Source organism: Caldimonas mangrovi (assembly GCF_023721835.1).
Classification (GTDB): Bacteria; Pseudomonadota; Gammaproteobacteria; order Burkholderiales; family Burkholderiaceae_C; genus Caldimonas; species Caldimonas mangrovi.
The window spans coordinates 1-56,333 of sequence record NZ_JAMKFE010000015.1 but is presented as its reverse complement, the minus strand read 5'-3'; the positions used below and the strand labels follow the sequence as shown (position 1 = coordinate 56,333).

The 56,333-nt window shown below is 67.0% G+C and carries 54 protein-coding genes and 1 pseudogene (1 of these 55 running past the window's edge); 18 read left to right on the top strand and 37 right to left on the bottom strand.

Going from position 1 to position 56,333, the window contains the following annotated elements; all coding sequences use genetic code 11:
• A protein-coding gene (locus M8A51_RS20665; protein WP_251780431.1) for an MFS transporter crosses the window boundary here: on the bottom strand, positions 1-370 show its start. It extends 1,028 nt beyond the left edge of the window; only the first 370 of its 1,398 coding nucleotides appear in the window; its start codon is at positions 368-370; the stop codon falls past the left edge of the window.
• Between the two features lie 384 nt (positions 371-754).
• Between M8A51_RS20665 and gcl the strand changes: the two genes are divergently transcribed.
• Genes gcl through glxR form a run of 3 tightly spaced genes read left to right on the top strand, consistent with a single transcriptional unit; the run spans position 755 to position 4,282 of the window.
• Positions 755-2,545 (top strand): glyoxylate carboligase, encoded by a 1,791-nt coding sequence (gene gcl / locus M8A51_RS20660; protein ID WP_251780430.1) that lies wholly within the window; start codon positions 755-757, stop codon positions 2,543-2,545.
• A 19-nt stretch (positions 2,546-2,564) separates the two neighbouring features.
• Positions 2,565-3,344: a hydroxypyruvate isomerase gene (hyi, locus tag M8A51_RS20655; RefSeq protein WP_251780429.1), complete on the top strand. Its 780-nt coding sequence runs from the start codon at positions 2,565-2,567 to the stop codon at positions 3,342-3,344.
• 32 nt (positions 3,345-3,376) lie between these two features.
• Entirely contained in the window at positions 3,377-4,282 is a 906-nt protein-coding gene (glxR, locus tag M8A51_RS20650; RefSeq protein WP_251780428.1) for a 2-hydroxy-3-oxopropionate reductase, read from the top strand.
• Between the two features lie 12 nt (positions 4,283-4,294).
• Here glxR and M8A51_RS20645 read toward each other — a convergent pair whose 3' ends face one another.
• The 14 genes from M8A51_RS20645 to oxc all read right to left on the bottom strand — a co-directional run bounded on the left by M8A51_RS20645 (position 4,295) and on the right by oxc (position 17,619).
• Complete coding sequence (locus tag M8A51_RS20645; protein WP_251780427.1) at positions 4,295-5,227, bottom strand: LysR family transcriptional regulator; 933 nt, start codon at positions 5,225-5,227, stop codon at positions 4,295-4,297.
• Positions 5,228-5,243: 16 nt separating this feature from the next.
• Positions 5,244-6,266 (bottom strand): 2-dehydropantoate 2-reductase, encoded by a 1,023-nt coding sequence (locus M8A51_RS20640; protein WP_251780426.1) that lies wholly within the window; start codon positions 6,264-6,266, stop codon positions 5,244-5,246.
• Between the two features lie 30 nt (positions 6,267-6,296).
• A complete protein-coding gene (locus M8A51_RS20635) occupies positions 6,297-7,082 on the bottom strand; it encodes a fumarylacetoacetate hydrolase family protein (RefSeq protein WP_251780425.1) in 786 nt (261 codons plus the stop codon).
• A 17-nt stretch (positions 7,083-7,099) separates the two neighbouring features.
• Entirely contained in the window at positions 7,100-7,936 is an 837-nt protein-coding gene (locus M8A51_RS20630; RefSeq protein ID WP_251780424.1) for a CoA-binding protein, read from the bottom strand.
• 10 nt (positions 7,937-7,946) lie between these two features.
• Positions 7,947-8,228 carry an HAD family hydrolase gene (locus M8A51_RS20625; protein WP_251780423.1) on the bottom strand — a complete coding sequence of 94 codons (282 nt, stop codon included), beginning with the start codon at positions 8,226-8,228 and terminating at the stop codon, positions 7,947-7,949.
• 118 nt (positions 8,229-8,346) lie between these two features.
• Positions 8,347-9,594: a formyl-CoA transferase gene (gene frc, locus M8A51_RS20620; protein WP_251780422.1), complete on the bottom strand. Its 1,248-nt coding sequence runs from the start codon at positions 9,592-9,594 to the stop codon at positions 8,347-8,349.
• Between the two features lie 18 nt (positions 9,595-9,612).
• A complete protein-coding gene (locus M8A51_RS20615; protein WP_251780421.1) occupies positions 9,613-10,056 on the bottom strand; it encodes a PAS domain S-box protein in 444 nt (147 codons plus the stop codon).
• Between the two features lie 12 nt (positions 10,057-10,068).
• On the bottom strand, positions 10,069-11,319 hold the full coding sequence (gene frc, locus M8A51_RS20610) for a formyl-CoA transferase (RefSeq protein WP_251780420.1): 1,251 nt from the start codon (positions 11,317-11,319) through the stop codon (positions 10,069-10,071).
• A 54-nt stretch (positions 11,320-11,373) separates the two neighbouring features.
• Positions 11,374-12,909 (bottom strand): tripartite tricarboxylate transporter permease, encoded by a 1,536-nt coding sequence (locus M8A51_RS20605; RefSeq protein WP_251780419.1) that lies wholly within the window; start codon positions 12,907-12,909, stop codon positions 11,374-11,376.
• 22 nt (positions 12,910-12,931) lie between these two features.
• Positions 12,932-13,450 carry a tripartite tricarboxylate transporter TctB family protein gene (locus M8A51_RS20600; protein ID WP_251780418.1) on the bottom strand — a complete coding sequence of 173 codons (519 nt, stop codon included), beginning with the start codon at positions 13,448-13,450 and terminating at the stop codon, positions 12,932-12,934.
• Between the two features lie 46 nt (positions 13,451-13,496).
• Positions 13,497-14,531 carry a Bug family tripartite tricarboxylate transporter substrate binding protein gene (locus M8A51_RS20595; RefSeq protein WP_251780417.1) on the bottom strand — a complete coding sequence of 345 codons (1,035 nt, stop codon included), beginning with the start codon at positions 14,529-14,531 and terminating at the stop codon, positions 13,497-13,499.
• Between the two features lie 285 nt (positions 14,532-14,816).
• Positions 14,817-15,098, bottom strand: a complete 282-nt coding sequence (locus tag M8A51_RS20590) for a hypothetical protein (protein ID WP_251780416.1) — start codon at positions 15,096-15,098, stop codon at positions 14,817-14,819.
• 66 nt (positions 15,099-15,164) lie between these two features.
• Positions 15,165-15,887, bottom strand: a complete 723-nt coding sequence (locus M8A51_RS20585; protein ID WP_251780415.1) for a TerC family protein — start codon at positions 15,885-15,887, stop codon at positions 15,165-15,167.
• A 13-nt stretch (positions 15,888-15,900) separates the two neighbouring features.
• The gene (gene oxc, locus M8A51_RS20580; RefSeq protein ID WP_251780414.1) at positions 15,901-17,619 is read right to left on the bottom strand and encodes an oxalyl-CoA decarboxylase; all 1,719 of its coding nucleotides are present in this window, start codon (positions 17,617-17,619) and stop codon (positions 15,901-15,903) included.
• Positions 17,620-17,736: 117 nt separating this feature from the next.
• On the opposite strand from oxc, the gene M8A51_RS20575 reads away from it, so the two are divergent.
• Positions 17,737-18,345, top strand: coding sequence for a Crp/Fnr family transcriptional regulator (locus M8A51_RS20575; protein ID WP_251780413.1), 609 nt, complete (start codon positions 17,737-17,739; stop codon positions 18,343-18,345).
• A gap of 13 nt (positions 18,346-18,358) precedes the next feature.
• Here the strand turns inward: M8A51_RS20575 and oxlT are convergent, their stop codons facing one another.
• The gene (oxlT, locus tag M8A51_RS20570) at positions 18,359-19,606 is read right to left on the bottom strand and encodes an oxalate/formate MFS antiporter (protein WP_251780510.1); all 1,248 of its coding nucleotides are present in this window, start codon (positions 19,604-19,606) and stop codon (positions 18,359-18,361) included.
• A 297-nt stretch (positions 19,607-19,903) separates the two neighbouring features.
• Here oxlT and M8A51_RS20565 point away from each other — a divergent pair, with 297 nt between their 5' ends.
• Entirely contained in the window at positions 19,904-20,566 is a 663-nt protein-coding gene (locus M8A51_RS20565; protein WP_251780412.1) for a Crp/Fnr family transcriptional regulator, read from the top strand.
• Here the strand turns inward: M8A51_RS20565 and M8A51_RS20560 are convergent.
• Positions 20,550-22,349 (bottom strand): histidine kinase, encoded by a 1,800-nt coding sequence (locus tag M8A51_RS20560; protein WP_251780411.1) that lies wholly within the window; start codon positions 22,347-22,349, stop codon positions 20,550-20,552. The genes M8A51_RS20565 and M8A51_RS20560 overlap by 17 nt on opposite strands.
• 121 nt (positions 22,350-22,470) lie before the next feature.
• Here M8A51_RS20560 and M8A51_RS20555 point away from each other — a divergent pair, with 121 nt between their 5' ends.
• Entirely contained in the window at positions 22,471-23,166 is a 696-nt protein-coding gene (locus tag M8A51_RS20555; protein ID WP_251780410.1) for a response regulator, read from the top strand.
• A gap of 10 nt (positions 23,167-23,176) precedes the next feature.
• Here the strand turns inward: M8A51_RS20555 and M8A51_RS20550 are convergent, their stop codons facing one another.
• The 4 genes from M8A51_RS20550 to M8A51_RS20535 all read right to left on the bottom strand — a co-directional run bounded on the left by M8A51_RS20550 (position 23,177) and on the right by M8A51_RS20535 (position 29,964).
• The gene (locus M8A51_RS20550) at positions 23,177-24,307 is read right to left on the bottom strand and encodes an HPP family protein (RefSeq protein WP_251780409.1); all 1,131 of its coding nucleotides are present in this window, start codon (positions 24,305-24,307) and stop codon (positions 23,177-23,179) included.
• A gap of 89 nt (positions 24,308-24,396) precedes the next feature.
• Positions 24,397-27,231: a formate dehydrogenase subunit alpha gene (gene fdhF, locus M8A51_RS20545; protein ID WP_251780408.1), complete on the bottom strand. Its 2,835-nt coding sequence runs from the start codon at positions 27,229-27,231 to the stop codon at positions 24,397-24,399.
• Positions 27,228-28,934, bottom strand: coding sequence for an NADH-ubiquinone oxidoreductase-F iron-sulfur binding region domain-containing protein (locus M8A51_RS20540; protein ID WP_251780407.1), 1,707 nt, complete (start codon positions 28,932-28,934; stop codon positions 27,228-27,230). Before M8A51_RS20540 ends, fdhF begins: the two co-directional genes overlap by 4 nt.
• Before the next feature lie 94 nt (positions 28,935-29,028).
• Positions 29,029-29,964 (bottom strand): LysR substrate-binding domain-containing protein, encoded by a 936-nt coding sequence (locus M8A51_RS20535; protein ID WP_251780406.1) that lies wholly within the window; start codon positions 29,962-29,964, stop codon positions 29,029-29,031.
• Between the two features lie 280 nt (positions 29,965-30,244).
• Between M8A51_RS20535 and M8A51_RS20530 the strand changes: the two genes are divergently transcribed.
• The 3 genes from M8A51_RS20530 (at position 30,245) to M8A51_RS20520 (ending at position 32,919) form a co-directional block, all read left to right on the top strand.
• The gene (locus M8A51_RS20530) at positions 30,245-31,192 is read left to right on the top strand and encodes a 2-hydroxyacid dehydrogenase (protein WP_251780405.1); all 948 of its coding nucleotides are present in this window, start codon (positions 30,245-30,247) and stop codon (positions 31,190-31,192) included.
• Between the two features lie 60 nt (positions 31,193-31,252).
• A complete protein-coding gene (locus tag M8A51_RS20525) occupies positions 31,253-32,365 on the top strand; it encodes an SMP-30/gluconolactonase/LRE family protein (RefSeq protein ID WP_251780404.1) in 1,113 nt (370 codons plus the stop codon).
• A 194-nt stretch (positions 32,366-32,559) separates the two neighbouring features.
• Positions 32,560-32,919: a hypothetical protein gene (locus tag M8A51_RS20520; RefSeq protein ID WP_251780403.1), complete on the top strand. Its 360-nt coding sequence runs from the start codon at positions 32,560-32,562 to the stop codon at positions 32,917-32,919.
• Positions 32,920-32,937: 18 nt separating this feature from the next.
• Here the strand turns inward: M8A51_RS20520 and M8A51_RS20515 are convergent, their stop codons facing one another.
• On the bottom strand, positions 32,938-34,134 hold the full coding sequence (locus M8A51_RS20515; protein WP_251780402.1) for an MFS transporter: 1,197 nt from the start codon (positions 34,132-34,134) through the stop codon (positions 32,938-32,940).
• 277 nt (positions 34,135-34,411) lie between these two features.
• Here M8A51_RS20515 and M8A51_RS20510 point away from each other — a divergent pair, with 277 nt between their 5' ends.
• Positions 34,412-35,377: a LysR family transcriptional regulator gene (locus M8A51_RS20510; RefSeq protein WP_251780401.1), complete on the top strand. Its 966-nt coding sequence runs from the start codon at positions 34,412-34,414 to the stop codon at positions 35,375-35,377.
• Between the two features lie 45 nt (positions 35,378-35,422).
• On the opposite strand, the gene M8A51_RS20505 is transcribed toward M8A51_RS20510, so the two are convergent.
• The 6 genes from M8A51_RS20505 to M8A51_RS20480 all read right to left on the bottom strand — a co-directional run bounded on the left by M8A51_RS20505 (position 35,423) and on the right by M8A51_RS20480 (position 40,111).
• Positions 35,423-36,412, bottom strand: a complete 990-nt coding sequence (locus tag M8A51_RS20505; RefSeq protein WP_251780400.1) for a phosphoribosyltransferase — start codon at positions 36,410-36,412, stop codon at positions 35,423-35,425.
• An 88-nt stretch (positions 36,413-36,500) separates the two neighbouring features.
• Positions 36,501-37,877: a DUF2254 domain-containing protein gene (locus M8A51_RS20500; protein WP_251780399.1), complete on the bottom strand. Its 1,377-nt coding sequence runs from the start codon at positions 37,875-37,877 to the stop codon at positions 36,501-36,503.
• A gap of 192 nt (positions 37,878-38,069) precedes the next feature.
• Positions 38,070-38,246, bottom strand: coding sequence for a hypothetical protein (locus M8A51_RS20495; protein WP_251780398.1), 177 nt, complete (start codon positions 38,244-38,246; stop codon positions 38,070-38,072).
• A gap of 160 nt (positions 38,247-38,406) precedes the next feature.
• Positions 38,407-39,495: a zonular occludens toxin domain-containing protein gene (locus M8A51_RS20490; RefSeq protein ID WP_251780397.1), complete on the bottom strand. Its 1,089-nt coding sequence runs from the start codon at positions 39,493-39,495 to the stop codon at positions 38,407-38,409.
• A complete protein-coding gene (locus M8A51_RS20485) occupies positions 39,492-39,791 on the bottom strand; it encodes a DUF2523 family protein (RefSeq protein WP_251780396.1) in 300 nt (99 codons plus the stop codon). The genes M8A51_RS20490 and M8A51_RS20485 overlap by 4 nt, the downstream gene beginning before the upstream one ends.
• Positions 39,792-39,793: 2 nt before the next feature.
• Positions 39,794-40,111 carry a virulence factor TspB C-terminal domain-related protein gene (locus M8A51_RS20480; protein ID WP_251780395.1) on the bottom strand — a complete coding sequence of 106 codons (318 nt, stop codon included), beginning with the start codon at positions 40,109-40,111 and terminating at the stop codon, positions 39,794-39,796.
• 58 nt (positions 40,112-40,169) lie between these two features.
• Between M8A51_RS20480 and M8A51_RS20475 the strand changes: the two genes are divergently transcribed.
• Entirely contained in the window at positions 40,170-40,646 is a 477-nt protein-coding gene (locus M8A51_RS20475) for a hypothetical protein (protein ID WP_251780394.1), read from the top strand.
• Positions 40,647-41,388: 742 nt separating this feature from the next.
• On the opposite strand, the gene M8A51_RS20470 is transcribed toward M8A51_RS20475, so the two are convergent.
• The 6 genes from M8A51_RS20470 to M8A51_RS20450 all read right to left on the bottom strand — a co-directional run bounded on the left by M8A51_RS20470 (position 41,389) and on the right by M8A51_RS20450 (position 43,584).
• The gene (locus tag M8A51_RS20470) at positions 41,389-41,514 is read right to left on the bottom strand and encodes a major capsid protein (protein ID WP_251780393.1); all 126 of its coding nucleotides are present in this window, start codon (positions 41,512-41,514) and stop codon (positions 41,389-41,391) included.
• Positions 41,515-41,526: 12 nt separating this feature from the next.
• Positions 41,527-41,766 carry a phage coat protein gene (locus M8A51_RS20465; RefSeq protein ID WP_251780392.1) on the bottom strand — a complete coding sequence of 80 codons (240 nt, stop codon included), beginning with the start codon at positions 41,764-41,766 and terminating at the stop codon, positions 41,527-41,529.
• 21 nt (positions 41,767-41,787) lie between these two features.
• Entirely contained in the window at positions 41,788-42,594 is an 807-nt protein-coding gene (locus M8A51_RS20460) for a rolling circle replication-associated protein (protein ID WP_251780391.1), read from the bottom strand.
• Between the two features lie 77 nt (positions 42,595-42,671).
• Positions 42,672-42,794 (bottom strand): hypothetical protein, encoded by a 123-nt coding sequence (locus M8A51_RS26330; protein WP_259372103.1) that lies wholly within the window; start codon positions 42,792-42,794, stop codon positions 42,672-42,674.
• Between the two features lie 315 nt (positions 42,795-43,109).
• Positions 43,110-43,292 carry a hypothetical protein gene (locus tag M8A51_RS20455; protein ID WP_251780390.1) on the bottom strand — a complete coding sequence of 61 codons (183 nt, stop codon included), beginning with the start codon at positions 43,290-43,292 and terminating at the stop codon, positions 43,110-43,112.
• Positions 43,293-43,302: 10 nt separating this feature from the next.
• Positions 43,303-43,584 (bottom strand): G5P family DNA-binding protein, encoded by a 282-nt coding sequence (locus M8A51_RS20450; protein ID WP_251780389.1) that lies wholly within the window; start codon positions 43,582-43,584, stop codon positions 43,303-43,305.
• Positions 43,585-43,652: 68 nt separating this feature from the next.
• Here M8A51_RS20450 and M8A51_RS20445 point away from each other — a divergent pair, with 68 nt between their 5' ends.
• From M8A51_RS20445 to M8A51_RS20430, 4 genes are all read left to right on the top strand, one after another.
• Positions 43,653-44,051, top strand: coding sequence for a helix-turn-helix domain-containing protein (locus tag M8A51_RS20445; RefSeq protein ID WP_251780388.1), 399 nt, complete (start codon positions 43,653-43,655; stop codon positions 44,049-44,051).
• Positions 44,052-44,897: 846 nt separating this feature from the next.
• A complete protein-coding gene (locus M8A51_RS20440; RefSeq protein ID WP_251780387.1) occupies positions 44,898-46,763 on the top strand; it encodes a bifunctional metallophosphatase/5'-nucleotidase in 1,866 nt (621 codons plus the stop codon).
• Positions 46,764-46,861: 98 nt separating this feature from the next.
• Positions 46,862-49,903 (top strand): ExeM/NucH family extracellular endonuclease, encoded by a 3,042-nt coding sequence (locus M8A51_RS20435; protein ID WP_251780386.1) that lies wholly within the window; start codon positions 46,862-46,864, stop codon positions 49,901-49,903.
• 181 nt (positions 49,904-50,084) lie between these two features.
• The gene (locus M8A51_RS20430; protein WP_251780385.1) at positions 50,085-51,932 is read left to right on the top strand and encodes a GGDEF domain-containing protein; all 1,848 of its coding nucleotides are present in this window, start codon (positions 50,085-50,087) and stop codon (positions 51,930-51,932) included.
• Positions 51,933-51,942: 10 nt separating this feature from the next.
• On the opposite strand, the gene M8A51_RS20425 is transcribed toward M8A51_RS20430, so the two are convergent.
• Positions 51,943-52,143, bottom strand: a complete 201-nt coding sequence (locus tag M8A51_RS20425) for a hypothetical protein (protein ID WP_251780384.1) — start codon at positions 52,141-52,143, stop codon at positions 51,943-51,945.
• A 227-nt stretch (positions 52,144-52,370) separates the two neighbouring features.
• Between M8A51_RS20425 and M8A51_RS20420 the strand changes: the two genes are divergently transcribed.
• Together M8A51_RS20420 and M8A51_RS20415 are read left to right on the top strand one after the other, a co-directional pair.
• The gene (locus M8A51_RS20420; RefSeq protein ID WP_251780383.1) at positions 52,371-53,126 is read left to right on the top strand and encodes a SiaB family protein kinase; all 756 of its coding nucleotides are present in this window, start codon (positions 52,371-52,373) and stop codon (positions 53,124-53,126) included.
• Between the two features lie 6 nt (positions 53,127-53,132).
• Positions 53,133-53,642 carry a hypothetical protein gene (locus M8A51_RS20415; RefSeq protein ID WP_251780382.1) on the top strand — a complete coding sequence of 170 codons (510 nt, stop codon included), beginning with the start codon at positions 53,133-53,135 and terminating at the stop codon, positions 53,640-53,642.
• A 25-nt stretch (positions 53,643-53,667) separates the two neighbouring features.
• On the opposite strand, the gene M8A51_RS20410 is transcribed toward M8A51_RS20415, so the two are convergent.
• Positions 53,668-55,581, bottom strand: a complete 1,914-nt coding sequence (locus tag M8A51_RS20410) for a PhoX family protein (RefSeq protein WP_251780381.1) — start codon at positions 55,579-55,581, stop codon at positions 53,668-53,670.
• Positions 55,582-55,760: 179 nt separating this feature from the next.
• Here M8A51_RS20410 and M8A51_RS20405 point away from each other — a divergent pair, with 179 nt between their 5' ends.
• Positions 55,761-56,183: a hypothetical protein gene (locus M8A51_RS20405; protein WP_251780380.1), complete on the top strand. Its 423-nt coding sequence runs from the start codon at positions 55,761-55,763 to the stop codon at positions 56,181-56,183.
• A 23-nt stretch (positions 56,184-56,206) separates the two neighbouring features.
• On the opposite strand, the pseudogene M8A51_RS20400 reads toward M8A51_RS20405, so the two are convergent.
• Positions 56,207-56,333, bottom strand: a pseudogene (locus tag M8A51_RS20400) (ABC transporter ATP-binding protein); the annotation flags it as partial.

Sequence of the window (56,333 nt, the reverse complement as noted above, 5' to 3'; positions counted from 1 at the left end):
AGAAGTAGCCCTGATAACGCGGACGCTCGCGTGGCTCGACCAGCTCGCCGATCAGGGCCTGCGACAGCACCATGAGGCCGCCGCCGCCCAATCCCTGCACCGCGCGCGCACCGATCAGCAGCGACATGCTGGGTGCCGCCTCGCACAGCAGCGTGCCGGCGGCGAACACCACCAGCGCGACGTGCAGCAGGTTGCGGCGGCCCAGTCGGTCGCCGAGCCGACCGTACAGCGGCGCCATCACCGTGGCAGACAGCAGGTAGGCGACCGCGATCCACGAGGTACCGCTCAGTCCGCCCAGCTCAGCTGCGATCGCGGGGGTCGCGGTTGCCAGCAGCGTCTGGTCGACCGCGGCGAGGAACATCGGCAGCATGACCGCGGTGAACAACGCAATGACACGCTCGCGGCGCGGCTCGGCTCGGCGGACAAGGGCTCGGCCGATGCCGCGGGTGGCGCGCCGTCGGAAGGCTGTTTCATCGGTGCTTCGTGGCTTGGCGGATCAGGCAGATCCGCATGAACCTGGAGCATCCTAGTACAACGTCTGCGGACATCCTGCGTCAAAGCGCGTCGTCATTCCGGCAGGGGGATCCGAGGGACGCTGCGCTGGCCCGGCACTGCACGAGCGGGGCTGCACCGACCCCTTCGTGCTGCACTGCGCAGCGCTTCCATTTTTCGAATCTTGACCGTGGTCAACGACGATCGCCGGGCCTCGCGCCGACGATGCCGCCTGTTGCTACTCATCCGCAAGGAGGTCGAGATGGCGAAGATGAAGGCCGCGATGGCGGCGGTGCTGGTGATGGAGAAAGAAGGCGTCACCCATGCGTTCGGCGTGCCGGGCGCGGCCATCAACCCGCTGTATGCGCAACTGCGAGAACGCCAGTCGATTGCGCACGTTTTGGCTCGCCACGTCGAGGGCGCTTCACACATGGCCGAAGGCTACACGCGCGCCAAGGCCGGCAACATCGGCGTGTGCATCGGCACTTCGGGGCCGGCCGGCACCGACATGATCACCGGGCTGTATTCGGCGTGGGCGGACTCGATCCCCATCCTGTGCATCACCGGCCAGGCACCGCGTGCTCGGCTGTACAAGGAGGACTTCCAGGCCGTCGACATCGAATCGATCGCCAAGCCGGTCACCAAGTGGGCCGTGACGGTGCGCGAGCCGGCGCAGGTGCCTCGTGCGTTCCAGCAGGCCTTCCATCTGATGCGCTCGGGCCGCCCGGGCCCGGTGCTGATCGACCTGCCGGTCGACGTGCAGATGGCCGAGATCGAATTCGACATCGACACCTACGAACCGCTCGCGGTGTACAAGCCGGCCGCCACGCGCCGTCAGGTCGAGAAGGCGATGGACATGCTGGCCGCAGCGACCAAGCCGTTGATCGTCGCCGGCGGCGGCATCGTCAACGCCGATGCATCCGATCTGCTGGTCGAGTTCGCCGAACTGACCGGCGTGCCGGTGATTCCCACGCTGATGGGCTGGGGCACGATCCCGGACGATCACCGCCTGATGGCCGGCATGTGCGGCCTGCAGACCTCGCACCGCTACGGCAACGCCACCATGCTGGCGAGCGACTTCGTGCTCGGCATCGGCAACCGCTGGGCCAACCGCCACACCGGCTCGGTCGAGACCTACACGCGCGGCCGGCGCTTCGTGCATGTGGACATCGAGCCGACGCAGATCGGGCGCGTCTTCATGCCCGACTACGGCATCGTCTCCGATGCCAAGGCCGCGCTCGAACTGTTCGTGCAGGTCGCCCGCGAGCGTCGCGGCCAGGGCCGGCTGGCCGAATACGGCGACTGGGCCGAGCGCTGCGCCGAGCGCAAGCGGCTGATGCACCGCAGGACGCAGTTCGACAACGTACCGATCAAGCCGCAGCGGGTGTACGAAGAGATGAACTCGGCGTTCCCGCGCGACACGGTGTATGTCTCCACCATCGGCTTGTCGCAGATCGCTGGAGCCCAGTTTCTGCATGTGTACGGCCCACGGCAGTGGATCAACTGCGGCCAGGCCGGCCCCCTGGGCTGGACCATCCCGGCGGCGCTGGGTGTGGTGGCGGCGGATCCGACACGCACCGTGGTCGGCCTGTCGGGCGACTACGACTTCCAGTTCCTGGTCGAGGAGCTCGCCGTCGGTGCACAGTTCCGGCTGCCCTACGTGCAGGTGCTGGTCAACAACAGCTACCTCGGGCTGATCCGGCAGGCCCAGCGAAATTTCGACATGGACTACTGCGTGCAACTGGCCTTCGAGAACCAGAACGTCGAAGACGACGTGCTGCGCAACTATGGCGTCGACCACGCCAAGGTCATCGAAGGCCTGGGCTGCAAGGCATTGCGTGTCACCGATCCTGCCAAGTTGCAGGTGGCTCTGCGAGACGCGCAGGCGCTGGCACGCACGCACAGCGTGCCGGTGGTGGTGGAAGTGATCCTGGAGAAGGTCACGAACATCTCGATGGGGACCGAGATCGACCAGGTGGTCGAGTTCGAGGACATCGACTGCCGCCATCCGGCGGGCGTCAAGGGCCTGGAGCTGGCCGGACTGCTGGACTGAAGAAAAAAAAGGACACGCCATGCCGCGCTTTGCTGCCAACCTGACGATGCTGTTCAACGAGGTGCCGTTCCTCGACCGTTTCGAGCGTGCCGCCAGGGCCGGTTTCAAGGCGGTGGAGTTCTTGTTCCCGTATGCCTACGAGATGCAGGAGATCCGGCGGCGCCTGGACGACCACGGGCTGGAACTGGTGCTGCACAACCTGCCGGCCGGCGATTGGGATCGAGGCGAGCGCGGCATTGCCTGCCTGCCCGACCGAATGAGCGAGTTCCGCGCCGGCGTCGACCAGGCGATCGACTACGCGCTGCGGCTGGGCGTGCCACGCTTGAACTGCCTTGCCGGCAAGGCGCCCGATGGAACGAACGAGGCGGTGCTGCGTGCGACGCTGGTCGACAACCTGCGCCATGCGGCGACCAAACTGCGGCGCGCAGGGCTGGACCTGCTGCTCGAACCGATCAATACCTTCGACATCCAAGGCTTCTACGTCAGCCGCACCGCACAAGCGCTGGCGCTGCTCGACGAAGTCGGGGCCGACAACGTCCATCTGCAATACGACATCTACCACGCGCAGCGCATGGAGGGCGAGCTGGCAGCGACGATCGAGAAGCACCTGGCACGCATCGGTCACATCCAGCTGGCCGACAACCCTGGGCGCAACGAGCCGGGCACCGGCGAAATCGACTACGCCTTTCTGTTGCGGCATATCGACCGTCTCGGCTACACCGGCTGGATCGGCTGCGAATACAAGCCCGCGGCGGGCACCGAGGCCGGCCTGGCCTGGCGCCAGCGCCTGATCGCGTGACCCCATCTTCGACCCGACGAGGAAACAACCCGATGACCGATCATCCCTTCAAGCTGGGCTTCATTGGCCTGGGCACCATGGGCACGCCGATGGCAGGCCACCTCATCCACGCCGGCCATCAGCTGTTCGTGCACACGCTCGGCAAGATGCCCGACACGATCGCCGGCAGCCGCGCCACGCAATGTCTCAGCGGGCGCGGTGTGGCAGAGCGGGCCGACATCGTGTTCCTGATGGTGCCCGACACGCCCGATGTCGAGAAGGCGCTGTTTTCCGACGAGGGTGTGGCGGCCGGGCTTTCCAAGGGCAAGATCGTCGTCGACATGAGTTCGATCTCGCCCATCGCAACCAAGGACTACGCACGACGCATCCGCGAGATCGGTTGCGAATACCTCGACGCTCCGGTGTCCGGGGGCGAGGTCGGCGCGAAAAACGCGACCCTGTCCATCATGGTCGGCGGCGACGCCGGCACCTTCGAGAGGGTGCGGCCATTGTTCGAGCTGATGGGCAAGAACATCACGCGCGTCGGCGGCGTCGGCGACGGGCAGACGGCCAAGGTCGCCAACCAGATCATCGTGGCGCTGAACATCGAGGCCGTGGCCGAGGCACTGCTGTTCGCCGCGCGCGCCGGTGCCGACCCGGCCAAGGTGCGCCAGGCGCTGATGGGCGGCTTTGCATCGTCGAAGGTGCTCGAAGTGCACGGCGAGCGCATGGTCAAGCGCACCTTCGAGCCCGGTTTTCGCATCGAGCTGCACCAGAAGGACCTGAACCTGGCGCTGGGCAGCGCACGCGCGCTGGGCCTGTCGCTGCCCAACACCGCCACCGCGCAAGAGCTGTTCAATGCCTGCGCCGCGCACGGCGGCAAGGGCTGGGATCATTCGGCGATGCTGCGTGCGCTCGAACAGCTCGCCAACTTCGAGGTGGGTCAGCGCGCGGTGTGATCGTTGCCGCCGTCATCGTTGCGGCATCGGTGCCGGAACGATGCGTTCGATCAGCGTTGCTGCGTCGCCGAGCAGGAAGTCCTTGAACGCCTGCGCCACCGGCGGCAGCCGCTTGGTGCGCCGGTGCACGACATACCAGTGCAACATCAACGGCAGACCGTGTACGTCGAGCACGTGCAGGCTGCCCGCCTGCAGTTCACGGCTGACGGTGTGGGCGGACAGGAAGCCGAGTCCCATGCCGGCCATCACCGCCTGCTTGATCGTCTCGGTGCTACGGATCTCCATCGCGATGTTGATGCCCGACAGGTCGCCACCGAAGCCCTCCTGCATCGACTTCCAGGTGTCGGAGCCGCGCTCACGCACGAGGAACGGTTCACGCATCACCTCGCCTTGCGGGATCTCGCGCCGGCCGACCAGCGGGTGCGACGGCGGTGCGACGATCACATAGGGGTGCGGCGCGAAGGGCTGGCTCACCGTGTCGAGCTCGGTGGGCGGCCGCACCATGATCGCCAGGTCGATGAGGTTCTCGACGATGTGGGTCAGCAGGCCTTCGCGGTTGTGCACGCTGAAGTTGAGCGTGACACCGCTGTGGCGCCCGACGAACTCGACCAGCAGACGCGGAAAGAAGTAGTCGCCGGCGCTGATGACGCCGACGTTGAGCCGGCCTCCCGATATGCCCTTGAACTGCGTCATCGCGATCTCGGCGGCCTCGAACTGCTGGATGATCGCGCGGCTGATCTGCAGCAGCTCCGCCCCCGCGGGCGTCAGGTAGATCTTCTTGCCGAACTGTTCGAACAGGCGGTTGCCCGCATGCTCTTCGAGCTTGCGGACTTGCGTCGAAACGGCCGGCTGCGTGAGGTGCAGCTCTTCGGCGGCGCGCGAGAAGCTCAGCAGCCGGGCCACCGACTCGAAAACCTTCAGTTGGCGATGGGTCGCGTGCCTCACGGGTGCCGGCGCTGCTTCATGCCGCCAGCCGGTCGGTCTCGAGCAGCCGCACGTGGGCACGCCGGTCGCTCATGGTGCGGGCGAGCAGCTTGACCAGCGCATAGACGGTGTCGATGTGGGGCGTCGGCGTGTCGGTCAGTCGGGCCAGTTCGACGACCGAGCCGACCAGCGCGTCGATCTCCGGCTCACGGCCGGCCTCCACGTCCTGCAGCATCGAGGTCTTGTGCTTGCCCACCTTCTCGGCGCCGGCGATGCGCTTTTCCAGCGGCACGCGAAATGTGATGTCGAGCTTGTGCGCTACCGCTTGCGCCTCGCGCATCATGGCGGCGGCCAGGTCGCGCGTCAGCGGGTACTGGCAGATGTCGACCAGCGTCGAGTGCGACAGGCTGCTGACCGGGTTGAAGGTCAGGTTGCCCCACAACTTGAGCCAGATCTCGGCGCGGATGTTGTCGAGCACCGGCGCCTTGAAGCCGGCGTGCTCGAGGCAGGCCGACAGGTCGCGCACCCGCTCGGTCGAGGTGCCGTCGAGTTCCCCCAGCGGCAGACGGTCGCCTTCGATATGGCGGACCACACCGGGGGCCACCAGCTCGGATGCCGGATAGACGACGCAGCCGACGACGCGCCCGGCCGGGATGCCCGCTGCCACTTTCCCGTGGGGGTCGACACTGGTCACTCGCGTGCCCTCGTAAGGGCCGCCATGACGCTGGAAGTACCAGTACGGAATGCCGTTCTGCATCGTCACGACCGTGGTGTGCGGCCCGAGCAGCAAGGGCAGCTGGTCGACCACCGCCTCCACCTGATGCGCCTTGGTCGCCAGGATCACCGCGTCCTGCGGGCCGATCGACTCGTAGCGGTCGGTCGCGTGCACGTTCGATGCGATGAGTTCGTCGCCGCCTGCCGTCAGCAGCCGCATGCCGCGCGCACCGATCGCGGCGAGGTTGTGGCCACGCACGACGAACGTGACTTCTTCGCCGGCCAGCGCGAGCCGGGCGCCGACGAGGCCGCCGATGGCCCCGGCGCCGATGATCGCGATCTTCATGGAGAGCTCCTGGAGTTGAAATCCTGCGGCCTAGGGCCTGTCACCGGGCGCGCCGTAGCGGTTGGCCAGCCGGCCGATGCCGTCGATCTCGACCTCGACGACGCTACCCGGCCTCATCGAGCCGACGCCGACCGACGTGCCGCACAGGATCACGTCGCCGGGAAGCAGGGTCATGTCGAAGGAGATCAGACTGACGAGGCGCTGCACCGGGAACGTCATGTCGCTGATCGGATAGTCCTGGCGCACCTGGCCGTCGAGCAGCGTCTTCACCCGCAGCGTGTCCGGATCGAGCCCGGTGGCCACCACCGGGCCCAGCGGGCAGAAGGTGTCCAGCCCCTTGGCGCGTGTCCATTGCGCGAACGAGGCATCGCGAAACAGGATGTCGGCCACCGTCACGTCGTTGCCGCAGGTGTAGCCGAACACATGCGCCAGCGCCTGGTCTTCGGGCACGGCACTGCAGCGCTTGCCGATCACGATGCCGAGTTCGCCTTCGAACACCACTTTCGCGGGGGTGCGCGGCTCACGGATGGGGTCGCCATGCGCGGCCCAGCTGTTGGGCGCCTTCAGCAGGTAGAGCGGCTCTTCAGGCAGTGCGAGCTTGAGCTTCGTGCGCAGCTCGCCGAAGTTGTTCCACATCGCCACCACCTTGCTGGGTTGCGTGGGCATCAGCACCTGGGCGTCGGCCAGCGCGAAGACGCGGCCGGTGGGTTCGTGCTCGCCGAACAACTCGCCGCGATGCTCGTGCACCCGGTCGCCTTCGAGGGTGCCGAAGCCGATGAGGCCCTCGAGCGAATAGCGCATCCAGCGTTGTTGCATCGTGCCTTCCTGTGAAGTCAGTCGAAGGGCAGCCATTGCGGCTGGACCCGGGAAGCGACCAGCTCGCCGATCGCGGCGGGGTCGCAGGTGACGTCGATGCCGTTGTCGCGCATCCTCTTCAGCACGTCCGGTTCAGGGCGGCTTGCGAAAGCGAACACCGGTTTGTCCATGTGCTCCGCAATCCAGCGGGCACAGCGGCCGTCGGGGTCTGCACCGATGTCTTCGAGCATCAGCACCGCGTCGGTCGCGGGATCGTCGTTGAAAAGTCTGAGCACGTCGATCTCTGGCAGACCGCCCGTCGGATCCTGGCCGATGCCCACCAGGGTCGACTGCCCGAGTCCGTAGGGGGCGAGCTGCTCGGCGGCCTGAACCTGCAGCGCGAAATGGCGCGAGACGATGCCGATGCGGCCGGGCCGGAACCCGTGCTCCCGCAAGGGGCCGACCGCGATCTGCTCGGGTGTGATCACCCCCGGACATTGGGGCCCCAGCAGCAGGGTGCGGCTGTCCTGCACACGACGGCGCACGCGCTGCATGTCGTCGGCCTGGAGGCCGTCGGTGGCGCAGATCACGAGTGCCATGTCGGCGTCGACCGCTTCCTCGATGGCAGCGGCCGCGCAGGCAGGCGGCACGTAGACCACCGAGACCGTCGCGCCGGTCGCCGCGCGTGCCTCCGCGACGCTGCCGAAGATGGGCAGGCCGTCGAGCGACTGGCCGGCCTTGTTCGGGTTCACCCCCGCGACGTAGCAGCGCCGGCCGTTGCCGTACGCGCGACAGGTCGCCGTGTAGCGCTGCCCGGCCTGGCCGGTCGCTCCCTGCGTGATCACGCGCGTGTGCTTGTCGACGAGGATGGACATCGGGATGCTTTCAGGCGCCGAGTTCGGTGCCCACGGCCTGCGCCCAGTCGAAGCGGTGCGCAGTGCAAGGCTTGTGTTGTGCAGCGCGTTGCTGGATCACGTCGACCAGGAAGGCTGCGTCGTAGGCCTTCAACAGGTGCGGCTGACGCGTTTCGAGGTAATGCCGGATGCGGGTTTCTGGGTGCTCGCTGTGGCGCAGCAGGCCGGCGTAGGTCTCGTCGTCCCAGTGCCAGCGCAGGCCCAGTTCATAGAAAGCGGCGTTGTAGGCATCGCGTTCGAGATCGTTTGCCATGAGCTTTTCTCCTGTGGTCCGATGTGGCGTTGCGGTACGGAGACTCTAGGCAGGAGACACGATCAATGACAGTCAAACGTTTTTATCCAGAGCATTCGCTGTCGTTGATGGTGTCGCGTCAGATGGCGCCCTCGCTGCGCAGCAATTCGAGGTCGCCGGCGCTGTAGCCCAGTTCGGCCAGCACCTCGTCGGTGTGTTCGCCGAGCAGCGGCGCGCGGGTCACCTCGGTCGGGCTGTCCGACAGCTTGATGGGGTTGCCCACCGTCAGGTGCCGGCCGCGCGTCGGGTGGTCGACCTCCACCACGGTGCCGGTCTTGCGCAGACCCGGGTCCTGGGCGATCTCCTTCATCGAGAGAATGGGCCCGCACGGGATGTCGTACCGGTTCAGGATCTCCATCGCCTCGTACTTGGTCTTGCTCATCGTCCACTGCTCGATGCGCGCGAAGATCGGTTTCAGGTGCAGCAGGCGAGCCTGCGGGGTGGCGTAGGCCTCGTCGGCGATCCAGCCCTCCTCGCCGATCACCTGGCAGACGGCCGGCCACACCGCAGCTTGCGTGATGAAGTAGATGTAGGCGTTGGGATCGGTTTCCCAACCCTTGCAGCGCAGGATGCTGCCCGGCTGGCCGCCGCCCGACGCATTGCCTGCGCGCGGCACTGCCTCGCCGAAGCGGCCGTCGGGGTACTGCGGGTACTCGTGCAGCGTGCCGGTGCGCTCCAGGCGTTGTTGGTCGCGCAGCTTCACGCGGCACAGGTTGAGCACCGCGTCCTGCATCGGCGCAAGGACCTGCTGGCCGCGACCGGTGCGCTCGCGCTGGTACAGCGCGGTGACGATGCCGAGCGCCAGATGCAGCCCGGTGCCGCTGTCGCCGATCTGCGCGCCGCTGACCACCGGCGGGCCGTCATCGAAGCCGGTCGTCGAAGCGGCACCGCCGGCGCACTGCGCGACGTTTTCATAGACCTTGCAGTGCTCGTACTGCCCAGGGCCGAAGCCCTTCACCGACGCCACGATCATGCGCGGGTTCACCTTCTGGATGTGCGCCCAGGTCAGGCCCATGCGCTCCATCGCACCGGGGGCGAAGTTCTCGACCAGCACGTCGCAGTGCGCGATCAATGAGTCGAGCACCTGCTTGCCCTTGGCGGTCTTGGCGTTCAGCGTGACCGAGCGCTTGTTGTGGTTCAGCATCGTGAAGTAGAGGCTATCCACGCCAGGGATGTCGCGCAGTTGACCGCGCGTTGCGTCGCCTTCTCCGGGCCGCTCGACCTTGATCACGTCGGCGCCGAACCAGGCGAGCAGCTGGGTGCACGTCGGTCCGGATTGCACGTGAGTGAAGTCCAGCACGCGAACGTCTGCCAGGGCCTTGCTCATTCGGGGTCTCCCGGAAGTTCAGGGCGTCGACGCACCGACGGCCAGCTTCGTTTCCAGCTCCGTCAGGCGTTTGCGCAGGGCCCGCTCCTCGGCGAAGCGGGTCGTTTCATCGCGGATGACAGCCGCAATGGCGTCGACCTGGCCGCTGTCCTTGTACAGCAGCGCGACGGTGAAGGCGATAGACAGCGCGGCGCCGTCGCGGTGCAGCGCCGGCACGCGCAGCACGCTGCTGCCGTAGCGCGTGGTGCCGCTGCTGACCGTCTTCATGTAGCCCTCCCAGTGGCGGTCGCGCTGCCGCTCGGGGATGATCAGGTCGAGCGAGCGGCCCAGCGCTTCGGCCTCGGTGTAGCCGAAGATGCGCGTGGCCGCTGCATTCCACGTCACGATCACCCCGCTGACATCGACGACAACCACCGCGTCGCCGATGGCCTGCACCAGCTTCTCGTAGTCGATGCTCGCCATGGCGGTGCCTCCTCAGACCACGCCGACGGCGTGCATGGTGGCGATCTGGTCCGCGCTGTAGCCCAGTTCGGCCAACACCTGGTCGGTGTGTTCGCCGAGCAGCGGCGAGCCGGTGACCTCCGGCTTGAGGTCGGAGAACTTGATCGGGCTCCCGACCGTGAGATAGGTGCCGCGCTGCTTGTGCTCGACCTCGACGATGGTGCCGCTCTTGCGCAGCGACGGGTCGTTGGCAAGCTCCTTCATCGACAGCACCGGTGAGCAGGGGATGTCGAACTTGCGCAGGATGTCGACGGCCTCGTACTTGGTCTTGTCGGCCAGCCAGGCCTCGATGGTGTCGAAGATCTGCGTGATGTGCGGTTGACGCGCCTTGGCCGTCGTGTAGGCGGAGTCGGTCTTCCACTCGGGCTTGCCGATGGCGTCGCAGATCGGCTCCCAGGCATGGCCCTGGATCGTGAAGTAGATGTAGGCATTGGGGTCGGTCTCCCATCCCTTGCACTTGAGCACCCAGCCGGGCTGCCCGCCACCGCCGGCGTTGCCACCGCGAGGCACCACGTCGGTGAAGCTGCCGTGCGGGTACTGCGGATACTCCTCGAGGTAGCCGACGCGGTCCAGCCGCTGCTGGTCGCGCAGCTTGACGCGGCACAGGTTGAGCACCGCGTCCTGCATCGACACGGCCACCTTCTGGCCCTTGCCGGTCTGGTCGCGGCCGCGCAGCGCGGTCAGGATGCCGATCGCCAGGTGCATGCCGGTGTTGCTGTCGCCCAGCGCTGCGGCGCTGACCGTCGGCGGGCCGTCCCAGAAACCGGTGGTGGAGGCGGCGCCGCCGGCGCACTGCGCCACGTTCTCGTACACCTTCAGGTCCGAGTAGTGGTGCCCGTCGCTGAAGCCCTTGACAGAGGCCAGGATCATCTTGGGGTTCAGCTCCAGGATGCGCTCCCAGGTGAAACCCATGCGGTCCAGTGCGCCGGGCCCGAAGTTCTCCACCATCACGTCGGAGCGCCGGATCAGCTTCTCGAGCACCTCCTTGCCGTCCGCGGTCTTGGTGTCCAGCGTCAGCGAACGCTTGTTGCTGTTCAACATCGTGAAGTACAGCGCATCGGCGTCGGGAATGTCGCGCAGCTGGTTGCGCGTGACGTCGCCGGAGCCGGGGCGCTCGACCTTGATCACGTCGGCGCCGAACCATGCCAGCAGCTGCGTGCACGCAGGCCCTGCCTGTACGTGCGTGAAATCGATGATGCGAATGCCGTCGAGGGGTTTGTTCATGGTCATGCTTCCTTCACTTGTGTCGTATCGATGGAGGAGGGGAAGATAAAAATGTCACTTGGCGGCCTGCTCGCCGGCCAGCCCGGGTTTGTCGTCCCGGGGGCCGCGCAGCGTCGCCAGGGCGCGTGAGATCAGCGGCCAGAACAGCATCACGAGTGCCAGCGTCGTGATCGAGCCGACCAGCGGGTTGGACCACATCACGCCGACGTCGCCCTGGGACACCAGCATGGCCTGGCGGAACGAGTCCTCGGCCTTGTCGCCGAGCACCAGCGCCAGCACCAGCGGCGCGAGCGGGTAGTCGAGCTTCTTGAACACATAGCCGATGACGCCGAAGCCGAGCATCAGCGCGATGTCCAGCATGGCGTTGTGCACCGTGTAGGCGCCGATGGCGCAGATCACGATGATCACCGGCGCGATGATCGAGAACGGGATGCGCAGGATGGAGGCGAACAGCGGCACCGTGCACAGCACGACGATCAGGCCGGCGATGTTGCCGAGGTACATGCTGGCGATCAGGCCCCAGACGAAGTCCTTCTGCTCGGTGAATAGCAGCGGGCCCGGCTGCAGGCCCCAGATCAGCAGGCCACCGAGCAGCACGGCAGCGGTCGGGGAGCCCGGAATGCCGAGTGCGAGCATCGGCAGCAGCGCGCTGGTGCCGGCGGCATGCGCCGCGGTTTCCGGCGCGACCACGCCTTCGATGTCGCCCTTGCCGAAGTTGGCGCCGTTCTTCGACATCTTCTTCGCGAGGCCGTAGCTCATGAAGGAGGCCGGCGTCGCGCCGCCCGGCGTGATGCCCATCCACATGCCGACCACCGAGCTGCGCAGCGAGGTGACCCAGTAGCGCGGCAGCTGCTTCCAGGTCTCCCACACCACCTTGGGGCTGATGCGGGCCGACTTGCCCGAGAAGCGCAGGCCTTCTTCCATCGTGGTCAGGATTTCGCCGATGCCGAACAGGCCGATCACCGCGATCAGGAAGTCGAAGCCCCGCATCATCTCGGAGACGCCGAAGGTCATGCGCAACTGACCCGTCACGGTGTCCATGCCGACGACGGCCAGCGCGAAGCCCAGCGCCATCGACACCAGCACCTTGAACGGCGAGCCTTTGCCCATGCCGACGAAACTGCAGAAGGTGAGCAGGTACACCGCGAAGAACTCGGGCGTGCCGAACTTCAGCGCGAACCTGGCCACCAGCGGCGCGAGAAAAGTGATCATCAACACCGCGATGAAGGCGCCGACGAACGAGGAGGTGAAGGCCGCGGTCAATGCCGCGCCGGCCTGGCCTCGCTGAGCCATCGGGTAGCCGTCGAAAGTGGTCGCCACCGACCAGGGCTCGCCCGGGATGTTGAACAGCACCGACGTGATGGCGCCGCCGAACAGGGCGCCCCAGTAGATGCACGACAGCATCACGATCGCCGTGGTGGGCGACATCGTGAAGGTGAGGGGCAGCAGGATCGCGACGCCGTTGGCACCGCCCAGGCCGGGCAGCACGCCGATCAGCACGCCCAGCGTGATGCCGATGAACATCACGAGGATGTTCGTCGGCGTCAGCACGACGGCGAAACCCTGCAGCAATGCGGACAACTCTTCCATGTAGGTGCTCCGACTGAGAGGCTCAGTAGCCGAGGAAAGCGAGCGGATCGAAGGTGCCCTTGAAGAGCGGCACCTTGAACCAGACCTCGAACATCAGGAAGAAGACGGCATTGACCGTCACGCCGATCAAGGCGCTCTTGGCCAGGCTGTACTTGCCGAGCCACACCATGAACCCGGCAATGAAGAGCGCCGAAGCCACGTACAGGCCGACCAGCAGGATGCCGACGACGTAGCCGATGGATGGCAGCAGCACCGACAGCACCCGCTTCAGCTGCTCGCTGTCGACGAACGCGCCCCGGTCGGCGGACTTCGCGCGCAGCGACTGGTACACGATGCCGGCGCCGCCGATCGACAGCAGCAGCCCGATGTAGAACGGGAAGTAGCCGGCGCCGGGGCCATCGCTGGTCCACCCGGCACCGAGCCTGCGCGCCTCCAGCATGACGACGACCCCCAGGGCCGCCAGCAGCCCGGCGACCACGGCGTCCACGGTGTTGTTGCGGGCGAGCACCCGCCCTTCACCCGACGAATCTTCATTCGACATGGATGGCTCCACGAAAAAATGGAAATGGATCAGGAGGCGCGCGGCCTCAGTTCGCGACGATGAACCCGGCCTCGGTCATGAGGGCCTTGTGGGTGGCCTCGGCGCCTTCCAGCCACTTCTGGAATTCGGCCCCGGTCAGGGACGTCGTGTTGAAGGCGCCCTTTTCCATGTAGTCCTTCCAGTCGGGCGTCTCGCGCACCTTCTTCATCAGGTCGACGTAGTACGCCTGCTGCTCGGGCGTGACGCCGGGTGCCATGAAGATGCCGCGCAGCATCACGTAGTCGGTCGATACGCCCGACTCCTTGCAGGTGGGGATGTCGGCCCAGGACTGCGTTTCGGTGACCTTGGCGCTGTAGGGCATGCGGTCGGTGTCGAACACGCACAGCGGACGCAGCGCTCCCGAGCGCCACTGGGCCACGGCCTCGATCGGGTTGTTCACCGTCGAGTTGATGTGGTTGCCGACCAGTTGCACCGCAACCTCGCCGCCGCCCTTGAACGGCACGTAGATGAACTTGGTACCGGTGGCCTTTTCGAGACCGACCGTGATGATCTGGTCTTCCTGCTTGGAGCCGGTGCCGCCCATCTTGAACTTGCTGGCCCCTGCGGCCTTCACGGCGGCGACGTATTCGCTGGCGGTCTTGTACGGACTTTGTGCGTTGACCCACAGGACGAACTGGTCCAGCGCCATCATCGAGACGGGCGTCATGTCCTTCCAGTGGAACGGCACGCCGGTGGCCATCGGCGTCGTGAACAGGTTCGACAGCGTGATGACGATCTTGTGCGGGTTGCCTTTGGAGCCCTTGATGTCGAGGAAACCTTCGGCACCGGCACCACCCGACTTGTTGATGACGACCATCGACTCCTTCATCAGCTTGTGCTTGACGATGATTCCCTGGATGAGACGCGCCATCTGGTCGGCACCGCCGCCGGTGCCGGCAGGCACCACGAACTCCACCGGCTTGGCGGGCTCCCAGCCCCATGCGGGCGCGGCAGCCGCCAGCGCAGCGGTGGTCAGGGCAGTGAATGCGACGCGCGCAGGCGTGCTGGCGCGACGCAGAAACGAGGGGCTTGCTTCGGTCATGTCCATGTCTCCTGGTAGGTCCATCGGGACGGTCCTGCCCCGGCGGGGCGAACTCTTTTGCGTGGAGAGATGGTCGTGCCGCAGTCGCGAAAACGCTCTTGACCGCAGTCAAGATTTTCGGAAGCGCTTGGGTGGGGTGACGGCAGGGGGCGATGCACCTGTCGGTTCAGCGGGAACCGCTCGGAGCGAAGGCGCGTGGTGCGCCGGCCTCTGTGCCGAAGGAGAGAAGGAAGCGGGAGGAGGGAAGATCCGGCCCGGGCCGGTGAGGCCCGGGGATGCGTCAGTTCAACGCCGTCCGAGGTGGGCGGCTTCGCGGCGCAGCACGGCCGCGCGCACCGGCTGGGCGGCCTCGATGCGATCGGCCTCGGCTTGCAGCGCGCGCATGGTCTCGACTTCCGCGATCAGCTTGCCGGGACTCAGCAGTGCGTCAAGCAGGGCCGCGGCTTCAGCCGTGAACCGTTGGAGCACATGACGCGCACGAGGCGAAGAGAGGGCACCGGCGAGCGCGCGAAGGAGGGCATACAGCGAGAACATGTCGAACTCCCAAAAGGTCGGCTTGACCGACATTCGAGAATTCTATAGGTATTAACCAGAACTCGCGTTAACCCTGATCCGATGAATCCGCGGCACAGCTCACGGTGCGCGCACCGGCGTGCCGGGGCGGGCCGCACCGCGGCGCGCCAGCCACAGGCCGGCGGCCACCACCAGGGCTGCGCCCGCGGGCGGGGCGGCGTGGTGCAGCCACTGCGGCGCGCTGGCCATCCACGACGCCAGGGCCGGGTCACCGACCGCCATGTCGCCGGCGATCCACCCGAGCAGTGCGGCGCCGAACGTGATGACGAGCGGGAAGCGGTCCATCAGCTTGATCACCAGCTGGCTGCCCCAGACGATGATCGGAATGCTGACCAGCAGGCCGAACACGACCAGCGCCATCTTGTGGTCGCCGCCGGCGCCTTCGGCCGCGCCGGCGATCGCGATCACGTTGTCCAGGCTCATCACGAAGTCCGCCACGATGACGGTCTTGATCGCGGCCAGCAGCCGGTCGCTGGCCGGCAGGCCTGCATGGGCATCGTCATCCTCCGGGCGCATCAGCTTGACGCCGATCCACAGCAGCAGCGCCGCACCGACCAGCTTGAGGAAAGGAACCGCCAGCAGCGTCAGTGCAAAGAAGATCAGCACCACGCGCAGCAGGATCGCGCCGGCGGTGCCCCACAGGATGCCGAGCCTGCGCTGCCGCGGCGGCAGCTTGCGGCATGCCAGCGCGATCACCACCGCGTTGTCGCCGCCGAGCAGGATGTCGATCAGGATGATCTGGCCGACGGCGACCAGGAACTCGGTCGTCAAGAACTGTTCCATGCGGGTCGTCCTCTCAGGCTGCCTGAGCCTTGGTCGCCGCCTTCTGCGGATTCAGGTTCGTGATGCGGCCGCTCTCCGTGCCGGCGGTCTCGTCGATGAGGGCATTGATCAGCGTCGGGCGTCCCGAAGCGATCGCCTCCTGCATGGCATGGCTGAGCTCCTGCGGCGTCGCCGCAGTGACGCCTTTGCCGCCGAAGGCTTCCATCAGCAGGTCGTAGCGTGCGCCCTTGACGAACACCGTGGGCGCCGGATCAGTGCCCTTGGCCAGGTTGACGTCGGTGCCCTTGTAGACGCCGTTGTTGTTGAACACGACGATGCATACCGGCAGGTTGTAGCGGCAGATCGTCTCGACTTCCATGCCGCTGAAGCCGAAGGCGCTGTCGCCCTCGATCGCGATGACCGGCTTGCCCGTCGTCACTGCCGCGGCGACGGCGAAGCCCATGCCGATGCCCATGATCCCCCACGTGCCGCAGTCCAGCCGCTTGCGCGGCTCGTACATGTCCACGATGCTGCGCGCGAAGTCGAGCGTGTTGGCGCCTTCGTTGACGACCATGATGTCGGGACGCGCCTTGACCATTTCGCGGATGGCGCCGAGCGCACTGTGGAAGTTCATCGGCGAAGGGTCCTGCGACAACGTCTCGGCCATCTTCGACAGGTTCTTGTCCTTGCGCTGGGCGATCGCGCCGGTCCACTCGGCGGAGGGCTTGGTCCAGCCGGGGCCGATGCCGGCCAGCAGCGCCGAAACGCACGAACCGATGTCGCCGATCAGCGGCGCCTCGATCGGCACGTTGCTGTCGATCTCTGTGGGCGAGATGTCGATCTGGATGAAGCGCTTCGGCGCCCCCCAGGTCTTGCCCTTGCCGTGCGACAGCAGCCAGTTCAGCCGCGCGCCGACCAGCATCACCACGTCCGCCTCCGCCAGCACATAGGACCGCGCCGCCGACGCCGACTGGGCATGCGTATCGGGCAGCAGGCCCTTGGCCATGGACATCGGCAGATAGGGAATGCCGCTGCGTTCGACCAGGTTGCGGATCTCCACATCGGCCTGGGCATAGGCGGCGCCCTTGCCGAGCAGGATCAGCGGCCGCTTCGCGCCCTTCAGCAGTTCGAGCGCGCGCTGCACGGTGTCGGGCGCGGGCAGCTGCCGCGGCGCAGGATCGACCACCTTCACCAGCGAACGCTGGCCGGCCTGCGCCTCCATCGTCTGCGAGAACAGCTTGGCCGGCAGGTCGAGATAGACACCGCCGGGGCGGCCCGACAGCGCCGTGCGGATCGCACGCGCGACACCGATGCCGATGTCCTGCGCGTGAAGCACGCGGTAGGCCGCCTTGCAAAACGGCTTGGCTGCGTTCAGTTGGTCCATCTCCTCGTAATCGCCTTGCTGCAGGTCGACGATCTCGCGTTCGCTCGAGCCGCTGATGAGGATCATCGGGAAGCAGTTCACCGTGGCATTCGCCAACGCCGTGAGGCCATTGAGGAACCCGGGGGCCGACACCGTCAGGCAGATGCCCGGCTTCTGGGTCAGAAATCCCGCCGCCGCGGCCGCGTTGCCGGCGTTCTGCTCGTGGCGGAACGAGATCACCCGCAGGCCTTCGGCTTGGGCCAGGCGGGTCAGGTCGGTGATCGGGATGCCGGGCAGACCGTAGATCGTGTCGATGCCGTTGAGCTTCAGCGCGTCGATGACCAGATGAAAACCGTCGGTCAGCGCGGGGGTGTCGTTGTCGCTGCTCATATGCTGCATGTCTCCGTATGGCCGCATGTGGATCGGCGCGGCATGCGTGGACTATGATTGCTGCCCCATGCTCCCAACGTTGACCGCGGTCAAGAATCCGGAAAACCAGGCACTGCGATGACGGCGCTCGCGAGCCACCCCGAACGCAACGTGATCCGGCTGCAGCTTCAGCGCAACGAGGTGCTGAAGGACCTCGACGCGGAATGCCATGCATGGCTCGAGACCCACTTGGTGATCGTCGACGGCAGCAAGGGCGACTTCCTGCTGCACCAGGGCGTGCGCGAGATGGAGCAGTACTTCATCATCGACGGCATCCTGAAACGCGTGGTGAGCAACCAGGACGGCAAGGAGATGATCCTGCGCTTCGCAGAGGAGCGCGACATGGAAACCAGCTATGCCGCCTGGCGGCTGGGCACGCCGACGCCTTACGGCATCGTCTGCGTCACCAAGGCGCGCGTGGCGCGCCTGCCGCTCAAGGAATGGGCGGCCTTTCTCGACTCGCGGCCGAAGGTCAAGCAGGCCTTCGAGTACTGCGTGATGCGCGTGATGAGCGACATCATGGCGCACACCATCACCTTGCACCTGCTGGACGCCCCGGGCCGCGTGCACCGCTTCGTGCGCAAGCATCCCGAACTGGTGGACCGCATTCCTCAGAAGCAGCTGGCGTCCTACCTCAACCTTTCGCCCGAGACACTGAGCCGGCTGCGCCAGCAGGGCAAGATCTGAGCACGAGGAGTGCTCACGGCTGACCGCGCGTCGCCGCGAGGTGGCGGCGGCGCATCGGGCGCAGCACGAACCACGCGAGCAGCGCCGCGGCAGCGCTCATCGCGCTGGCTGCCAGGAATACCGCCTGCCAGTTGCCGGTGGCGGCACTGAACACGCTCGACAGCGGCACGAAGATCGACGCCACGCCCTTGGCCGTGTAGAGCAGGCCGGCGTTCGTGGCGGCGTAGCGCGACCCGAAGGTGTCGGCGCAGGTCGACGGGAACAGGCTGTAGATTTCGCCCCATGCGAAGAACACCAGGGCGGTCAACAGCACGAAGGTGACCGGGTCGGTGCCGAACCGGTACAGCGCGAGGATCGCCGCGGCCTCGATGGAGAACGCGATCAGCATGGTCTTCTCGCGGCCGATGCGATCGGAGACCCAGCCGAAGTAGAGCCGGGTCACGCCGTTGAGCACACGGTCGAGCGCCAGCGCGAACGTCAGCGCCGGCAGCACCAGGCCCATCAGGTTGACCGGCACGTCGTGCACCTTGAAGTCGCGCGCGATCGGAGCCAACTGTGCTGTGGCCATCAGGCCGCCGGCGGCGATCAGCACGAACATGAGGTACATCACCCAGAACACCGGTTCGCGTACCACTTCCGCCGGCGTGTAGTCGCGCCGCGACTGCCTCACCGAAAGCGGCGCGGCGCGCACGGGCAGGTGCGGCAAAACCTTGTTCGGGTCGTCCATCACCAGCGCGAGCGCCATCACCACCAGGCCTTGGCCGAGGCCGAAGTACAGGAAGGCCGATTCGTAGCCGCGCGACTCGATGACCAGCGTGATCGGCACGATGGTCAACACCGAACCGAAGCCGAAGCTGGCGACGGTGAGGCCGACCGCCAGGCCGCGCCGCTCGGGGAACCACTTCAAGGCGTTGCCGACGCAGGTGCCGTAGATCGCGCCGGCTCCGACGCCGCTCACGGCCGCCGCGACATACAGGATGTCCAGCGAGTCGGCGAATGCGTTCATCACCCACCCGATCGCGCACAGCAGGCCGCCGCCGATGACGGCCGGACGGGGACCGAACTTGTCGACCAGGTAGCCCTCGATCGGCACCAGCCAAGTCTGGGTGAGCACGAAGATCGCGAACGCGACCTGGATCGAGGCATGCGTCCAGCCGAATTTATCGGACATCGGGTTGACGAAGACGGTCCAGCCATATTGCAGGTTGGCGATCATCGCCATGCACACCATGCCCATCAGCAGCTGGCCCCAGCGGTACATCGTGCCGGGCGCGTGCACGTCGGCAAGCGTGCCTGCAGACGGCGGCTTGAAGCGCACGCTGGGATTGGGCAGGGGAGGCGTTTCGGAGCTTTCCATCGGAGTGACGCGGCGGACCGCAGGCCCGGCATCGAGGATGAGTTTCCCGCGGATTCGCCGCCGCTTCAAGGCACTGGGCATCTCTCGTTTCCCCGGGGGGGCGTGGTGACTTTCGTCATGACCAAGTCATGCGTGTTGGTGCACCTGCATGGTGACCGGCAGCAGCGCCAACGTGAGGCGCGGCGCCCTAGAGTGGTTCGCATGAAGCTCGATCTGCGCGATCATCCGCAACGCCACACGATCCGACTGCAATTGCGACGGCATCCGCTGCTGGCCGATTTCGACGAACCGGCGCTGGAGGAGCTGCAGCAGACGTTGTGGATCCACGACGGTCATCGCAGCGAATGTCTGCTGGGGCAGGGTGACGGCGAGTGGCATCAGTTCTTCGTGCTCGAGGGCATGCTCAAGCGTGTGGTCACCAGCCCCGAAGGCCGCGAAGTGGCGTTGCGCTTCGCTGGCGAAGGCGACATGGAGACCTGCTACGAAGCGTGGTGCCAGCAGGCCCGCATGCCGTTCTCGGTGGTCTGCGCCATTCGTTCGCGGGTGGCGGTGCTGCCGATGAGCGACTGGTGTGCGTGGCTGGCGCGGCACCCGAGAGCGCAGCAGGCGTACCAGGAGCGCGTGGTGCGGCTGGGCGCGGACGTCGTTGAGCATGCAGTGGGCCTGTTGCTGCTCGACGCACCGGGACGCATGCAGCGCTTCTCCTGCACGCATCCGGAACTGCTGGACCGGCTGCCCCAGAAGGACCTCGCGTCCCACCTGAACCTGTCGGCGGAAACCGTGTGCCGACTGTCCAAGCGCGGCAAGGCGGGGCCGTGGAGTGCCGCCGTGCATGACGCACGCTCGCTCAGCGGGGCGACGTGAGCGCTTCGGGCCGGTCTTCGGTGTCGGCGCGCAGCTCCGGGCCCACCCGCAGCCGCAGTTGCAGCCTCGCGCCGGCGCCCGGCGCACTGTGCAAATCGAGCTCGGCGTCGATCAGTTGCGCCTGCTCGCGGATGCCGAGCACACCATAGTGGCCCGGATGCGGAAGCGCCGGATCGAAGCCAACCCCGTCGTCGGCGATCGTCAACACGATGGTGCCGTTGTCTCCGTCTTGCAGGCAGATGTCGACGTGCGAGGCCTGTGCATGCCGGTCGATATTGCGCAGGGCTTCCTCGGCGATGCGGAACACCGTTTCCGCCCGCGAGTCGGCGAAGCTGGCCGCCCGCTGCGCGGCGTTGTATCGCACCGTCAGGCCGGTGCGTTCGGCAAACCGGTTCACGGCGGCGTTGAGTGCCGCCCCCAGGCCGAGGTCGCGCACCGCATTGAGGCGCATCTGCCCGACCGCGTCGCGCGCTTCCTTGAGGCCTTGTGCGGCGACCTGTTCGGCCCGCTCGAGTTCGGCGCCGAGCTTGTCGGGATCGTGTGCATGCAGCATGCGCAGCGTGCGCACTTCCAGCAGCATCTCCATCATCGAATGCGCCAGCGTGTCGTGCAGGTCTCGTGCCAGCCGAAGACGCTCGCGGACCACCGCTGCATAGCGGCTGTCGGCAGCGAGCCGCTCGACCTCGCGCGTGCGTGCGACGACGCGCTTCTCCAGTTCCTGCGTCAACCGGTCCAGTTCGTCGTGCTCCTCACGCAACGAGCGCAGCAGCTGTCCGAAGGCGCGCCCCAGCATCGCGACCTCGTCCTGGCCCTTCGGCTCGGCGATCTCGGCGTCAGCCTGGTAGGCCGCGCGTTGTGCCTGCTCGCTGAGCTCGCTCAAGCGGCGCGTGAGCCGCACGGCAAAGGCGACCCCGATGATGGCGGCCACGATGCTCAACAGGATGGAAATCGCAGAGAGCTTCTCCTCGACCGTGCCGCCATGGCCGCGCTCCTCGCTCGGTTGCACCACCGCCACCTGGACGCCGAGCCCGCGCAGCGTCGGCGCCGCCTCGCGCGACACCGTCACGACGACGATGCGCCGCTGGTTCTTCCCGGAAGACTGGATGGACACCCCCGGCAGCGTGACCGGCACGCCCCGGCCCTCCGTCCCCGGCGGGCGTTCGAAGCGCACCTCGTGGCGCTCGTCGAGCAGCAGCACCTGTGCGCGCTCGTCCGGCTTGGCGCGATCACGGGCCGCATCCACGATGGCGGCGAGCCGTTCTTGCGACAGCACGGCTCGCACGGCAAGGAGGCCGCGGCCCTCCGGGTCCGGCAGCGGCGTGCACAGCAGCAGTCGGTGGGGCCCTTCGCCGCCCGCATCGAGTCCGATGAAACGAGGCGCCTGCAGGCAGGCATCGTCCCAGGCCGGCGAGACCTTGGGCTGCTGCACAGGTGCCGGCTGCCGCGCGACCACCCGGCCGCGGTCGTCGATCAGTTCCACGGCATCGAAGCCGGGCTGCTGGTCGAGCAACTGGCGCAACGTGCGGTCGTCGGGCCGCCGCGGACCGCCGGCGAGGGCCTGCAGCCGGGCCAGATCGCCGGCCATCGCGCGTTCGAGATCGGTGCCCAGCTGCCCCGCAAAGCGAGACATCAGCGCGTCCCTCTGCGCGAGCATGCTGTTGACGGCGAAGGAGGTGACGCCCAGCAGTGCGACCGCGTTCGCGAGCGACAGCGCCACCGCGAGCCAGGCCACGGCCGTCTTCAGGCTGCGTCGGGGATCGAGGGCATGCAGGAATCGGGACATCGGCGACAGGTGGAAGTCGGGGGCTGCACGAGCGGTCGGCCAGCCGTTGCGGTGTATACCCTCCAAACGGTATCCTCGCCATTCGGGCATAGACCAGGGGCACCTACGGGGGCGGGCAATGATGGTTGACCGATCCGGATCACAGCGCATCCATTTGCTGATCGTCGACGACCAGCCTCTGGTGCGGCGCGGCCTGGCATTGATGATGTCTCTGCAGGCCGACATGGAAGTCGTCGGCGAGGCGGGCGACGGCGTCGACGCCGTCGAGCAGGCGAAGCGGCTGCGCCCCGACGTGGTGCTGATGGATTTGCACATGCCGCGCAAGGGCGGCGTCGGGGCCACGCGCGAGATCTCCGCGTCGCTGCCGCAGACCCGGGTGGTCGTGCTGACCACGATGGAAACCGAGCAGACCGTGTTCGACGCAGTGCGCGCTGGCGCTTTGGCCTATCTGCTCAAGGACGCCACCGAGGCCGAGGTGCTGGAGACCGTGCGTGCTGCGCATCGCGGCGAATCGCATCTCACACCGCAGATCGCGCGCAAGGTGCTCGAGCAGTTCCGCCGCCTGGCCGACATGGCGCCAGAACCGGAGTACCGGGCCGACGACGACCAGGTCGACCTGCTCGCAAGCCTGAACGACAAGGAAACCAGCGTGCTGCAGCTCATCGCCGAAGGCAAGAGCAACAAGCAGATCGCCGCCATGCTGTTCCTGGCCGAAGGCACGGTGAAGAACTACGTCAGCCGCATCATGGATCGGCTGCAGGCCAACAGCCGTACCGAACTGGCGGTGATGGCGCTGCGGCAGCGGCGCATCCAGTAGCGCCGCCCGGTCAATCATGACGCGCCAGGGCGCGCAGCACATCCGATTCGCTGATCACGCCGAGCAGGCGCCGGTCGCTGTCGATGACGGGCAGGTGGTGGTGCCCGGTGCCGGCGAACAGCGGCAGCAGATCGCCGAGCGGCCGATCGGCATCGACCACCCGCACCTGGCGTACCATGATCTGCCCCACCGTCTCGGGCTTGCTGCTGTGCGAAGTCGGCGTTGCATGCAGCAGCGCATGCAGGCGCTGCGGCCAGTTCGCGTGGCCATCGAGCCGCGCTTCGCGCAGAAAATCGGCGAGCGTGACGATGCCGACCAGCCGGCGTGCCCGATCCACCACCGGCAAGGCCTTCAGTCGATGGTGCCGCATCAGCGCCCACGCCTCCTGCAGCGAGGTACCGAAGTGCGCCGCCAGCGGCGGGCCCGACAGCAGTTCGGCACAGCGCAGAGCCTGCGAGCGGCGCTGCCAGGCCTGTCTGCGCGCCTGTTCGAGCAGCTCGTGCAGCTCCTCCAGGCTCAGATCCGGCGGCTGGCCGCGTCGCGACAGCACCGCATCGAGGTCGCCGTCGGTGAACGAGCGTTGCCGGCTCGCCTCGACCGGCGCCGGTGGCGGCGCAGCACCGGGCGGCAGCCGCGTGAGCCGGTGGTAGGCCATGGCGGCGAGGACCAGCAACAGCGAGTTCAGCAGCACCGGGTGCAGCGCGAACTGCGGGTCGTCGACGCCGCCCAGCGCGACCAGCAGGGCGCAGGCGCCGCCGGGCGGGTGCAGGCAACGCAGGCTCAGCATGGCGGCGATCGCGAGGCCCACGGCCGGAGCAGCCACCCACGGGGCCTGCCCGAAGGCCTGGACGCAGGCGATACCGGCCAGTGCAGAGACGGTGTTGCCGCCGACCACCGCCCACGGGTGCGCGAACGGGCTGGCGGCGGCGGCGAAGACGATCACGGCGCTGGCGCCGATCGGCGCCACCAGCCAGGGGGTCATGTCGGTCGATACCAGCGAGCGACTCAGCAGGGCGATGACCAGCATGCCGACCAGGGCGCCGGCGACCACGCGGCAGCATTCGCGGCGACCGGCCAGCATCGGTGCCGGTACCAGCGCGCGCCAGAGGCCGGCGCGCCGCGAGGCGGCGACCGGCATCATCACGAGAAAGTCTTGTGCTGGATCATCTCGACGGCACTATCGCCGTCGAGCCGCCGCGCCGCCGTTGACTCGCGTCAAGATTCAGGAAATCAGGCGACGATGGCGGGCGCGTCGCGCAATGCGATGCCGCCGCCGTAGCTGCCTTGCACCGGCGCCTCACCCCCTGGCGTGACGCGGATCGCGCAGTACTTGAACTCGGGGATCTTGGCGAACGGGTCGAGCGCAGCATTCGTCAGCCGGTTGATCGCTGCCTCGTAATAGCAGAACGGCACGAACACCGCGCCGCGCGGCGAACCGTCGTCGGCCCGCGCATACAGCGAGACGCGGCCGCGGCGCGACTCGAGTGTGACGATGCCGCCCGGCTGCAAGCCCATGGCGGCAAGATCCAGCGGGTGGATCAGCGCCACCGGGTCGGGCTCGATCGCGTCGAGCACCGTCGCGCGGCGCGTCATGCTGCCGGTATGCCAGTGCTCCAGTTGCCGGCCGGTGATCAGCACCATGGGATAGTCGGCGTCGGGCCGCTCGTCGGCCGGGATGATGTCGGCCGGCACGAAGCGCGCACGGCCGCCCTCGCGCGGGAAGTCGGTGGTGAAGACCACCGGCTGGCCCGGCGCGCCTTCCTCGGTGCACGGGTAGGTGACGGCGTGCTCGCGTTCCAGGCGGTCCCACGTGATGCCGGCGATGCTGGGCATCGTGCGGCGCATCTCGTCGAACACCTGCGACACGTGCGTGTAGTTCCAGTCCAGCCCCAGGCGACGGGCCAGTTCCTGGATGATCCACAGGTCCTGCTTCGCCTCACCGGGTGGCTCGATCGCCTGGCGACCCAGCTGCACCAGTCGGTCGGTGTTGGTGAAGCTACCGGTCTTCTCGGGGAAGGCGCTGGCCGGCAGCACCACGTCGGCCAGATAGGCCGTCTCGGTGAGAAAGATGTCCTGCACCACCAGATGCTCGAGCGCAGCCAGCGCGTCGCGTGCGTGGTTGGCGTCGGGGTCGGACATTGCTGGGTTTTCGCCCATCACGTACATGCCGCGGATGCCGCCGGACTCGATCGCATGCATCACTTCGACCACTGTCAGGCCGGGCTGGTCGTCGAGCGTGCCGGGCGGCAGCTGCCACGCCGATTCGAAGCGCTGCCGCGCGGCCGGGCTGGAGACATGCTGGTAATCGGGGTACATCATCGGGATCAGCCCTGCATCCGACGCGCCTTGCACGTTGTTCTGCCCGCGCAGCGGGTGCAGGCCGGTGCCCGGCCGGCCGATCTGGCCCGTCATCAGCGACAGCGCGATCAGGCAGCGGGCATTGTCGGTACCGTGCACGTGTTGAGACACCCCCATGCCCCACAGAATCATCGACGCCTTCGAGGTGGCGTACAGCCGTGCCACCTCGCGGATGGTCTCGGCGTCGATGCCGCAGATCGGCGCCATCGCCTGCGGCGTGTAAGCCGCCACGTTGCGACGCAGTTCGTCATAGCCGATGGTGCGGCTTTCGATGAAGGCCTGATCGACCAGGTCTTCGGTGACGATGACGTTCATCATCGCGTTGAGCAAGGCGACGTCGGTGTCCGGCTTGAACTGCAGGAAACGGTGCGCGATGCGCGCGAGTTCGGAGCGGCGCGGGTCGCAGACGATCAGCTTGGTGCCTGCACGCGCGGCGTTCTTGATCCAGGTGGCCGCCACCGGGTGGTTCACCGTCGGGTTGGCACCGATGACGATCACCACCTCGGCTTTCGTCACGTCCATCACCGGGTTCGAGACGGCCCCGGAGCCGATGCCTTCGAGCAGCGCCACCACCGACGACGCATGGCACAGCCGGGTGCAATGGTCGACGTTGTTGCTGCCGAACCCGGTGCGCACCAGTTTCTGGAACAGATAGGCCTCTTCGTTGCTGCCCTTGGCCGAACCGAAGCCGGCCAGCGATTTGCGCCCGTGGCGGTCGCGAAGGTCCCTGAGCTTGCCGCCGGCGAAGGCGAGCGCCTCGTCCCAGCTGGCCTCGCGGAACACGTCCATCACGCGGTCCGGGTCGAGCGTGAAGCTGCCGGTCTTGGGCACCCCCTCGCGACGGATCAGCGGCCGGGTCAGACGGTGCGGATGGTGCGCATAGTCGAAGCCGTAGCGGCCCTTGACGCACAAGCGCTCGCGGTTCGCCGGGCCGTCGCGGCCCTGCACGAAGAGGATGCGGTTGTCCTTGACGTGGTAGGTCAGCTGGCAACCGACGCCGCAGTACGGGCACACCGAGTCGACCTGCTTGTCGGGCACGGCCAGCGCCGCCCCCCGGGCGGGCGCCAGCGCGCCGGTCGGGCAGGCCTGCACGCATTCGCCGCAGCCGACGCAGGTCGAACCGCCCATCGGGTCGTCCATGTCGAACACGATCTTCGCATGCTCGCCGCGCAGCGCCAGGCCGATGACGTCGTTCATCTGCTCGTCGCGGCAGGCGCGCAGGCAGCGCGTGCACTGGATGCAGGCGTCGAGATCGACCGCGATCGCCGGATGTGACAGGTCGGTGGCGATGCGCTCGCGCGGTGCGAAGCGCGGCTTGCCGACGCGCAGCCGTTGCGACCAGTCGTCGACCTCGTTGTGGCGCGTGGCGGCGGTTTCCGGCATGTCGGACTGCAGCAGTTCGAGCACCAGCTGCTGTGACTTGCGCACGCGCTCGCTGTCAGTCACCACCTTCATGCCGGGCGAGGGCGCCCGGCAGCAGGACGGGGCCAGCACGCGCTCGCCAGCGATCTCGACCATGCAAGCCCGGCAGTTGCCCACCGGTTCCAGCCCGGGCTTGTAGCAAAGCCGCGGGATCTCGACGCCGACACGGTCGGCGACCTGGATCAGCGTTTCGCCGGCGTGGGCGACCACCTCGCGGCCATCGAGCTGGAAGGAGACGGCCGGTGCGTCCGGCCGCAGCGATTCGGCAGAGGTGTAGGCGTTCATGCGAGCTCGTCCGGAAAGTATTTGACGACGCAATCGATCGGGTTCGGCGCGGCCTGGCCCAGGCCGCAAATCGATGCATCGCGCATCACGGCGGACAGGTCGGCCAGCAGATCGACGTCCCAGCGCGGCTGTTCGATGAGCGCGGACGCCTTGGCGGTGCCGTTGCGGCACGGCGTGCATTGCCCGCACGACTCGTGCTTGAAGAACCGCATCATGTTGCGCGCGGCGTCGACCGCCGTGTCGTGATCGGACAGCACCATGACCGCGGCCGAGCCGATGAAGCAGCCGTACGGCTGCAGCGTGTCGAAGTCGAGCGGAATGTCGCCCATCGTCGCCGGCAGGATGCCGCCGGACGCACCACCGGGCAGGTAGGCGTAGAAGGTGTGGCCCTCTTGCATGCCGCCGCAGTACTCGTCGATCAGCTCGCGGATCGTGATGCCGGCCGGCGCCAGCTTGACACCGGGCTGCTTCACGCGGCCGGACACCGAGAACGAGCGCAGGCCGTGGCGGCCGTTGCGGCCGTGCGAGGCGAACCAGGCACCGCCTTTCTCGATCAGCTCGCGCACCCAGTACAGCGTCTCGAAGTTGTGCTCCAGCGTGGGCCGGCCGAACAGGCCCACCTGGGCGACGTAGGGCGGGCGCAGCCGCGGCATGCCCCGCTTGCCTTCGATCGACTCGATCATCGCGGACTCTTCACCGCAGATGTAGGCGCCGGCGCCGCGGCGCAGTTCGATCTCCGGCATGCCGGCCACCGGCGGGTTCGCCTTCAGGTTGGCGAGTTCTTGTTCAAGCAGCGCGCGGCAGCCGTGGTATTCGTCGCGCAGGTAGATGTAGACGCGCTCGACGCCCACCGCCCATGCGGCGATCAGCATGCCTTCGAGAAAGCGATGCGGGTCGCGTTCGAGCAGCACCCGGTCCTTGAAGGTGCCGGGCTCGCCTTCGTCGATGTTGACGGCCATCAGGCGCGGCCCTGGCTCGGCGCGCACGATGCGCCATTTGCGCCCGGCCGGAAAGCCGGCGCCGCCCAGGCCGCGCAGCCCCGAGTCTTCCAGCGTGCGAATCACGGACTCGACGTCGCGCGCCCCTGACATGCAATCGCGCAGCAGCGCATAACCGCCCTCGGCGCAGTAGCGGTCGTGGCCGATCGCGTCTTCGGTGCCCTGGCGTGCGTGGGTGGGGGCGGCGGCCCGGGCAGCCACGGCCTCGCAGCTGGCGCGCGGCACGGGCACTTGTCCTACCGCGACGGCCGGCGCCTGCTCGCACCGGCCGATGCAAGGCGCGGCGATGACGCGCACGTCGCGGCCGAGCAGGGCGGGCAGCCGTTGCAGCAGGTCTCGCGCCCCGGCCATCTCGCAGGCCAGCCCGTCGCACACGCGTACCGTCAGTGCCGGAGGTGGCGTCTCGCCTTCCTTCACGATGTCGAAGTGATGGTAGAAGCTCGCGACCTCGTAGACCTCGGTCTGGGCGAGCCGCATCTCTTGCGCAAGCGCCGCGAGATGGGCGGCCGACAGGTGCCCGTAGCGGTCCTGGATCTTGTGCAGGTGCTCGATCAGCAGGTCACGCCGGCGCGGGGCGTCGCCCAGCAGCTGCCGCACCTGTTCCAGTGCGCCGGGGTCGACGCGGCGGCCCTTCGGGCCCTGGCGTTTGCGTTCCCGGCGGGCTTCGGCGTCCACCACCGCGATGGGAATGACGGCATGGTTCATCGTGTTTGTGCTCGCAGCTTCGTGCGCCGCAGTGTCGACAGTGGAACGGCGCTCGTCCAATTTACTTGGCGAATGGACCGATACGAAGCGCGAATCAGCAGCAGGCGTGGCGCTCGACCTGCTGCCGCCACGCCGGATCTTCGGCCAGGGCCAGAGCCGCCTCGACCGTGCGCGGCTGCCGGTCGGTCTCATGCACCATGAAGGCGATCGGCACCTCGATGTGCGGGGCCTCCAGCGGCAAGGCCTCGATGCCCGGCTGCGCCAGCGCCACGTCGACCAGTGCGCCCGGCATCACGCTGCAGACCCGGCCCGCCACCACGCTCAGCATCAGCGCGAGGATGCTGTTGGTCTCGATGGCCGGCGACACCTGTATGCCAGCGGCTGCAAAAGCACCGTCGACGATGGTGCGGTTGTGCATCTCGGCACCGAGCAGGCACAGCGGCAGGTCGGCCGCCTGCGCCCAGGAGACGGGCGGCCCGACCTGCATGCCGGTGCCGGTGGTGCCGCGCGCCTTGCGTAGCAGGTAATAGCGCTCGACGTATTGGGGCACGATGCGCAGCCGCGCGGGACTGCCCTCGGTACGCTCGGCATAACCGAGGGCCATGTCCAGTGCGAGATGTTCCAGGCCGGTCTCCAGCTCGATCGAGCTCATGGAGCGCAAGGTCGGCACGATGCCCGGGTGGCGGTCCTGGAGGATGGCTGCGAAACGGGCGGCGATCGGCATCGCCGTCGGCACCGCACCGATCAGCAATTGCCCCCGAGGGTGCTCTGCGCTGCCGGCCAGATCCTGTTGCAGCAGCTCCTGCTCGCGCAGGATGCGGCGGGCGCTGGCCAGGATGCGTTCGCCTTCGACCGTGAAGCCGCCAAAGTTGCGTCCTCGCTTGACGATCGCGGTGCCGAAGCTCGCTTCCAGCGCCCGGATGGCGTTCGACAACGCCGGCTGGGTCACATGGCAGGCCAGCGCGGCACGGCCGAAGTGTCGGTGGTCGTCGAGCGCCACCAGGTACTTGAGGGAGACCACCAGGTTCATGAGCGAGCTGATTGTCGCCGGGCATCGAGAAAGCGCCGGGGTTGGCGGGCAACATTCGGCGCGATCATAACGGTCTGGTTGTAGTGGTAGGACATCACATCACTTAGATTGAGACGCTTTGGGTGTCGACAGACAACACAAACCAGTCACGCAGGCAAAGAGGTTTCAGGGAGCTTCGTCTTCAGTGTTTGCGTGGCAGCATGTTGTATGACAACATATGACTTCATGCCAACGTGGCCCGCGGGAGCGCGGCTCGGTCGCCACGCCGACGAAGGACATCATGCCGAGACTCGATATCGATGTGCTCATGACCGGCCCGCAGGCGCCGGCCCTGGAACAGGCCGTGGAGCGGCACTACAGGGTGCACAAGCTCTGGACCGCCACCGATCGCGAGGCCTTCGTCGCGGAGCGGGCCGATTCGATACGGGCCATCGTGACGAATGCGCCGGTCGGGGCCAGCGCTGCGCTGATCGACGCATTGCCGAAGCTGGAGATCATCTCGAGTTGCGGCGTCGGCCTCGATGCCATCGACCTCGGCGCGGCACGCCGTCGCGACGTGATCGTCAGCTACACCCCGGGGGTGCTGAACGATTGCGTCGCCGACACCGGGCTGATGCTCATGCTCGCGGTGGCCCGCCGGCTCGGGCAGGCCGAGCGCTTCGTGCGTGCCGGGCAATGGCGGCAGGCGAAGTTCCCGCTCGCGACCAGCCTGGGCGGCAAGACCTGCGGCATCCTGGGGCTGGGCGGCATCGGGCTGGCAGTGGCAAGGCGCGCAGCGGCTCTCGGGATGCACATCGAATACGCCAATCCTCGGCCGAAAGCAGGGGTCGAGTTCGCGTATCACGCCGATCCGCTGTCGCTGGCCCGGGCGGCCGACTTCCTGGTGCTGACCTTGCCCGGCGGCGAGCACACGCGGCATCTCGTGAACGCCGCGGTGCTGGAGGCGCTGGGTCCGGCGGGATACCTGATCAACATCGCGCGCGGCTCGGTGGTCGACCAGGCCGCGCTGGTCGACGCGCTCACCTCGGGCCGCATCGCCGGCGCGGCGCTCGACGTGTTCGACGACGAGCCGAACGTGCCGGCGCCACTGCTTCAGCTGGACAACGTCGTGCTGACACCGCACCTCGCCAGCGGTACGCATGAGACGCGCAAAGCCATGAGCGACCTGGCATTCGCCAATCTTCAGGCGCACTTCGCCGGCCAGCCGGTTCTGACTCGAGCGGCCTGAACAGCCCGCGCGCCCGGGCCGGCCCACCAAGCCATCGCATCACCACCCAGGAGACACAAGATGCAAGACACGACAACCCCCACCCGACGCCGCTTTCTGAAGACGGCCGCGGGAAGCGGCCTGGCGGCCATGAGCGGCATTGCAGGCGCGCAGTCGTTCGACTACCGGCCGAATCAGCGCTACCCCGACCCGGCGGTCCAGATCCTGGACCCGAGCTTCGCGAAGTACCGCATCTACAGCAGCACCGTCGAACAGGTCGCGACCGGCATGCGCTGGGCGGAAGGGCCGGTCTACTTTCCCGAGGGCGGCTATCTGCTGGTCAGCGACATCCCGAACAACCGCATCATGAAATACAGCGAGAAGGACGGCAGCTTCACTGTCTTTCGCGAACCGGCCAACCATGCCAACGGCAACACCCGGGACCGGCAGGGGCGCCTGATCACCTGCGAGCACTCGGTGACCCGCCGTGTCGTGCGCACCGAGCAGGACGGCCGCATCACCGTGCTGGCGGACCGCTACGACGGCAAGCGGCTGAACGCGCCCAACGACGTCGTCTGCAAGTCGGACGACAGCCTCTGGTTCACGGACCCGTTGTTCGGGATCAACGGGGAGTGGGAAGGCTCGAGGGCCAGGCCCGAGCAGGCAACGACCAACGTCTACCGCATCGGCCGGGACGGCAAGCTCGGCGCGGTGCTCACCGATCTCGTCAACCCGAACGGACTGGCCTTCTCGCCCGATGAGAAGAAGCTCTACGTCGTCGAATGGAAGGGCACGCCCCACCGCAGCCTCTGGAGCTACGACGTGGGCGCCGACGGCGCCTCGCTGTCGAACAAGACCAAGCTCGTCGATGCCTCCGACCAGGGTGCGCTCGACGGCTTCAAGGTCGACCGGGATGGCAATCTGTGGTGCGGCTGGGGCAGCAACGGGGCCTTGCAGGCCGAGCCTGTGGATGTCGGCGGCCGCAAGGTGTACCCCCTCAAGGGCAGGCCCGAGGACCTGGACGGCGTGATGGTGTTCAACCCGCAGGGCAAGCCGCTTGCGCACATCCGTCTGCCCGAACGCTGCGCGAACCTGTGCTTCGGCGGGCCGAAGAACAACCGTCTCTACATGGCCAGTTGTCACTCCATCTATGCGCTGTACGTGGAGACGCACGGGGCGACCTCCCTGTCCTAGGGGGAGCCCCCGGATGAGGGGAGGCGAAGCGGCACGTCGGCGCCTAAGTTCTCTCGACCATCAAGGGAGAGAAAGCGATGTCCACGCTTCATCGTCGAGCCGGCGACTTGCCGTTGCATGGAACGCAACCCGCGCAGCGGATCGCCGCGTGCGCCCCCCATACGCGCTGGCCGGTGCGGTTGCGGGTGGGTCTGTTGAACCACCAGGCCTTCGTGCCTGCACAGGGCTATTTCTGTACGAGCGGCCGGGCCATCGCCGTCACGATGCGCCCCGACCAAGCCCATAGCCGAGGCTTGTTCGAGGTGCAGCTCCGACAGCGCATGCCCGACGGCAGCGAGCGGCTGGTTGCGTCGGGCGAGCTGAGCGGTCCCGTGACGGCATGGCATCGACGACAACCATCGTTCCGAACCGTACTGAGACCGGGCCGGATTCGCGGGGCAGCGCCAGCGGCCGCGCCGCCGATCAACGGCTCGCTGTGCCGGGTCGTGATCATGCGCATCGACGGGCGGGACGAGCACGGATTCAGCGGCGTGATCGAGGTCGAGCCGGCTTAGCGAGGCGACGGTGCCTCATCACGCCGGCGCATCGACCAAACGTCCCCGAGCCAAAGAGCGGGTCGCGAGCACGATCAGCAAGGCCGCGGCCACCACTGCGGCTGCGGCCGCCGGCCATCCGTGTGCGTCGATGACGCTGCCGACCACGACCGGCCCCAGGGCTTGGCCCAGATTGCTGCCTTGCATGAGCAGGCCGACCACGAGCGCCGCACTGCGCGGTGTCGCAGCGAGGTGCGGCACGGAAGAAAGCAGGGTGGCCGGGATCAGCCCACCGATCGACGAGAACGCGAGACACAAGGCAAGGGTCACCGCAGGGTCGAAGGCCGGAAGGAAGATGCCGAGCCCGCAGACCGCCATGGTCACCGCTGCACCCGCTACCACCGAGGGACGGGCGAACCTCGACAGCACGAACGCGGCCGAGAGATTCCCGACGATGTTCGCGGCGCTCGCAAGGCCGCTGAGCCATCCCACGGTGCGCCTGTCCATCTGCATGCGTTGCTCCAGCAAGACCGGCAAAAAGCTGAACAGCGCGAAGAACATCAGGCTGTAGCACAGGAAGATGCCCGCGAGCGCGAAGGCCGTACCGAGCCGTGCAGCACCGACCGGCTCGGGGACTTCCGCAGCCGGCCGCCCACCGGCCGATGGACGCTGCGCCGGTACTTGGCGCGCCACGGCCACGCCGACCGCGCCGGCTGCTGCGACAGACGCCCACCACAGCAGGCGCCAGTCACCGAACCACGGCCCGGCGACCATGGCCAGCGCGAGGCCGGCCGGCATGAAGCAGCTCCACAGCGCATAAACGGTGTTCAACTGTCCGGGCGCCGTCACGCGCCGCAGCACCACCGGACCGGCGACGGTGATCAGCAGAAAGCCGAGGCCCTCAGTCGCGCGCGACACCAGCAGCATGCCGAATCCGGAGGCGACGGGCGCGAGGGCAGCTCCCCCGGCCGTTGCGACCCATCCGATGATCAGCATGCTGCGGTCGTCCGTGCGCGCCACGAGGCTGCCTGCCGGCAGGCCGGCAAGTGCCCCGAGCAGCGCGAAGCCAGCCGCGAGACCGCCGATCTCGGTCAGGCTCAGTCCGAATTCGTGTTGGAGTTGGGGCGCGGCGATCGCCACCTTGCCCAGGTGGAAGGCCGTCAGGATGCCGGCTGCGACCACGGCCCAGACCGCGGCCCAGTCCGTGCCTTCGTGCGAGCGACGCTGGCGCATCATGCCGGCCCCGCGACATGCGTCGCATGCGACGGCTGAGCCGCGCGTGCCGCGTGGTGGCCCGGAGCACCCGCGTCTTCCCGTTGAGCGCCGTCCGCGCGCGCCGCTCGGGCGACCGCAGCCGCTTTCTGTCCGGCGGGCGGGTACGAGGAGGGCGGCAGAACCGGGAGCTTGACCATGGTGTGCGAACGCTCGGCAGTTGCGATGGGCACAGTATGGAAAGGATGACCGATCGACGTAAGTCATAAAATTCCGGCCATATCGATCTATGGAATAGATCATGCTGGATGCCATCACACTCGACCAGATCCGCGTGTTCTCGGCGGTCGCGGAAGCGGGCAGCTTTCGTTCGGGGGCGACGCGGCTGCTGCGTGCGCAATCAGCCGTCAGCCACGCCATCGCGAACCTGGAAGCCCAGCTCGGCGTCGCGCTGTTCGACCGCAGCGGGCATCGGCCGGCCCTCACGCCCGCCGGCCGGGTGCTGCTGGAGGACGCTCGCTCGATCCTGCTGAAGGTGGACTTCATGCGGGCACGGGCACGGGGGGTCGTTCAAGGCGTCGAGCTGGAACTGACGATCGTGGTCGACACGCTTTTTCCGCTACCGCCGGTGGCCGCGGCGCTGAAAGAGGTCCGCGACGCGCTGCCGTCGGTACGGTTCGGCTTGGCGGTCGAACCGCTCGGCGGGCCATTGCAGGCCTTGCGCGAGCAGCGCTGCGACCTGGCGATCCTGGCGGGCGAGGACTTTCTCGACCCCCGCATCGAGTTCGAGCTGCTGCAAGCGGTGCCCGTGGTGGCGGTTGCGGCTGCCGATCACCCGCTGGCGACGACGGCCGCGAACCGCGCGGTCGGCGTCGAGGACCTCACGCCGCACCTGCAGATCGTGCTGGAAGACCCGACCCTCTTGTCCGAAGGAAAAGACTTCGGCGTGCTGTCGCCGGAGACGCTGCGGGTGCAGGCGCAGGAAGCCAAGCGGGCGCTGATCCTCGCCGGCGCGGGCTGGGGGCGCCTGCCGCTCTGGACGATTGCGCGGGAACTGGCCGAGGGCCGGCTCGTGCCGCTGCCGATCAAGGCACTCGGGCGAGGGGGAACGGCACAGACGCCCGCTTACCTGGCGCACCGGATGGATCACGTCCCGGGGCCGGCCGGTATCGCGCTGCGACAGGCGCTGCACCGGCATGCCAAGGCGTTCCTCGACTCGGGGCCTTCATCGGTTCGGGCGCATCGGCGTTCGGGAAGGGCGCGCTGAGCCGGTCGCGCACAGGCTTCTCCCTGGAATTCCCGGGCGACCGCACTAAAGCTGCAACATTCCGGGAGCTTGCGGCGGCGTCGGATGCGCGTTGACGAGCACCGGGTCACCACCGTGCCACCAGAAAACCCGGATCTGCGGTGCTCGGGCCGAGATCAGGATGGCCTGGTGCGCGCACGATTCGAGGAAGTCCGTGATGCCGAGCCGTTCAGCCGTGCTCGCCTTGTGGGCGGCGATCGACAGATCGTCGTGAGCGTGTACGGCGGGGTCGCGATGGTGCACGGCAATGCCGGAGTAGCCGCGAGCGTCGAGCCAGGCACGCGTGCGGTGGCGGTCCGCAAGCGGTCGGCCCGTGACAATGACGTGCTGGTCCGCCGTCAGTTGAGGAGCTCCTTGCGCACGCGGCAGGGCGTCTCTTTCCGTCAAGGTGCCTGCCATGTCGGCCTCGTATCGCGCGGCGGGGAGATCGTCGCAGAGCACGCCGTCGAGGTCGATGCCCCAGCGCCGGTAGCAGTGATCCGGCTTCATCGGCTCACGACCATGGGCGCCGTCCCGGTGCCAGTAGTCCTGCCTGAACTGCGGGGAAACCACCTCGCGTTCCCACGGCAGGACGGTCTGGACGTTGGGCCGGTGCATCGACCAGTCGGGCCTGACGCGCGACAGCTCGTCGGAGACGATGGTCAGGACTCGATGGTCTGGATGAGTCCGCCGGACGAGCGCCCGGCAGTTGACCAGCGTGTGACCATGGCCCGCGATGTCCTCGCACAGCAGCAATCGCCCGGGCGGCGGTACGCCCCCGTGCCACGATGCTTCCTGCCGGCCGCGGTCGTACCGGATGAACCACAGGGGTGCGCCGGTGGCGAACGCGGCGCACTGGGCCGGAAACAGCCCGCCCCGGAGCACTGCGGCCACCGCAACGAACTGCTTGGCACGCAATGTTCCGCCGAGGCTGTCGATCCACTGGCTGATTTGCGAGTACCCGAGGTAGGACGGTGGGCGATCGAGGCAAGCGAGGTCGGGCAGCACGATGGACATGGGCCTTTGCACTGACCAATACTGTGCCGAGGCACTCGGTCGCCGCGTTTCCCCCGGGCGAACTGCTGCCGTGCTGACCGAAGTCTGGTCAATTGGTCCTCTGAAGCCCGGCGCTCGGATCTATCCGGAAGACGGGGTGGGGCAACGACAGGACTCGGTCTATGTACTGCAGCGTCGTGGTATGAGCGGCCTCGATGTCTGCCCGGTCGCTCGGATCTTCGGTTTCCCGCAAGCCAGCCGCGCACAGCAGTCCGGCATGTCGCCGCAACACGTCAGCCTGGTTCGGGGATCGCACATGCTCGCCCACGCGAGCGAGTGCGCTGAGCAGGTTGATGATGACCGACGGCTGCGTCGCTGCAGACTGGCGGATCTGGTTCAGCGCAGCGCTGACCACCCCGTCATAGCTGTTGCTCTTGGCCAGCAGCCGAACGCGGCCCTGGCCGTCCCGATGGGCCCGACGTGGGAGACGCTTGCACATCAGGCGGGACAGCGCCGCGCAAAGATGATCGATTACCACGAGGGCCGTGTTGGCGTCGTTGATGCCCGGCGACAGGGCCCGTAGCGCGATGTCGACCAAGTGCCGCATCGAGAACTCGACGTCTTGCGTGGGAGTGCGCTGCGGCCCGATCACGACCGCTGCCTGGATGGCCCGGGCACCGTCTTCCGTCAATGCGTCGCGCGGGGCCACCGTGCACAGAAAACCTTCCTTGCACATGTAGTCGCCAGGCCGGAAGTCCAGGCGGATCAGCAAGTCGCATCGTTCCGCGAGCGCCACCAGACGGCCGTGCTCCACCGCCTGGACGTATCCTTCCTCTTGCGAGCGGAGGACTGCCGCGTTGGACTCGAACGCCTGCGAGCACTGCTGCACGTCGGGTGCATCGTGTCGGTCCTCGCTCCAGACGGGTAGCGCTGCGATGGTGCGCTCCAACTCGGCCGCGGCGCGGCGTATCACCTCGTCGGCGATGATGGAGCGCGCGACCCGATGCACGAAGAACAGCAGGGCCAGCACACACGCAAGGCTGAGGATTAGGCCCAGCGTTACGGTGACGTGAGGCACCTGTGCCGGCGCCATGTCCTTTTCCACCGAACGCAGTCCCATCAGGCAATACGCGACCGTCATCATGAACAGCCCGAGGGCAGACTTGGTCGTCGTGTCCGTCACATAGGTGCGGATGAGTCGCGAGCCGAACTGATTGGCGGCCAGGGACAACGCCACGATCGTGATCGAAAACACCACGCTCGACATCGTGATGATCGCCGCGACCAGGGTCGACAACAGATTCCTGGCGTCATCTCCACTGCCCGAGTACAGCAGGCGGACCTGCAGCGAGGCGTTGCCGGGGAGAGCACGGTCTATCGCGGTCGCCGCAGCGAACAGTAGGACCGCGAGGATCAGCATGCCCGCCGGCACGGGCCACAAACCGGTGCGGATTTTCTCGTAGACCAGGGCGGGACGAGGCGGCATGGTGGCGAGGCAAGGCTGAGCGCGCGATCTCGCGCGGCACAGTACACAGCAAGTGCCGCTCCTGCGGGGAATAGCAACGCGAACGGCAAGATCGGCGCGGCGACAAGATGCGGTGCTTTGTAATTTTACATAACGCACATTCTGGAAAGTCTGTGGCACTGGCTGCGTGGCTTCGCAGGGCGGCAAAGACGCTCACTCGTGCCAGGATTTTCGACGTGCTGACGACTCGTCGTCGTTGGGCACGCGCGACAGCAAGCTGATGCCCAAGCCCATGGTGTACGCAGCAACGCCGATGCCATAGCCGAATTCGCGGCCGAGCAAGAACGCACCGATGGCGAGCAAGATGTTTCCGCAGACGAAGAACAGCATGCCGGCATCGTAACGGCGGCTGTCCGCGTGGCAGGCTCGACAAACGACTGCACTGCGAAAAACTGCACCAAGCTCGCGATGCTCGCCAACACGCGGGACTAACGTTCGGTGTTGCCCCGGGCCTTGCTTTGGAGAAAAGAGGCCCGCAAGGGCCAGGGCATCACTGCGCTTTCTGCTGACCGATCAAGGTCGGCGGAGGCGTCCCCCCAAAGCTGGTGCCACTCGGACCGGTCAACGGAACGGCAGCCACCACGGCATCCATAGCAGCAGCCGCCTGCGAGGTCGACACTTGCCCAGATTTAGCCGCCCAGGCAATGAAGAATCCCCCTGCGGCAATGTCCTCGCACAGGCGCTGCGGCACCTCAAGTCGGGTCCCCTGTTGCGTGTAGCACTGACAGCGCTTCACCGAACGAATGCAAGCTGCCGGATAGGGTGCCTCGGTGGGCTTGGTCACTTCGTCGTAGACCGGCGCGGTGTAGGCCAACCCGACCACCCGTGGCACGTGCGCCTCCAAGTACTCGGCGCGGCTCATCTGCGGGCTTGCCGGCCCCTTGGCGGCGTTTTTCTGCGTTGGTCCAGGGGCTGACACCATCAACGCAGATTCCTGCGCCTGTGGGGCCTCCTTTTCGGTCTTGCTCGACCAGCGCTGCCAGATGAACCATAGCAGCACAGCGATCACCACCGGCAGAGCCAGTAGCAGCCAGACCCGCATCGGAATACGCGCCTTGTGCGTGTGGACCTCGGCCGACTTGTACCAGCCATAGGCTGCCTTCGGATACTTGAAGTCGTGCCGGACGCTGCCCTCACGATTCTTATCGCAGTTCTCCTTGACACTGCCCCATTCGTGGATCGTCGCAGCCTGCGTACCGAACTTGCGCACCGCGTGGAAGTGAAGACCGACGAGCCGACGCACGTTCGAATCGACCAACATCGGGTGCTGCGTGATGAACACAAGATCGATTCCCAAGTGCCGATGCGTCTCAAGCGCGGCCACGAACGGGGGCACTGCGGTCCCATGCATGCGCGGCCTGAAGACCCGTTGACACTCATCGATCACCACAATCGAGCCGGCCGGCAGTTCCATCCACCTCTCCGGTTCGAGCTCAGTCCACGGCAAAACCGCTGTATTCAGGTCTCTGATGCCGGAATAGAAGACAGGGCGCCCTTCTTTCTCAGCTTTAGCCTTCACCCAGTTGAGCGCGTAGAGCGTCTTGCCGTTACCCGGCAGGCCAGTCAGCAGGACGATCATTTCAGCACCATCTTCTTCAACGTCCCACCGGTCAGACCGTCCAGCAGCATGCGCGCAGCGATCGCCGAAAGAACGATGGACACCGCCGAGCCGGCACCAGCACCCGACAGCACAGCCATACCCTGCGCCGGAATCGCTCCAAAGTTGGCAGCGATCATCGACCGCAACCACGTGAGTGAAGTGTCCAGACCGGTGAAGGTGACGTACCCGAAGCCAAGCGAAATCAGCACTCGACCAACAAGAGTGCCTGCAGCCTGAATCAGACCCCCGAGCAATGCAGCAATGAACACAGGCATGGTTACCTCCGGAACACGATGAATGCAGCGACCAAATACGCGAAGCCCAACAGCGCCGCACGCACCATCGGCAAGTAGTCGCAAAGCCTAGAAAATGGCAACACGTAATTGCCAACGGTCACGTTCGATGGACAGCCACCAGACCCACCAAACAACGGTGCGGGATCAATCATCGAACTCAGGTTGATCGGCGTTTCCTCGGCACTGTTGCGCGGATGGTCGGCCGGGTTCTCGCCGGTAGCTGCGTCGTTGCCGATGGTTGACAACGGCGTTTCCGTGTCGAACATCGTGCAGTTGCGCTTGTGCTGTTCCTCGGCCATCGCGCACTGCACTGCATCACCGTCACAGGTGAACGCGCTTTGACAGGAGCCACCGAAGTTGGAATCGACGCACTGCGGAGACTCCGGGCTGTCCTGGCAGAAATCCTCTCGCGGTTCTTCCTGCGTCTCGGTCTCGGTCGTTGTGCCCGTGCTGGGCGTGCCACCACCGGCCGGCGTCGTTGTCGTCGTCGTCGTGGTCGTGGTCGTGGTCGTGCAGGTCGCACCCGTGCAGGTCGTATTGCGCGAAGTGCTGGTGCTCGTGGTCGACGTACTACCGTCCGGGTTCGTCGTCGTGCCGTTCGTGTTGGTGTTGGGCGGGCGGTCGTTCGATGTGCCGCACGGCACACAAACCGTTGCGCCGTTGACCGAGCCCGGGCACTGCCCACTAGGGCATGCGTCGGGCGGTTCCTCAAGGCCGGGCGGCGGATCGGTATTGCCTCCCCCGCTACCTTCCGAGCAAGCCGCTCCGGTGCTGGTGTACGGCCCCCACGCATACCACGTGCCATTACTGCCCTGCCCCGATGTGCGCGGGTAGGCAGAACAGCCATTGATGCACACGAGGCCACCGGTATAGCCTGCGCTTGTGTGCGAGACGTCAGCCCCCCCGGCTCCCGCGTCAGTTCCAAGCGGCGGGCACGTGTCAGGACGGGTGCAACTCGTTCCATTCAGCGTCCACCCACCGTCACCCGGGCACGTGTACACAACACGCGTGCAGCTACTGCCCGAAACCGTCCAACCTGAAGGGCAAACCGTTCCGCCTCGGACAATGCCGGGCGAAGCAACATTGCCGTTCGCCACGCCGTCAAGGATGACGTTGATGTCTTGAAAATACGTTGTCGCGCTGCTCTGTCGAAGCTGGCCCAACTGCCCCACAACACGTGAACTGCCACACCACGAAGGGCCGTTTGCATTTTGAGCCGCACCGTTGATAGCCGCCGCACTGAACGACAACGCCGCAGCCCCAGGCGTCGCATAGTCGTACCCGCTGGCCGGCTGTATCACCGCTCCACCGCACGACACGGCGTTACGCCGCCAGAACGTGCCCACGGCCTGCGTCTCTGTCGTTTCCGTGGCAGGAATGGTCTCCGCGAAAGCCTGATGCTGAATCGCCAACAACAGCACCAAGGCGATCAGGCGCGAAAGATGATCCATAGCGCCCCCACAACGGCGATCACAACGTAAATTCCCATGTCCGGCTCCGATGGAGAAGCGGGGGCCTCGGCCCCCGCACGCGGGGGCTCCCGGCCCCCACCCATGCACAGTGGATCAGCACCGCGTCAGAGGACGCGACGGATCCACTTGGCGACCTTGATGCCCACGTAGACGCCGAAGACGGCGGTGCCGACCTGGGCGATGTCTGCGTTCGAGGCGATGATTTCGGCGACTGCCGCTGCGATGTCCATGAGACTTTTCCTTCAGTTGGTTTCAGAGTTGCCATCGCTATGAAGAACCGACACAAGCGCCTTGAAGCACCATGCGGTAGCCCAGACTCCGGCGATGGCAGCGGAGACCAGGATTCCATCCTCGGAGCTGAGAATGAAAGGGTTAAACGCCAAATTGGCATGTTCGATCGGAGTGAGCACAACAAGCCCAGTACACGGCTCAGCGGCAACGGGCGACAAGACATCAACGCCGTCCACATTCACGAGTTGCACGCACTGAGCCATGGTCAGACCTCAATGCACCGTGTGCTTGAAAGCGGTGTCACGGTCCGACAGCCAGCAAAACGGGCCGTTCGCTTCGATCGCTCGATCATGTCGAGCGACGCGGCATAGCGCGTAGCGGTCACCCACCCATGTTCTGCGGAACTCACTTTCGACAAGCTCGCCAGAAGGCGCGCGCCAGCCTCCGCCCTCAGCGCGTTTCCATCCGTCGAAGATCGAAGAATTGCCCTGCACGAAAGCAGGCAGACCCAGCCAGCGGCGAGCACGACGCAAAGCGTGCTCCAGGCCGCCAACGCCATAGATGCGTGCACCACGGGGGAACCCTTTCAGCACATCAGCGCTGCCCTTGCTCATGTACTTCATGAGGTAGGGCACGGCGTTGCGTGCAACCTTGCGATTGGTCATGCCATGCGGCCACCAACGGCGCGCGAGGCGGTGAGAGGACGTCCGAACATCCCATTTCGGCATGCGCTGGCCCTTCGGGAGCCAGCAGCAAATGTGATAGTGAATGGCGCCACGCTGCTGCAGCTCGGCCACCCACACATAGCGGCATGCGAAGCCCTTGCGCTTGCACCACTGGCGGTAGCACTCGAGCGCCTTCGTGATGTCGTCGGGCTTCCAGCCGTCGACAGCGGCATAGGTCAGCGTGACCATCCACGGAACGTCATTGCGGTGGCCGCGCTCGCTGACCGCATGGCAACGGGCAGCGAAGCCGACAGAGCGGCGCAGCCGCGCGAGCCGGGTCTGCTCAACGTCCGGAACGAAGGCGTCAAGGTGATCGCGCAAAGCGTCACTCTCTGCCATCACTCGGACGTTCACAGCCCTTGTCGGGGTTGTTGGAACTGAGACAAGCCCAGCGGCGCTGCGCGCCGCGGCATGCGATGCAACGGCCGCGGTCATAGCAAACCGCCCGCGGCGACGAGCATCGCGCCGACGAACACCCGAAACCACATGTGGCTCAAAGCGCCAGCGATGATCAGCAGCCAGCCAAGCACGGCGACAACAACGCCGAAGCTCATACAAGCCTCGCTTGCACTTGGCCGCGCACGATCAGCGCGTAGTTCGCGAAGCCCCAAGCGTGGTTGGCGTTGAACGCCGACCACACCCAGCGGCCGCGGGAGTCGTACACGTCCCACACGGTCACAGCGAACTCCCATTGACCGCAGCGATGGCGGCGCGGGCATCTTCCAGGGTGTCGAACGAACCCGGCAGATATTCAGAACGGGGCGTATCACCGTCCCACACAAGCCGACGAACAACGAGCCGCGCTTTCCGCTCGCCCGGCTTGCGTAAAAGGCTGACCGGCTCCCACGGCCCCGGCGTGTGGTTCGCGCTCACAGCGAGTACCCCCCGATCGGGTTGCCGGCGTGATCGAGCAGCGTCACATCGACGCTGCCGTCATCGTTGGCCTGGAGCATCACAGCGCCGACCGTCGGGTCGTCACGCTCGATGGACAGCAGGCCGCGAACGGCGCTCGCCGCCAGGGCCTGCATTGCTGCGTGGTACGCCGTTTCCACGGTGCACCCCTCACGCCTTCTTGAGCGGAACCAGTCGGGGAGCCACCGCCAACCGGCCGTTCTGGTCGATGTAGACGGCGGAGGGGTGCAGGGTGTATTCCCCGACTGCGTACGGCGGCGCACCGCTGTCGAGCACGAAATCGAACTTTTCGGGGAAAGGTGGAGAATTGCCGTCTTTGTCGACGGTCACGGCATAGCCGGTTTGGAAGTTCATGTCATAGGCTTTGCCCTTGGCGGACGTGCCTTTGACGTTGCGAACGCCCGTTTGGGCGATGATGATTTTGATCGGCATGTGTGGCTCCGGTAAGTTGTGTTTAACAACGTTAAACGGAGCGTAGCCTAGTTGAGCGGAGTTAAACCATGGAACAGGTGCTTTCCCTGATTGACAAAGCGTCGAAAAAATGCGGTGGTGACTCGGCCCTCGCACGAGAACTCGGCGTGAACAAGTCCATGGTTTCACTCATGCGAAGCGGGAAAGCCGCGCTACCCGTTGAACTCGCTGTTCTGATGGCTCCCATGGCAGGCATCACCTGGGAGGAAGCCGCACGAGTCGCAATGCTGGCAAGCGCGAAAGACGACAAGCGCGCGGCTCAGCTAGAGCGGGTTTTTTTTTGCAAGACTTTGGCTGGCGTCGTGGGGATGTTGCTCGCCTGCGTCGTGGCGCTTGGCCCCGATGGGGCGATGGCGGGCACTAAGCTACCGAAGGTAGTTACCGACCCGCACATTCTGGAATATCTAGACCCATCGGAAGCCCGGTGATATGAGCACCCGGGTCTTCTTTACCAAGGCACAGAGAGAGCTTGAAAACACGCCGGAGACTGTTCGACATCGGCCTGTTTCGACTAGGCGCAAGAAATGTCGAAAGTTTGCTGCGCAACGCATCCCGGCACTAGATGCAAAAGTCCGGTGGGCGCAATTTTCGCGCGACCACATCGTCTAGGACGCAGCACCTCTCGGAGATTGAATCCGCCCGCTGCAGCGCTTCAATCTCCCAAGGGGTGAATTGCAGTTTGCGCTTGGTGCGGCCGACGAAGCTTCGGCCGCGTTGACCCCGACCATGTTTACCTTTTCAAGCGAGTGTGCGAACCGTCTCCTCGAGCGGGATGGCGTCCGCCTCGCCATCGCGCGCCGAGCGCGAAACCGCCGAGGAAATGTCGATGGTTCGCTGCGAAGTGCGGAATTGTCAAAGATTCAGGCGCGCGGCGGTCATCAGCGAACCCTCGAATCACGGACGTATCGTGCTTGAGCCGGGTGGCAGACGACTATGCGAGTCGCAGGTCTTTGGCTCGTTCGGCCTCGATATCGGGCATCAACGGACCATGTCCGACTGCACCGGAATCCGTCCGAATCGGATTTCGGGGTAGCTCCCATGGGAAGCTCTGCAGTGCCGTTTGTCGAACATTCACCTTACCTTGGTTCTTTGTCGACACCGACGCGCAGGCGTACAGAAGAACGGCCGTTGCCAGGGTGCTGCCCGACATCCGGTCTGCCCTTGCAAGTCGCTACGGGTTCATTCGTGTCTGAGGCAGCTTTCGCGGACGCGTCATCGCTTCGTCACGAGTCGCTTCGAACATGGAGGCGCCTCAACATCGACGAAGTTTCACGATGCGTTGCTTTCGATTTTTTGCGTCCGCTGCGGTGCTGTCACTTCTTTCCTCGCTGGCAGCCTGCGGCGGCGGTGACGACGACGACAGCCCGTCCGAGCCGCTCGAGATCACCATCCTCCATGTCAACGACCATCATTCGCGGCTCGATGCGGAAACGCTCAACCTAGCACTGCTGAACGCCGCCGGCGCCCGCGAGAGCGTGACGGTCGATCTGGGGGGCTTTCCGCGGGTGGTGGCAGCCATCGAGGAAATCGCCGCGGCGTCGACCAACGTCATCAAAATCCATGCCGGTGACGCAACGACAGGCGACTTGTATTTCAACCTGACCGAAGGTGAAGCGGACGCCGCGCTGATGAACCAGGTGTGTTTCGACAGCTTCACCGTCGGGAACCATGAGTTCGACTACGGCGACGCGGGCCTGAAGCAGTTCATCGACCACCTGCATGCGGGCCAATGCAAGACGCCGGTGCTGTCGGCCAACATCACTTTCAGCGCCGATTCCCCGCTGCATCCCTCGCGCGCGCCGGACCTGGTGCGCCCCTCCATCGTCATCGAGCGCGGCGGCCAGAAGATCGGCCTGATCGGCCTGACGATCGCTGCGAAGACACAGAACGCCTCGCGCCCCGACGCCGGCACCCTGCTCACCGACGAGCTGGCCGCCGCGCAGGCCGAGATCGACCGGCTCAAGGCCCAGGGCGTCAACAAGATCGTGGTGCAGTCGCACGTCGGCTACTCGCTGGAGACCGCGCTCGCAGCGCAGCTGGACGGCGTGGATGTGATCGTCGGTGGCGACTCGCACACGTTGCTGGGGCCGGATGGCATGGAAGACTATGGCCTCAACCCGGCCGGCGACTACCCCACCCGCGTGACCGACAAGAACGGCAAGCCGGTGTGCGTGGTGCAGGCTTGGCAGTACTCCTATGTGGTCGGCGAGCTGAAGGTCAACTTCGACGCCCAGGGCGAGGTGACGGGCTGCACCGGCACGCCGCACGTGCTGATCAGCGACGCCTTCCGCCGCGGCAGCACGCCAGTGAACGACGCCGACAAGGCAGCGATGCTGGCCGACGTGACGGCCAGCCAGGTGCTACGCGTCACCACGCCCGACGCGAGTGCCACCGCCGTGCTGCAACCGTATGCCGCGCAGAAGACTGCTTTCGGCTCCGAAGTCGTCGGCCAGGCCGGTACCAACTTGTGCCTGCGCCGCGTGCCGGGCACCCGCCTCGATCCAACGCGCTCCTCGCTCGGCGCGGCATGCAACCAGGACGCCGGCGTCATTGCCCACGGCGGCGACATCCAGCAGATCGTCGCCGAGGCCTTCCTGCAAGGCGCACGCGAGTTCTTCGATGCCGACGTCTCGATCCAGAACGGCGGCGGCGTGCGCGCCGACGTGGCGGCCGGCGACGTGACGGTGCAGAAGGTCTACACGGTGCTGCCGTTCAAGAACACGTTGGTGCAGCTGGAAGCGACCGGGGCTGAAATCAAGGCGGCGCTGGAAGACGCGATCGACGGCGTGGTGGCGAACACCAACACCGGCAGCTACCCCTACACCGGCGGCCTGCGCTTCGACGTCGACCTGACCCAGCCCAAGGGCTCGCGCCTGAGCAACCTGCAGATCCGCAACGCGAATGGCAGCTATGCAACCTTCGACCTCGCGGCCACCTACTCGGTCGCCACGACCAACTTCCTCGCCGATGGGCAGGACTTCTACACCACGCTGGGCACGATCACCGGGGCGCGCCGCAGCGACGTGGGGCTGGACTACGCCGAGGTGCTGCTGACCTACCTGGAGAACCAGCCCGGCCACACGCTGAACAAGCTGCCGGTGGCGGACTACAGCACGCAGGGCTTCGTCGACCTGCCCTGACACCCCCCAGAAGCCGACTGTTCCCCGGGGCTTCGCGCCCCGGTTCTTGATCTGAACGGCGGGCCGCACCGGCGCGCCCACACACCAGGGAGCTTTCCATGAAGCCGACTCCGATTTTCGGTAGCCTGCTGCTGGCCTACGGCGGCCTCGTGTCCGCGCAGAACGTCGTCATCAGCCAAGTGTATGGCGGCGGCGGCAACAGCGGGGCGCCGTTGACGCACGACTACGTCGAGCTGTTCAACGCCGGCTCGCAACCCGTGAGCCTTGCCGGCTGGTCGGTGCAGTACGCCTCCGCTGCTGGCAGCACCTGGTCGGTGACGCCGCTGTCGAGCGCGGTCCTGCAGCCGGGCCAGTACTACCTGGTACAGCAGGCGGCTGGTGCGGGCAGCGGCAGCGCCCTGCCCGCGCCCGATGCGGCAGGTGGCGCGGCGATGAGCGCGCGTTCGGGCAAGGTGGCCCTTGTCAGCAGCGGCATGGCACTGTCGGGCGCGTCGCCCTCGGGCGCAACGCTGGTCGACCTGGTGGGTTATGGCGGCGCCGGCCACTTCGAGGGCAGTTCGGCCGCCCCAGCGCTCAGCAACACCACGGCTGCGCTACGCACTGCGGCCGGCTGCACCGATACGCAACAGAACGGCATCGATTTCAGCTCTGGCGTCCCTGCTCCGCGCAACAGCGCGACGGCTGCGGCGCCCTGCGGCGGCGCCGTCAATGCACCGATCGTGGCCTCTTGCCCGACGCTGAACATGGTTGCCGGTACCACGCGCACCGTCGAGGCGACCGCGCGCGATGCCGACGGCATCGTCATCAGTGCCGACCTGGCCGGCCCCTTGCCGGCCGGCGTGCGCGTTGCCGACTTCAGCGCGGCCACCGGGCCCGGCGGTTGGGCGGGCCTGCTGCTGGAAGTGGCGGGCAGCACGCCCCAGGGCAGCTACCCGGTGCCACTGAGCTGGCGCAACAACCAGGGCCAGACAGCCGATTGCACGGTGCTGCTGAACGTCTCCAGCCTGACGCGCATCCCGACCGTCCAGGGCACGGGTGCGACCAGCCCGCTGGTGGGGGCCACCGTGACCACCGAAGGCGTCGTCACGCTGCTGACCAACAACGGCTTCTTCCTGCAGGACGCGACGGGCGACGGCAACCCTGCCACCTCGGACGGCCTCTTCGTCTTCACCGGTACTGGCGCCGGCGCACCGCGTCCAGCCGTAGGGTCGCTGGTGCGCCTGACCGGCCGGGTCAGCGAATTCAATACCGGTGCGTCGGGCAACGCGGTCACGTCGGCACGGCCGGTCACGCAGCTCGGTAGCGTCAGCGAACTGACGATGGTGCGCAGCGGCGTTGCCGTGGCCCCGACGCCGGTGGCGCTGCCGGCTTCCGGCGGCGATGCGCTGGAACGTTATGAAGGCATGCTGGTCACCCTTCCCGGCCCCATCACCGTGTCGCAGAACTATTTCCTCGGCCGCTACGGGCAGTTGACGATGTCGGTGGGCGGGCGGCTGGAAACGCCGACCAACCGTCTGCGCCCAGGGCCGCAAGCCCAGGCGCTTGCCGAGGAGAACGCGCGCCGCAGCTTCCTGCTCGACGACGCCACCGGCGCGCAGAACCCAACGCCGATTCCCTACATCGGGGCCGACAACACGGTGCGCGCGGGCGACACCGTGGCCTCGCTCACCGGTGTACTGGACTACGGCCTCGCCACTTCGAGCAACGCGGGCATTGCCAGCTACAAGCTGCACCCGAGCGTGGTGCCGAGCTTCACCCGCAACCACCCGCGTAGCGCGATGCCGGAGACGGTGGGCGGCAACGTCAGGGTTGCCAGCTTCAACGTGCTGAACTACTTCACCACGTTCACCGATGGCACCAACGCCGATGGCCAGGCCGGCCAGGGCTGCACGCTCGGCGACAGCACCGCCGCCGGCAACTGTCGCGGCGCCAGCAACGCGCAGGAATTCGAGCGGCAGCGCCGCAAGATCGTCGAGGCAATGGTTGCCATCGATGCCGACGTGTTCGGCCTGATGGAGATCCAGAACAACGGCATGACGGCAGCGCAGAACCTGGTCGACGCGTTGAACGCGCGCCTCGGGACGACTGTGTACGCCGTCGTCCCGGACCCGGCCACCGGCACCGGCACCGACGCCATCAAGGTCGCGATGATCTACAAGCCCGGCCGCCTCAGCCTTGCCGGATCGTCCGTCAGCGACGACGACGCGGTGCACAACCGCCCACCGCTGGCGCAGGTGTTCGAGGCGGCCAACGGCGAGCGCTTCGCGGTGGTGGTGAACCACTTCAAGTCCAAAGGCTGCGACGGCGCGACGGGCGCAGACGCTGACCAGGGCGACCTGCAGGGCTGCTGGAACGCGCTGCGCGTGCAGCAGGCCCGCGCCCTCGGCGAGTTCATCGTCGCGGTGCAGGCGCTCGGCGCCACCGAGGATGTGCTCGTCATCGGCGACCTGAACGCGTACGCCCAGGAAGACCCGGTGGTCGAACTCACCGGCCGGGGCTACGTGGACGAGATCGCCCGCCACAACGGCTTCGGCTATTCCTATGTCTTCGATGGCGCGGCCGGCCGGCTCGACCATGCGCTCGCCAGCGCATCGCTGAGCCCCAAGGTGACGCGCGCCATCGAGTGGCACATCAACGCCGACGAGCCGTCGGTGATCGACTACAACCTCGAGTTCAAACCGCAGGATCTGTACGCACCCACGGCCTACCGCTCCTCGGATCACGACCCCGTCGTGGTGGGGCTGAACCTCGTCAACACGGTGCACGGCTCGCGCCGTCCCGAGCGCATTGCCGGCACGCCGGGCGACGACCAGATCACCGGCGGTCGCGGCCCCGACTTCATCCGGGGCGGCGGCGGCAACGACGTGTTCGTGTACCGCTCGCTGCACGACGGTGTCGACGTCATCGACGATTTCCGTCCCGGCGACCGTATCGACCTGCGCTCGCTGCTGCGTCAGCTGGGCTTCGGCGGCGGCGACGCCGTGGCGGCCGGCTACGTGCGGTTGCAGCGCACCGGCGCGGGCGTGCTCGTGATGGTCGACGTGAATGGCGTGCAGCGCCGCATGGGCCAACGGCCTCTTCTGCTGCTGCGCGGCGTCAAGCCGAGTGACCTGGACGTTGCCGGCGCGCTCCTGTACTAGCGAGAGAACGCAGCCCGCTGCCGAGGGCCGAGGGGACACCGCGGCGTGAACTTGTCACGCCCGTCGGGTGTGACAAAGCGCTGTCACGGTGTTGTCGTTACGTCGAGTCACACTTTCTGCTGTCACGCATCCCCGCGTGAGTCCAGCACGCCTGTCGAAGGACAGTGCGCGAAAGGCGACCGTGAGCCCCCCACTCTCTCATGACCTCGGCGCCGAGGTCGACCGCATCATCGCCGCACGCGCGATCACGCCACATTTCCAGCCCATCATCGACCTGCACGCCGGTGACATCGTCGGCTATGAAGGGTTGATCCGCGGGCCGTCGGACTCCTTCCTGCATTCGCCGGTGGCGCTGATCGAGGCGGCCGCCGCCTTCGGGCAACTGACCTCGCTGGAGCTGCAGACCGTGCCGGTGCTGTTGCAGGCGTACGCGCGCCTGCACCTGCCGGGCCGCATCTTCATCAACGTGACGCCTGCGACCATTGCGCATGGCGAGCGCTTCCACGAGCGCATGCTGGGCTTCATCCACGAGGCCGGGCTGGCACCTTCGAGGGTGATCATCGAACTCACCGAGACGCATGCCATCACGCACGAGCATGAACTGCTGTCGGCCATCCGTGCCCTGCGCGAGGCGGGCCTGGTGGTCGCGATCGACGACCTGGGCGAGGGCTTTTCGGGCCTGCGGCGCTGGAGCGAGGTGCGCCCGCACTACGTCAAGATCGATCGGCACTTCGTCGACGGGCTCTCGCAGGACCCGCTGCGCCAGCAGTTCATCCGCTCCATCATGGACATGGCCCGCATGGCAGGCACGCGTGTCGTCGCCGAGGGCGTGGAAACGGAATCGGACCTGCTGCTGCTGCGCCAACTCGGTGTGCATTGCGCGCAAGGCTACGTGATCGCCAGGCCGGTGGCGGCGCCGCGCGCCTCGCTGCGGCCCGAGATTGTGCGGTTGCTGCGCAGCAGCGACCACACCCCGGCCGTCGGAGCTTCCTCGGCGCGCCGCACGCTGGCCGGCCATCTGGCGCGCCCGTCGGTCACGCTCACCCTGGCCGCAACCTGTTCAGACGTGATCGAGGCGTTCCGCAGCGACCCTCACCTTTATGCCATCCCGGTGCTCGGCGAAAGCGGGCAGCCGCTCGGCGTGCTGCGCAGCCACGACGCGCTGCTGACCGCCAGCCAGCTCTATTTCATGGACGTGTTCGGCAAGCAATCGTGCCAGGTGCTGATGGACACCCTGCCGTTGATCTTCGACGCGAACAGCACGTTGCAGTCCATGGCCGCAGCCGTAGCCAACATCGACGAGCGCCACCTGACCGACGGCTTCCTCGTCACTCATGGCGGGCGCTACGTCGGCACCGGCCGCATCAGCGACCTGCTGCGGGCGGTGTCCGACAGCCAGCTCTCGGCTGCGCGCTATGCCAACCCGCTGACGCAGCTGCCGGGCAACGTGCCGCTGGACGAACACATCGACCTGCTGCTCGACCAGCAGCAATCCTTCGTCGTCGTGCACTGGGACCTCGGCTCGTTCAAGGCATTCAACGACGTCTACGGATATCGGCTGGGCGACGACCTGATCCTTTTCACCGCCGACATGCTGCGCTCGGCCCACGACCCGGAGCGCGACATGCTCGGCCACGTGGGCGGCGACGACTTCGTCACCGTCTACACCTCGCGCGACTGGCAGCAGCGCGTCGAGAAGGCGCTTGCGGCCTTCGATACCGGGGTGCGGCGTTTCTTTTCGGGCGAGCACCTGCGTGACGGCGGCTATCTGAGCCTGAACCGGCAAGGCCTGCCGGTGTTTCATGCACTGACTACGCTCGCCGCCGGCGTGGTGCCGGTACAGCCGCAAGCTTACGACTCCCACCGTCAGATCGCGCGTGCTGCCGCTGAGAGCAAGCGCATGGCCAAGCAGGGGCCGGGCAGTTGCTGCTTCATCGAGCGCCGCCAGCCCGGTTCGACCGCAAGCGAGCTTCCGGCCGGCCCAGTCCTGCCCGACACCGAGCCGGTTCCCGATCGCCTCGCAGCCTGAGCCCCGACCCTCAGTCCAGAGCGGAGTCCAGCAGCCCGTTCCAGTCGGCGACCTCGTCGTCCACGGCGTCTTCGGGGCGGTCCTTGCTGCCGCGGTCGCGCCATAGCGAGGCGGCGAGTTCCGTCGCCTGGTCGGCGTTGAAAGACGGCCAGGCGCGCCGAAGCCTCGCGGCAGCCCGCGCCGTCCACTCGTCCCGTCCCAACACGTCCATGGCCGACCCCGACAACGACGACTCCACTGTCGAGCGTGAATGTGACGACGCTATGACAGCCCCTCGCGACACGTCGGCGTCCCGGCGCTGCATGCGGGTCCGGTCGGCAGATGGCCGACTCGAAGCATGGACGGGAATTCCGCACGTCGTGCACGCGCGAAGCGCAGATGTCGCAACCGCGTCATGTGAGCTCGCTAACGTCACTCCCTCCGAACCGGAGCCATACCGTGAACACCCATGCCACGAATCCGCCGGCGGCGCTTTCCATAGCGGCGACCGCCTCTGCTTCGCTGTCTTCTCTTGCGCGCAACGAAGGCTCGCGCCTGTCTCGCGATGCCATGACGCAGCGTCCGGGCGAGGCACAGCGGCTATGCGCGGACGAAGCCGCCGCCAACGCAGCCGAGTTCGATGCCCGGCAGGAAGTCGCCGTCGACGCAGGGCTGCTGTTCTACTATCGCGGCGGTTTCACGCTGCCGGCGATCCATATGCTGGGCCAGCGGCTCAAGCAGCGGCTGGAGGAAGCCGAGGTGGCGGCACTGGGGCGGCAGAAACTGTTGTCCACCTTCCTGGTGCTGGCGCACAACGTCCACCATCACGGGGCAAGCGATTTCGCGTTGCCGCTCGGCGTGGTCGCCCTGGGTGCGCTGCAGGCCTCGCCACAGGGCGCTATCGCGATCGGCCGCCATGAGGGCGGCGATGGCTACTGGGTGATGTGCCACAACCAGATCGACGAAGCGCAAGTGCCGCGGGTGTCCGAACGGCTGGAGCGTGCCCGGTCGATGGACCCCCGCCAGATCGAGGCGGCCTTTCGTTCCCAGATGCTGCATGAAGGCTCCGGGGCGCCGCAACCGGTGCACACCGGCGCGGGCATGGGGCTGATGACCGTGGCCCGCTATGCGCGCGAGCCGCTGCGGTTCTCGCTGCGCCGCGCGGGCCCCAAGCCCTGTGATCGTTTCCATCTCTATCTCACGGCGATCATCTGAAATGCCGTGCCCGACGTGATTTATGCCAAGACCGACGCCGGTCGCCGCGCACTGCAGGAGCGCGCGTTCTCCGGCACCCGCCCACAACGCTCGCTGCTGATCCTGATCGACGGCGTGCAGACGCTCGGCAAGCTGTGGCCCGCCGTCGAAGCGCTCGGCTTGGGCGAGCGCGACGTCGAGTTCCTGGCCGCTTGCGGCTACATCGAGGCGCGTGTCGCCGTGCCGCCAAGGTCGCAGCGTGCCGCGACCGAGAGGGCCGCTGCAGCGCAGGCGCCTCGCCCCGCGCAGCGCTCGCTGGCGGCGGCGAAGTTCTATGCGCTCGACCAGATCGGTCGCCTGCTTGGGCACCGCGACGAGGGCTTGCGGCTGGCTGCGCGTGACGTCACCGACCGCTCATCTCTCGTCGCCTGGCTCGAGCAATGCCGTCACCATATCGCCGAAGTGGCCGGCGACGAACGCGCGGAGCTGTTCTCGGCACGCGTGTTCGACCTGCTGCCCGAAGAAGTCGCGGCATGAGGCCGGCCGGCGCGAGGCACGCCGCTCAGGTTCCGATCGGTCCGCCATCTGCCTTGCGGATCACCACGGTGGCCGAGCGCGGCCGGCCGCCGGCCCGGGCGTCGGGCCAGTTGGAATAGCGGCCGGGCTGCTCGGGGTCGCTACGCCCCGATGGCCTTTCGCCGGGATGCTGGATGTTGACGAACAGCGTGCGCCCATCCGGCGTGCCGGTCGCGCCGGTGACTTCGCAGCCGACGGGGCCGACCAGGAAGCGGCGGATCTCGCCGGTGTGCGGGTCGGCCGCCAGCATCGCGTTGTTGCCCAGGCGGGTGAGGTCGCCCTTGCCCATTGCCGACGGCGACATGTCGGTTTGCACCCACAGCACGCCGCGGCCGTCGGCCCACAAGCCGTCGGGGCAGCCGAAGGCATCGCCTTTGATATTGCCCTGGGCCTCGACGCGCTCGTTGGCCGGGTCTCCCGCCAGCACGAAGTGGGTCCATCGGAAGCGTGTGCCGTCGACGTCACCCTCCTCCTTCCAGCGGAGGATGTGGCCTGTCGTGTTGTTGCGCCGGGGGTTGGCTGCGTCGACGCCCTCCCCCTGGGTGCCGCGGTTGGAGTTGTTCGTCAGCGTGCAGTAGACCCAGCCGTCCGGGCCGACGGCGATCCACTCGGGCCGGTCCATCTTGGTCGCGCCGAGCAGATCGCTGGCCTGGCGGGTCTTGACCAGCACCTCGCCCTGGTCGGCGAAGCCGTTCTCGGCCGTCAGCGGGCCCTGGCCATGGCCCAGTGCGATCCAGCGGCCACGGCCGTCTGCATCGAAGCGCGCCACGTACAGCGTGCCGTGGTCGAGCAACTGCGCGTTCTCGCGCAAGCCGCGGGGCTTGATCTTTTCGCGGCTGACGAACTTGTAGATGTACTCGAAGCGGGCGTCCTCGCCCATGTAGACCACCGCGCGGCCGTCACGCGTCACGGCCACCGTCGCGCCTTCGTGTGTGGCCCGGCCCAATGCCGTGCGCTTGACCGGCGTGGAGCCGGGGTCGAAGGGGTCGATCTCCACGATCCAGCCGAAGCGGTTCGGCTCGTTGGGGTGCCGGGTGGCGTCGAAGCGCTCGTCGAATTCATGCCAGCGGCAGCCAGCGCCGCCCTTGCGCAGGCCCCAGCGGCGTTCATGCGGACTTGGCTTCTCGGGGCCATTGAAATACGAGCTGAAATTCTCCTCGCAAGTGAGGTAGGTACCCCAAGGCGTGATGCCGCTGCCGCAGTTGCTCAACGTACCGAGCGGTCGCCGGCCGGCCGGATCAGCGGCCGTGCGCAACAGCGCATGCCCGGCCGCGGGGCCGCCGAAGCTCATCGGCGTGCACGCCGTGATGCGGCGTGCCCACGGCGACGGACGCACGACCTGCCAGCCGTCGTCGCCCTGCTGTTCCACCTCGATCACCGAAACGCCGTGCGCCGCCTGCGATTTTCGGACTTTTTCGGCGGTCCAGGTCTTCATCCCGTCGGCGTGCAGCAGGCCATCGTCGGCGTACTCGTGGTTCATCACGAGCAGTCCGCTGCGGCTGCCGTCCTGCGCATAGAAATGCATGCCGTCGTGGTGCATGCCCATCTGCGCCTCCTGCTCGGCGGCGCTGTTGCTGCCGTCGAACTTGAACGCAGGCGTTTCGCCGTACAGCCCGACCGGCTCGCCCCAAGCGGCGATCACCTGGGCGATGTAGCCCTCGGGCACGACCACCTTGTCGGCCGTGGACACCGGCACGCTGCTGAACCCGAGCAGCGGGCCGTCGCCCCGCGCACCGCTGGCACAGCCGGCCGAGCCGGCAGCCACCGGCGCAAGCAGCCGGCCGATTGCCATGCCCAGCCCGCCTCGCAACACGATGCGGCGCGACGGGTCTGAGATGTCGTGGATGCTGCGATTGGACGAGCGGTTGCTGTCCTCCATCAGCGAGTAGTCTTTGGCCATGGCGGTCTTCAGGGGGAGCCGCGCTCGCGCGCGCGGCGTGAGATGGAATGCACATCGCATTCTGATTCCGCTTGGCGACGGCTTTGTGATCAAACCGCAACGGACCGGGCAGCCACCGGCGCCCTCCGGCCGGAACGTGATATTGTGTAAATCGTTTATATCTTTAACCCGGAGCACCGATGGCCACTGCCAAGAAGACCCCTCCCGTCCAACCTTCAGCCAAGCCGGCGGCCAAGGCCGCCACCCGGCAGGCGGCTGCGAAGCCGGTGGCCAAGGCCGCTGTCCCCAAACCCGCTGCCAAGCCGGTGAAGCAGGCCGCCAAGACGCCGGCCAAGGTTGCCAAGCCCAAGGCCGCGCCGGCAGACGCTCCGAAGGCGGCCAAACAGAAGCTGGTGCGCGACAGCTTCACCATGCCGCAGGCCGACTTCGACCGCATCGCTCAACTCAAGAGCCGTGCCCTGGCCTTCATGCGCCCGGCCAAGAAGAGCGAGCTGCTGCGTGCGGGCCTGCATGCGCTCGCCGCGCTCGACGACACCCGCCTGCGCGCCGCACTCGACGCGTTGGCGCCGCTCAAGCCCGGCCGGCCGAAGAAAACAGCCTGAGCTGCGCTACCTGCACGTGCTCCTCAGCGCCTGGCTCCCAGATACGTCTCGACGACGCGAGGGTCGGTGGCGAGTTGGGCGGCGGGCCCGTGCAGGGCGATCTGGCCGGTTTCCAGCACATAGGCGTGGTCGGCCACCTGCAGCGCTGCA

Bases quoted from the DNA above. Each gene is read 5' to 3' on its own strand.
- gcl (WP_251780430.1), top strand. From the start codon at position 755: ATGGCGAAGATGAAGGCCGCGATGGCGGCGGTGCTGGTGATGGAGAAA.
- hyi (WP_251780429.1), top strand. From the start codon at position 2,565: ATGCCGCGCTTTGCTGCCAACCTGACGATGCTGTTCAACGAGGTGCCG.
- glxR (WP_251780428.1), top strand. From the start codon at position 3,377: ATGACCGATCATCCCTTCAAGCTGGGCTTCATTGGCCTGGGCACCATG.
- M8A51_RS20640 (WP_251780426.1), bottom strand. From the start codon at position 6,266: ATGAAGATCGCGATCATCGGCGCCGGGGCCATCGGCGGCCTCGTCGGC.
- M8A51_RS20635 (WP_251780425.1), bottom strand. From the start codon at position 7,082: ATGCAACAACGCTGGATGCGCTATTCGCTCGAGGGCCTCATCGGCTTC.
- M8A51_RS20630 (WP_251780424.1), bottom strand. From the start codon at position 7,936: ATGTCCATCCTCGTCGACAAGCACACGCGCGTGATCACGCAGGGAGCG.
- M8A51_RS20625 (WP_251780423.1), bottom strand. From the start codon at position 8,228: ATGGCAAACGATCTCGAACGCGATGCCTACAACGCCGCTTTCTATGAA.
- frc (WP_251780422.1), bottom strand. From the start codon at position 9,594: ATGAGCAAGGCCCTGGCAGACGTTCGCGTGCTGGACTTCACTCACGTG.
- M8A51_RS20615 (WP_251780421.1), bottom strand. From the start codon at position 10,056: ATGGCGAGCATCGACTACGAGAAGCTGGTGCAGGCCATCGGCGACGCG.
- frc (WP_251780420.1), bottom strand. From the start codon at position 11,319: ATGAACAAACCCCTCGACGGCATTCGCATCATCGATTTCACGCACGTA.
- M8A51_RS20605 (WP_251780419.1), bottom strand. From the start codon at position 12,909: ATGGAAGAGTTGTCCGCATTGCTGCAGGGTTTCGCCGTCGTGCTGACG.
- M8A51_RS20600 (WP_251780418.1), bottom strand. From the start codon at position 13,450: ATGTCGAATGAAGATTCGTCGGGTGAAGGGCGGGTGCTCGCCCGCAAC.
- M8A51_RS20595 (WP_251780417.1), bottom strand. From the start codon at position 14,531: ATGACCGAAGCAAGCCCCTCGTTTCTGCGTCGCGCCAGCACGCCTGCG.
- M8A51_RS20590 (WP_251780416.1), bottom strand. From the start codon at position 15,098: ATGTCGGTCAAGCCGACCTTTTGGGAGTTCGACATGTTCTCGCTGTAT.
- M8A51_RS20585 (WP_251780415.1), bottom strand. From the start codon at position 15,887: ATGGAACAGTTCTTGACGACCGAGTTCCTGGTCGCCGTCGGCCAGATC.
- oxc (WP_251780414.1), bottom strand. From the start codon at position 17,619: ATGAGCAGCGACAACGACACCCCCGCGCTGACCGACGGTTTTCATCTG.
- M8A51_RS20575 (WP_251780413.1), top strand. From the start codon at position 17,737: ATGACGGCGCTCGCGAGCCACCCCGAACGCAACGTGATCCGGCTGCAG.
- oxlT (WP_251780510.1), bottom strand. From the start codon at position 19,606: ATGTACCGCTGGGGCCAGCTGCTGATGGGCATGGTGTGCATGGCGATG.
- M8A51_RS20565 (WP_251780412.1), top strand. From the start codon at position 19,904: ATGAAGCTCGATCTGCGCGATCATCCGCAACGCCACACGATCCGACTG.
- M8A51_RS20560 (WP_251780411.1), bottom strand. From the start codon at position 22,349: ATGTCCCGATTCCTGCATGCCCTCGATCCCCGACGCAGCCTGAAGACG.
- M8A51_RS20555 (WP_251780410.1), top strand. From the start codon at position 22,471: ATGGTTGACCGATCCGGATCACAGCGCATCCATTTGCTGATCGTCGAC.
- M8A51_RS20550 (WP_251780409.1), bottom strand. From the start codon at position 24,307: ATGATGCCGGTCGCCGCCTCGCGGCGCGCCGGCCTCTGGCGCGCGCTG.
- fdhF (WP_251780408.1), bottom strand. From the start codon at position 27,231: ATGAACGCCTACACCTCTGCCGAATCGCTGCGGCCGGACGCACCGGCC.
- M8A51_RS20540 (WP_251780407.1), bottom strand. From the start codon at position 28,934: ATGAACCATGCCGTCATTCCCATCGCGGTGGTGGACGCCGAAGCCCGC.
- M8A51_RS20535 (WP_251780406.1), bottom strand. From the start codon at position 29,964: ATGAACCTGGTGGTCTCCCTCAAGTACCTGGTGGCGCTCGACGACCAC.
- M8A51_RS20530 (WP_251780405.1), top strand. From the start codon at position 30,245: ATGCCGAGACTCGATATCGATGTGCTCATGACCGGCCCGCAGGCGCCG.
- M8A51_RS20525 (WP_251780404.1), top strand. From the start codon at position 31,253: ATGCAAGACACGACAACCCCCACCCGACGCCGCTTTCTGAAGACGGCC.
- M8A51_RS20515 (WP_251780402.1), bottom strand. From the start codon at position 34,134: ATGATGCGCCAGCGTCGCTCGCACGAAGGCACGGACTGGGCCGCGGTC.
- M8A51_RS20510 (WP_251780401.1), top strand. From the start codon at position 34,412: ATGCTGGATGCCATCACACTCGACCAGATCCGCGTGTTCTCGGCGGTC.
- M8A51_RS20505 (WP_251780400.1), bottom strand. From the start codon at position 36,412: ATGTCCATCGTGCTGCCCGACCTCGCTTGCCTCGATCGCCCACCGTCC.
- M8A51_RS20500 (WP_251780399.1), bottom strand. From the start codon at position 37,877: ATGCCGCCTCGTCCCGCCCTGGTCTACGAGAAAATCCGCACCGGTTTG.
- M8A51_RS20495 (WP_251780398.1), bottom strand. From the start codon at position 38,246: ATGCTGTTCTTCGTCTGCGGAAACATCTTGCTCGCCATCGGTGCGTTC.
- M8A51_RS20490 (WP_251780397.1), bottom strand. From the start codon at position 39,495: ATGATCGTCCTGCTGACTGGCCTGCCGGGTAACGGCAAGACGCTCTAC.
- M8A51_RS20485 (WP_251780396.1), bottom strand. From the start codon at position 39,791: ATGCCTGTGTTCATTGCTGCATTGCTCGGGGGTCTGATTCAGGCTGCA.
- M8A51_RS20480 (WP_251780395.1), bottom strand. From the start codon at position 40,111: ATGGCCGAGGAACAGCACAAGCGCAACTGCACGATGTTCGACACGGAA.
- M8A51_RS20470 (WP_251780393.1), bottom strand. From the start codon at position 41,514: ATGGACATCGCAGCGGCAGTCGCCGAAATCATCGCCTCGAACGCAGAC.
- M8A51_RS26330 (WP_259372103.1), bottom strand. From the start codon at position 42,794: ATGAGCTTCGGCGTTGTTGTCGCCGTGCTTGGCTGGCTGCTGATCATC.
- M8A51_RS20450 (WP_251780389.1), bottom strand. From the start codon at position 43,584: ATGCCGATCAAAATCATCATCGCCCAAACGGGCGTTCGCAACGTCAAA.
- M8A51_RS20445 (WP_251780388.1), top strand. From the start codon at position 43,653: ATGGAACAGGTGCTTTCCCTGATTGACAAAGCGTCGAAAAAATGCGGT.
- M8A51_RS20440 (WP_251780387.1), top strand. From the start codon at position 44,898: ATGCGTTGCTTTCGATTTTTTGCGTCCGCTGCGGTGCTGTCACTTCTT.
- M8A51_RS20435 (WP_251780386.1), top strand. From the start codon at position 46,862: ATGAAGCCGACTCCGATTTTCGGTAGCCTGCTGCTGGCCTACGGCGGC.
- M8A51_RS20425 (WP_251780384.1), bottom strand. From the start codon at position 52,143: ATGGACGTGTTGGGACGGGACGAGTGGACGGCGCGGGCTGCCGCGAGG.
- M8A51_RS20410 (WP_251780381.1), bottom strand. From the start codon at position 55,581: ATGGCCAAAGACTACTCGCTGATGGAGGACAGCAACCGCTCGTCCAAT.
- M8A51_RS20405 (WP_251780380.1), top strand. From the start codon at position 55,761: ATGGCCACTGCCAAGAAGACCCCTCCCGTCCAACCTTCAGCCAAGCCG.